This is a genomic window from Actinacidiphila alni (assembly GCF_900112845.1).
In the GTDB taxonomy this organism is placed as follows: domain Bacteria; phylum Actinomycetota; class Actinomycetes; order Streptomycetales; family Streptomycetaceae; genus Actinacidiphila; species Actinacidiphila alni.
In genome coordinates this window covers 55,073-109,370 of sequence record NZ_FONG01000024.1, presented here as the reverse complement: position 1 = coordinate 109,370, position 54,298 = coordinate 55,073, and the positions used below count along the sequence as shown (strand labels likewise).

The window sequence follows — 54,298 nt, the reverse complement described above, 5'->3', positions numbered from 1 at the left end:
CCCGCCGCCAGCCGACGACGTGGTCGGTGACGGGGTCGCCGATCACCGGCGTCTTCTCCATGCCGCCGAGGCAGGCGACGTACTCGTGCCCGTGCTCCAGCAGGTGGCGGGTGGCGAGCTGGGCGCCGCCGATGTCGTCGGTGACGACAGCGATGTCGTCGATGGCCTCGGGGCGCTCGTGCAGCAGCACCACGCGGGCGTCCCAGGCGTCGATCTCGGTCGCCGCGTTCTCGCTGGGGCCCTGGCTGATCAGGATCAGGCCGGAGACCCGCATACCGAGGAAGGCCCGCAGATAGTGCACCTCGCGCTCGTCGAGGTAGTCGGAATTCCCGACCAGCACCATCTTGCCGCGCTCGGACGCCGCCTGTTCGACCGCGTGCGCCATCTCCGCGAAGAACGGCTGGCGCGCGTCCGGCACGATGAGGCCGATGAGGTCGGTACGGCGGCTCGCCATCGCCTGGGCCACGCGGTCCGGGCGGTAGCCGAGCTGCTTGATGGCCGCGAGCACGCGCTCGCGGGTGGCCGGGGCTACCGGCCGGGGTCCGTTGTTGATGACGTAGCTGACGACCGCGGTGGACGTCCCCGCCAGCCTTGCCACGTCGTCACGCGTCACCTTGGGCACGTCGCGCAGTCTACGCGTGTCTATCCCGCCGTCACATGGATCGTCATACCGGTCATACGGTCCGTCCTGCCGATTGTCCGGCCGGGTGTCCCGCGGCCTGTCCGGCAGAGCCGTCCGCGGACCCGGGCCGCTCCACCGGTACGTCGGCGGGCTCGTCGCCCGGGCGCGGCCCGCGGCCCTGCGCGGCCTCGCTCCTGGCGGCCTCCTCGGCGGCCCGCTCGACCTTCTCCGGCGTCACGAAGCGGTAGCCGACATTGCGGACGGTGCCGATCAGCGACTCGTGCTCGACGCCGAGCTTGGCGCGCAGCCGCCGTACGTGCACGTCCACCGTGCGGGTGCCGCCGAAGTAGTCGTAGCCCCACACCTCCTGGAGGAGCTGGGCGCGGGTGAAGACCCGGCCGGGGTGCTGCGCCAGGTACTTCAGCAGCTCGAACTCCTTGAAGGTCAGGTCCAGCACCCGGCCCTTGAGCTTGGCGCTGTAGGTGGCCTCGTCGACCGACAGGTCGCCGTTGCGGATCTCCATCGGGCTGTCGTCGGTGACGATCTGCTGGCGGCCCATGGCCAGCCGCAGCCGGGCCTCGACCTCGGCGGGGCCCGCGGTGTCCAGCAGCACGTCGTCGATCCCCCAGTCCGCGGTCACCGCGGCCAGGCCGCCCTCGGTGACGACCAGCATCAGCGGGCAGCCGGGCCCGGTGGAGCGCAGCAGCTGGCACAGGCTGCGCACCTGCGGCAGGTCACGGCGGCCGTCGATCAGGATCACGTCGGCGCCGGGGGTGTCCACCAGGGCCGGGCCCTCGGCGGGCGCGACGCGGACGCTGTGCAGCAGCAGCCCGAGCGCGGGCAGCACTTCGGTGGATGGCTGGAGGGCGTTGGTCAGAAGCAGGAGAGAACTCACCGCAGACTCCCGTCGGTCGTCCGGACGTCACATCGGTGCGCGTCATTTCCGCGCGCGGTGCGCTTGCTCATTTCTGAACCCTCCTCGGTCCCTGCGAGGACGTGCGGCGTGCCGGGAAAGCACGAAAGGACCCGGGGGCGACATTGCCCAGGTCCTCTGGCACGGAAGAATAGCCCACATGGACAGCCCTGCCGAGCCCCTTGACCAGCAAAAGCGTGTAGCTCCGATCACTTCGGGTGGCGGTAAGGCCGCTGGGTTGACGACGCTGCTGACGGCCGACGGCATCGCGATCGAGGCGGAACACCGCCTGTCGGACGCGGAAATCGTGAGTGAATACGGCGGCCGGCGGGACGGTACGGAGGGCGCCGGGCCCGCCGGCGCGGGCGCGTACCGGGAGCGGGAATCGGCCATCGTCGTGGCGCACGGATTCACCGGTGCGCTGGAGCGGCCCGCGGTCCGTCGCGCGGCCCGTGTCCTGGCCGGATACGGGGGAGTGGTCACCTTCTCCTTCCGCGGGCACGGGCGTTCCGGCGGCCTGTCGACGGTGGGCGATCTGGAGGTGCTCGACCTGGACGCGGCGGTCGCCTGGGCCCGGCGGCTGGGCTACCGGCGGGTCGTCACGGTCGGCTTCTCGATGGGCGGCTCGGTCGTCCTGCGGCACGCGGCCGGGACGACGGTGCACGCGGCCGTACGGTCCGCCGAGCGGGCCTCGGCGCGGGCTTCGGTACGGCCGGAGGCAACCGGTGTGCGCCCCGCGCGTGACGGGCGCACGACGGCGCATTCACCGGCGCATGTGGACGCGGTGGTGTCGGTCAGCTCACCCGCCCGCTGGTACTACCGGGGCACCGCGCCCATGCGGCGCGTGCACTGGGCGATCACCCGGCCCGCCGGGCGGCTGGTCTCGCGCTACGGCCTGAAGACCCGGATCCGGCCGTCCGACTGGGACCCGGTGCCGCTCTCCCCGGTGGAGGCGGTGCCGCTGATCGCGCCCACCCCGCTGCTGATCGTGCACGGCGACCAGGACGGGTACTTCCCGCTGGACCACCCGCTGTCGCTGGCCGCGGCGGCCGGCGCCGACGGCGACAACGGGGACAACGGGAACAACACGGCCGAGCTGTGGATCGAGCCCGGCTTCGGGCACGCGGAGAACGCGGCGCGGGACGCGCTGCTGCGGCGGATCGGCGACTGGCTGACGAGCGGTGTTCCCGCCCGGTGACGCGGACGGGCCATGATGGACGACGACACAGGGCGCGCGGAGCGCGCCGAACGGAATGTGAGGACGGAGCCGTGATGGCTGCACCCGACACGGCCGCGGGCCCGGCGGCGGGCACGATCCGCTACTGGGCCGCCGCCAAGGCCGCCGCGGGCACGGCGGAGGAGCCGTACCGCGCGACGACCCTCGCGGACGCGCTCGCCGCGGCGCGCGAGCGGCACGCGCGCCGTCCGGAGTTCGCCCGCGTCCTGCTGCGCAGCTCCTTCCTCGTCGACGGCAACCCCGTCGGCACCCGGGACCACACCGAGGTCCTGCTGACCGACGGCCCCACGGTGGAGGTCCTCCCGCCGTTCGCGGGAGGATGACATGACCGAGCAGTGGCCTCCCGGCCAGAACGACGACCACGGCCGCCGGCCCGGCAGCCAGGACGATCCCGCCGCCCCCTACGGCGCTGACGCCCCCGGCCCGACCTCGCCGCGCCACGGCGGAAGCCCCGAAGGCCCGTACGGCGCCGGTGCGCCCGCCGCGGGCCACGACGCCCCGAACGCGGGTGGCCCCGGCTCCGGCGCCTTCGGCGGCCATGGCGCCTACGACTCCGCCCCCGGCGGGGCGTACGCCGCCGACCAGCAGGGGGCCGGCGCCGCGGGACACCCGCAGGGCGGTGGGCAGGTGCCCGGGCCGTACGCGTACGGGGCGAGCGGCGCGGAGCCGTATCCGTACGACGGCGCCTCCGGTTTCACCGGGGCAGAGAGCCACGGGCAGGGCGGCGGGTACGCCGACGGCACGTACGACGCGTACGGCGGCGGGCAGGTGCCGAGGCCTTACGCGTCCGGCACGTACGGGCAGGTGCCCGGGCCGTACGCGGACGGCGGCGCCCCCGGCCACCCCGGGACCCGGGACCACGGCCACGACGGGTACGGCGGCGGGCCGGCGTACGGCTCGGCGGGTTACGAGGGCGGCCATGACGGCGGGCGGACATACGTACCCGAGCCGCTGGCCGGGCCGATGCCGCCGTACGCGGAGCCGGGCGCGCCCTACGGCGCCCCGCAGGCGGGCGACTCGTGGGCCGGGCACGCGACGGCCGCGGGCGGCGACTGGCAGCAGGGCGCGGGCCACCCGCACCCGCAGGCGTACGGCGAGACGGAGCGGACCGCGGTGCTGCCGGTGGTGGAGAGCGTGCCGCAGCAGACGCCCGGCCGCAGGGCCGAGCCGACCGCGGCGGCGGAGGCGGCCGCCGGGACGCCGGTGCGCACCGGCTCCCCGATCATCGCCCCCGGGATCCAGCCCGCCGCCCTGACCGCGGCGCTCGGCCTGCTGATGGCGGGCGGCGCGGCGATCGGCAAGCCGGGCCTGGCCGTCGTGCTGGTGCTGCTCCAGGCGGTGACCGCGGCCGGCTGGTTCCGGCTGAACGGGATGTGGCCCGCCCGGCAGGGCATCGTGCTGGCGTTCCTGTCCGGCGTCACCGCCGACATCGGCCTGCTGATCGCGAGCGGCGACCACGGCCCCGAGGTGCTGCTCGGCACCCTCGGCGTGTGGCTGCTCCTCGTCCTGGTGCTGCAACTGCGGCACCACGGCTCGGGCGACGAACGCATGGCCTCGCTCACCGCGACCTCCGCGTCCACCCTGCTCACCGTGCTCGCCGCCGGTTACCTCGCGACCGCGACCTCCGACGCCGGGTCCGACCCGGTGGTGGTCGGCGCGATCGCGGTGGCCGCGGCCGCGCTGGTCCGCGCGCTGCCGCTGCCGGGCCCGGCCTCCGTGGTGGCCGCGCTGGCCGCCGCCGCGGCGACCGGCCTCGCCACCGGTTCCGCCACCGGGACGGCGAGCGGCGACGCCGTGCTGACCGCCGCGGCCTGCGGTGTCTGCGCGCTGGTCGGCCTGCGGGTGGCCAGCTACGACTTCCCGTCCCGCTTCGTCCACTTCACCGCGGGTGTGGCGCTGCCGCTGACCGCCGCGGCCCCGGCCGTCTACGTGCTGGGCCGCGCCCTCACCGGCTGACCTGACCGTACGGAAGCCCGGGCCCGCCGCACGCGCCGCCGTGCGGCGGCAACCCGGGGCCGGTCGGTAGCGGTTGAACACTTCGGGAACCGAACGACCGGCCCCGCCGTCAGGGGTGGGGGGAGATCACCCCGGGCGGCACACGGCAGCGCCCGGGCGCACGAGCGGGGAGAAGTGACGCATGAGAGTGGCGCGGACAGTTCTGATCGTCCTGGTGATCCTGGGCGGTCTGTTCGTCGCGGCCGACCGGATCACGGTCTCCGTCGCGCAGAACAAGGCGGCCGACCGCGCCGCGCTCACCCAGGGCCTGACCAGCAAGCCCAAGGTGTCGATCGAGGGCTTCCCGTTCCTCACGCAGGCGCTGTCCGGCAAGCTCGACGAGGTCAAGGTCACCGCCAAGGACATCGCGGCCGGCAACGGCGGCCAGACGCTGCGGATCGACAGCTTCCACGCCGACCTGCACGGCGTACGCCTCTCCGACGGCTACCGGCGCGCGGTCGCCGACTCCGCCGACGGCCTGGCCTTCCTCACCTACGCCGACCTCACCAAGGCCGCGCCGGCCGGCATTACCGTCTCCTCGGCGGGCGACGCCAAGAGCGAGAACGGCGGCGCGCTGGTCAAGCTGACCGGCACCTTCATGGGCGCGAAGCTGAGCGTGCTCAGCGAGGTGACCGTACGCGGCGCGGACTCCATCGGCCTCCGGGCGCGGACGCTGCCGAAGGCGTTCACGGCGCTGGGCCTGGACGACCAGGTGCGGCAGCAGATCGACTTCACCCGGCAGCTCACGCACCTGCCGGCCGGGATCGCGCTGACCTCGATCACCAGCACGCCGGACGGGCTGTCGGTGGCGGCGGGCGGCAAGCACGTGGTGCTCGCGAACTGACGGCTTCCCGGCCCGCGGGACCGCCGGGACCGTTCACCGGCTCTTCTTGTCCCGGCCCGGGTTCCGGGCGCCCGGAATTTCTCGCCGACTGAGACGGTGGTGTCCGCCCGGCGGTCGTCCGCAGGTCGGCGGCGTTGCCCGAACGGGCATACGAGCGGCGCGGCGGCGGTTCGGGCGGGCCGCGGACGGGGTAGGAAGGCGCTGGACGCGGTGCGGGCCGTTCGTCACGACGGTCCCCGTCCGCCATGCGGACGATCGCGTCTCACGATATGACACGACGGTGACACCTACGGGGTGATATCCCTACGATCGGGACCATGAAGCGACAGGCGGATCTCACGAAGCGGCGGGCAGTCGACCTGTGCCGCGTCGCCGCCATGCTCTGTCGCATGCCCTAGGGGCGGCGGTCCCCCCGTACCGATGCCGGCCGTGACGGCCCCCGGTACAGCCTGCCTCCCCGCCCCCGCCCGGCCGGCCGGGCGAGCCCCGCGCCCTGCACGCGTATCCCCGCGCTCCGTCGCGCAACCGCACATCCGTACTGCCCCGGAGGAGAAACAACATGAGCCGCAGTGACGTCCTGGTGGACGCCGACTGGGTCGAGGCCCACATCGACGACCCGAAGGTGGTCATCGTCGAGGTCGACGAGGACACGTCGGCGTACGACAAGAACCACATCAAGAACGCCGTCCGCATCGACTGGAAGCAGGACCTCCAGGACCCGGTCCGCCGCGACTTCATCGACCAGGCCGGCTTCGAGGCGCTGCTGTCCGCCAAGGGCATCGCCAACGACGACACCGTGGTGCTCTACGGCGGCAACAACAACTGGTTCGCCTCCTACGCCTACTGGTACTTCAAGCTGTACGGCCACGACTCGGTGAAGCTGCTCGACGGCGGCCGCAAGAAGTGGGAGCTGGACTCCCGCGACCTGGCCGTGGAGGTGCCGCAGCGCGCCGCGACCACGTACAAGGCCAAGGAGCAGGACACCTCGATCCGCGCCTTCCGTGACGACGTCGTCGCCGCGATCGGCTCGCTGAACCTGGTCGACGTGCGCTCGCCCGACGAGTTCTCCGGCAAGCTGCTCGCCCCGGCGCACCTTCCGCAGGAGCAGTCGCAGCGCCCCGGCCACGTGCCGAGCGCCCGCAACATCCCGTGGTCGAAGAACGCCAACGACGACGGCACCTTCAAGTCGGACGACGAGCTGAAGGCGCTGTACGCCGAGGAGCAGGTCGACCTGGCGAAGGACACCATCGCGTACTGCCGCATCGGTGAGCGCTCGGCGCTCACCTGGTTCGTGCTGCACGAGCTGCTCGACCAGGGCAACGTCAAGAACTACGACGGCTCCTGGACCGAATACGGCTCGCTGGTCGGCGTGCCGATCGAGCTCGGCTCCAACTGACCCCGGAGGACTGAACGTTATGTGTGGAGCCAAGGCCGGCGGGCCCGATCTGGCAGGAGTTGACGTGGCGAAAGAGACGATCATCCAGGGATCGGTGACCCGCGACGGCGAGCCGGTCAGCGGTTACGTGCGGCTGCTCGACGGCGGCGGCGAGTTCACCGCCGAGGTGCCGGTCTCGGCGACCGGGCAGTTCCGCTTCTTCGCGGCCCCCGGCACCTGGACCCTGCGCGCCCTCGTCCCGGGCGCCACGGTCGACCGCACGGTCGTCGCCCAGCAGGGCGCCGCGGCCGAGGTCGCCATCGCCGTCTGACCCCACCCCGTCCTGCCCCACCCGCAGAACCCGAAGGGCCGCACCCCGCGCAAGGGGGCGCGGCCCTTCGCATTGCCGTACCGCCCGGGCGGAGTCCGTTGCCGGCCCGGGCGGAGTCCGTGTGGTGCCTGGACGGAGTGCGCGACGTACCGTTGAAGGGTGAACGCGCGTCGCCGTCACTGGTACTTCGCCATGATGGGCACCTGCGTGGTGCTGTTCGTCACGGCGTGGTCGGTCGTGCGCCTGTGGTCGGTGCCGGCGGCGATCGCGATGTGCCTGGTGGCGATGGTCATTCCGCCGGTCGCGGCGATCGTGGCGAACCGGCGCGGTCCGGAGGACCGGTGGTGGGACGAGGCGCCGTTGCGCCCGCGGGACCGCAGGGAGCCGCCGCTGCCGCCCCCGCCGCCTCCTCCGCCGCCGAAGACCCCGGCGGGACAGGACCGGCAGGTGCGCGGCTCGTCCGGCGACCCGGAGTCCGACCGCTGGTGGGACGAGCTGGACCGCAGACCGTAGCGGGCCGGGCTCAGGGCGCCACGGCGCGGGCGACGCACTCCCGCAGCAGCGCCCGGCGGCGCTCGTGGTCGGCGGCGGGCTCCTCCGCCGTCGCGGTGTAGACACCGCTGGCCGGCGACCACGCGCAGGCCATGGAGATGACCAGGGTCAGCAGGTCGAAGGGGTCGCCCGCGCACAGCCGCCCCGCGGCCTGCTCGGCCGCGATCTCGGCGAGCTTCTGCTCGTGGTCGGCGCTGTCGAACCACAGCCCGGTCGGCCGCCGCTCCAACCGGATCCAGGCGATGAGCCGGACCAGGTCCGGCTGCCGCAGATTGTGGTCGTAGAGCCCGACCGCCCAGCCGGGCAGATCCGCCGCGTCGAACGGCCGCGCCTCGGTGGTGAAGCTGACCCGGTCGGCCACGACCGCGTCGAAAAGCCCGTCCTTGCTTCCGAAATAGCCGTAGAGCTGCGCCTTGTTCGTGTGCGCCGCCGCGATGATCCGGTCGATCCGCGCCCCGGCGATCCCGCGCGCCGCGAATTCCACCGCCGCCGCGTCGATGATCCGCCGGCTGGTCGCGGCGCCGCGCGCCGTCGAGGGGGCTGTCGGTGCGGAGGAAGAAGCGGGCGGTTCCGGCGGCATACGGGCCACGCTAGCAGAATCCGTAAACAGAACAGTTGGTTTGCTTTTCCGCTCGCGAGGGCTAGGGTCGAAAAAGACCGACCAGTCTGTCTTGAGAGTCCCCGGAGGACACACCCATGCGCCCCACCCCCGCCTGGCAGAGCACCGACGACGGCACGGCCGCCCTGCGGCGCGTCACCATCGAGCGCCGCGACCTGCGCCCCGACGACCTCGCCGTCCGCGTCGACTACTGCGGCGTCTGCCACAGCGACCTGCACCGCATCAGCGGCACCTTCGGCGCCGGCGCCGTCGTCCCGGGCCACGAATTCACCGGTACGGTCACCGCCGCCGGTACGGCCGTGACCGGCTTCGCCCCCGGCGACCGCGTCGCCGTCGGCACCGTCGTCGACTCCTGCGGCGCCTGCGCCATGTGCGAGGCGGGCCAGGAGAACTACTGCTACGAGGGCGCCACCACCACCTACGGCGGCACCGACCGGCACGACGGCACGCCCACCCAGGGCGGCTACAGCCGCGAGTACGTGCTCCGCGCGGCCTTCGCGTACCCGCTGCCCGCCGCGCTCGACCCGGCCGCCGCCGCGCCGCTGATGTGCGCGGGCATCACCATGTGGGAGCCGCTGCGCGCGGCCGGCATCGGCCCCGGCAGCCAGGTCGCCGTCGCGGGCATGGGCGGCCTCGGCCACCTCGGCGTCAAGCTGGCCGCCGCCCTCGGCGCGCACGTCACCGTGCTCAGCCGCAGCGCGGACAAGGCCGCCGACGCGCGCAAGCTCGGCGCCGCTGAACTGCTGGTCAGCACGGACGAGGAGCAGGTGCGGCGGGCCCGCGGCCGGTTCGACCTGATCCTGGACACGATCTCCGCGCCGCACGACCTGTCACCGCTGCTGGGCATGGCGGCGCTGGACGGCACCCTGTCGCTGCTCGGCTACCCGCTGGACACCACCGTCCGCATCATGGACCTCACCTACGGCCGCAAGAAGCTGTCCTCGTCGGGCACGGGCGGCCGCCGCCGTACGGCGGAGCTGCTGGAATTCTGTGCCGAGCACGGCATCGCGGCGGACGTCGAGACGCTGCCGTCCGGCCGCGTCGACGAGGCCCTGGCCCGGCTCGGCCGCGGCGACGTCCGCTACCGCTTCGTGCTGGACCTGTCCGACCTCGACTGACCGCTTCCCGGGGGAGCGGTCAGTAGACGAGGGCCTGCACACCGTCCGGCATGATCTCGGCGACGAAGAGCTGCGCCCCCGCGATCCGTACGCCCTCCAGCACGTCCCCCTCGGTGATCGAGCGGCGGGCGGCGCACTGCGAGCACAGTGTGACGCTGCCCGCCGCCAGCACCGCGTCGATCAGGTCCGGCAGCGGTGCGGCGTGCGGCAGTTCGAACTCCGCCGCGCGGCCGGGCAGCGCGAACCACGCGGACTCACCGGTCAGCCAGAGCGAGACCTCGACCCCGCTGGCCACGGCGACCGCCGCCACCGTGAACGCCTGCGAGCACCGCTCGGGCGCGTCCGCGCCCGCCGTCACCTTGATCACGAGCTTCTTCGCCATCGCACCAGCGTAGGCGGGGCCCGCCCGCGGCCCGGCGCCCGCCCGCCGTCCGTCTGGTGAACCGGTTGTGCCGTCCCGGCATAAAATGCGGGTCCGCGTGCATCACGCACGCGTGTACGCCCCGGGGAGCTTGTGTGAATGCGAACGACGGCGGCGCCCGCCGCCGCGGCCGGGGCGTGCTGTACGCCGTGGCGGCCGGTCTTGTGGCGGTGACGGCCGTGACGGTGGGCGTGGTCGTCGCCGTCGGCTCCTCGTCGGGGCACGCGGACGCGTCCGCCACGTCCACCCCGCCGCCCGCCGCTTCCCCGGCGCTCCCGCCCGTGCCCTCCCTGACGCCCTCGTCCGTCCCCTCCTCCGAAGCGTCCGCCTCCGTGCCGGCCGCGCGCGTATCCGGGCACGTCGCGGACGGCGTCCACACCGGTGACCTCCGCTTCTTCCTGCTGCCCGCACCCGCGGACGCCGAGGTGTCCGGCGACCGCGACGGCGCGCCGTACACCGCCGACGACATCGCGGGCAGCGCCGCCAAGCCGTCCGACGCGCGCGCCGCCCTCACCACGTACGGCTTCAGGTCCGGCGCCTACCGCACCTATCTCACCGGCGACGGCGCGTACGAGATCAGCGCCCGGCTGATCCGCCTCGGCAGCCCGGCCCAGGCCGCCGCGTACTACCGGCAGCACACCTTCGACGGCGCCCCCATGCCGCTGGGCGCCGCCTATCCGGCCCGCGCCTACGACCTGGCGTCCGCCTCGGCCGAGAGCACCGGCGCCGTGGTGGCCCTCTCCTACCAGGGCGACGTGCAGATCACGCTCACACTGACCGGCGACACCACGCCGTCGGCGCGCTACGTACGGGGGCTGCTGGACGCGCAGTACCAGCGACTGCGCACCGGCCGCTGAGCCGGCCGCCCCACACCCGCCCCCGCCGCCCGAGCCGCCGCCCGCAGCGCGTCACCCGGGCTGGCCGTGCCCGGCGGCGGGCCGCGCACTAGACTCGTGGGCGGTCCGTCCGCACCACCTGTCCGCATGACCTGTCCGAGGAGCACGTCCCGTGCACATTGAGTACTACTTCGACGCCCTGCTCGTCCTCGTCTGCGTGGGCGTCGCCCTGTTCGCGTTCTACGCGGTGAAGAAGCTCTACCAGGGCCAGCGCTGACATGATCGAGATCCCGTCCGACCTGCACCCCGACCTCGTACCGCTGGCGTTCCTGCTCGGCCGGTGGGAGGGCGCGGGCGTCCACGACTTCCCGGGCTCGGAGAAGTGCAACTTCGGGCAGGAGGTCGTCTTCACGCACGACGGCCGCCCCTTCCTGGAGTACACCTCGCACGCCTGGGTGCTGGACGAGGAGGGCAAGAAGGTCCGCCCGCTGGAGAGCGAGAGCGGCTTCTGGCGGATCGACAAGGACCGCAAGGTCGACGTCACCACCACGCGCGACGAGGGCGTCGTGGAGATCTGGACCGGTGAACTGGCCGACGGCAAGCCGCAGATCGACCTGGTCACCGACGCGGTGGCCCGGCTGGCCGGCGCCCCCGACTACAGCGGCGGCAAGCGGCTGTACGGCTATGTGAACAGCGACCTGATGTGGGTCGGCGAGAAGGCCACCCCCGCGGTGCCGCTGCGCGCGTACATGTCGGCGCACCTGAAGAAGGTCGTGGACCCGAGGGAATGGGCCGCGGACCTCAAGGACCTGCCGGACGACGGCATCGCCTTCTTCAAGTAGGGCCGGTCTTCGCACAGGGACCGGTCCTCAAGGAGGCGGGCTCGTCCCGGTCCGGGCCGCTATTCCGGCCGCCGTCCTACACTGGCCGTGTGGTGACCACCGACTGGAAGACCGATCTGCGGCAGCGCGGCTACCGGCTCACGCCCCAGCGCCAGCTCGTGCTGGAGGCCGTGGACGTGCTGGAGCACGCGACGCCGGACGGCATCCTGTGCGAGGTCCGCAAGACCGCCTCCGGGATCAACATCTCCACCGTCTACCGCACGCTGGAGCTGCTGGAGGAGCTGGGCCTGGTCAGCCACGCGCACCTCGGCCACGGCGCGCCCACGTACCACCTCGCCGACCGCTACGACCACATGCACCTGGTCTGCCGCGACTGCGACGCCGTCACCGAGGCCCCGGTCGCGCTGGCCGCGCCGCTGACGGACGGGCTGCGCGAGGAGTACGGCTTCGAGACCGACATGAAGCACTTCGCCATCTTCGGCCGCTGCCGCGACTGCACCCGCAAGCTCTCCGACGTCTCCGACGGGCAGCCGTAGCCCAGTCCTAGGCCGTGTCTGGCAAATCCCGTCTGGCTCGCGGCGCCTGGCACGCACGCTCGCCGCGTTGTCAGTCGTCGGCGCAGCCCGCTGCGCTCTCCTCCCTCCGCCTTGCGATCGCACGCACCAGACACCGCGAGCCCCGCCCTGCGGGCGGACGACGCTATTTGCCAGACACGACCTAGCCGAGTCGTAGTCTTGAACGCATGACTGACGGCGTGAACATGACCGACGGGGCGAACGACGGCGCGGTGGCGGACGGCGCGGCGGCCGGTGGCGTACGCGAAATCCGGCGCAGCCCGCTGCTGTCGCTGCCCGGTGCCGTCCCCGCCGAAGGGCCCGACGAGGGAGTGGCCGCGCATTACGGCGACCTCTTCCGCGAGCAGCGCGCCCTCGCGGACGGCAGCGGCTTCGTCGATCTGTCGCACCGGGGTGTGGTGACCGTCACCGGTGAGGACCGGCTGTCCTGGCTGCACCTGCTGCTCACCCAGCACGTCGAGAAACTTCCGCCGCGGCAGGCGACCGAGTCGCTGATCCTGACCGCGCACGGCCACATCGAGCACGCCCTCTACCTGGTGGACGACGGCGCCACGACCTGGATGCACGTCGAGCCCGGCACCCAGGAGGCGCTGCTGGCCTACCTGGAGAGCATGAAGTTCTTCTACCGGGTCGAGACGGCCGACGCGACCGGCGCGTACGCGGTGGTGCACCTGCCCGCAGGCTCGATCGTCACGACGCCCTCGGAGTGGGCGGTGCGCGAGACGGCGTACGGGCGGGACGTGTTCGTGCCGCGCGCCGAGCTGGAGGGCTTCGCGGCGCAGGCCGCACCGCCGGTCGGGGTGCTGGCCCTGGAGGCGCTGCGCATCGAGGCGCACCGCCCGCGGCTCGGCCTGGAGACCGACCACCGTACGATCCCGCACGAGCTGGGCTGGCTGGACAGCGCCGTGCACCTGCAGAAGGGCTGCTACCGGGGCCAGGAGACCGTCGCCCGGGTGCAGAATCTCGGCCGCCCGCCGCGCCGCCTGGTCTTCCTGCACCTGGACGGCAGTGAGGTACGGCTGCCCGGCCACGGCGCCCCGGTACGGCTGGCCGCCGACGGCCCGGACGGCCGCCCGGTCGGCTTCGTCACGTCCTCGGCCCGGCACTGGGAGCTGGGCCCGGTCGCGCTCGCGCTGGTGAAGCGGAACACCCCGGAGGACGCGGTGCTGCTCGCGGAGGAGACGGCGGCGTCGCAGGAGACGGTCGTCGCGCCGTAGCGGCCCCGCCTGGCGTCACATCTCGACGATCATCGTGAACGGGCCGTCGTTCGTCAGCGAGACCTTCATGTCCGCGCCGAAGCGGCCCGTCTCCACGGTCGCGCCCAGCGCCCTGAGCTGTGCGACCACCTCGTCCACCAGCGGCTCGGCGAGGTCGCCGGGCGCGGCGGCGTTCCAGGTGGGGCGGCGCCCCTTGCGGGCGTCGCCGTAGAGCGTGAACTGGCTGATGACGAGCAGCGGGCTGTCGACGTCGGAGCAGGACCGCTCCTCGGGCAGGATCCGCAGCGTCCACAGCTTGCGGGCCAGCGCCGCGGCCTTCTCCTTGGTGTCGTCGTGCGTCACCCCGACCAGGACGCACAGCCCCGGTCCGGTGATGGCGCCGACGCGCTCCCCGTCGACGACGACTTCCGCTTCGCTCACCCGCTGGGCCACCGCTCGCATGCGCCCATTGTGACGTGCTGCCGCCCGCGTCACCCGTACGGGCCCGCCGTCACTCGAACGAGTGGTGTGGAGCGCGGGGAGGGGAACGCACGCCCGGTCGGCGGCCTCGCACAACAGTTGCGACGGCCGTTCGGGTGCAGAGTCGCTGCGGGGTGACAGTGGCAAGTGGCAGCATCGGAAGGGTGGCGGCGCAGGCGCCGCCACGGAGGGGACGCCAGGCATGACCACACCCGGCGCCGGAGAGACTTCCGGCACTGCCGTATCCACCGCCGTACCGACTGCCGCACCGAATGCCCTACCGATCACCGTATCGACTGCCGTACCGACTGCCGTATCCACCGCCGTACCGAATGCCGTACCGCATTCCGTATCCGCTGCCGTATCCACCGCCGCACGAATCGCCGTACCGACCACGGAGGGCCACCGCATGCTGAAGGCCGACGGTCCCGGTCCGCTGGGTCCACGGGGCCCGCTGCGCCCGCCCGCGCCGCGCGGCCCGCTCGCGGAGCCGTCCGCGCCCGACCTCGGCGCGCTCGACCTGGGCGCGCTGCGCGCCCTGCGCAGGGACGCCCAGCAGGAGGAGGCCGACCTGTCGTATCTGCGCCGGATGCTGCACGGCCGGATCGACATCCTCCAGGCGGAGCGGGCGCGGCGCGGCGGACCGGGCGCGCAGGACGGCGACACGGCCTCCGCCGCCGCCGGTACGCGGGCGCCGGACGCGCCCGCCGCGCCGCCCGTGCTCGACCGGCTGTCGGAGATCCTGACCGACGGGCCGTCCCGGGTGCGCTCGTCGGCCCGGCACGTCACGCTCGGCACCCCGCTGACCGAACGGGTGCGGCAGCTCGCCGAGGACATGCTCGCCGAGGTGGAGCTGTCCGACCTCGACGCCCGCACCGACCGCGAGCTGGACGAGGCGATGGGCCGGCTGGTCCGCAACGAGCAGCAGGTCTCCCGCCGCCGCCAGGCACTCCAGCAGACCGTCGACGGGTGCAGCGCGGAGATCACCCGGCGGTACCGGGAGGGCGAGGCGAGCGTGGACGACCTGCTGTCGGACGGGGGAGGGGCGGCCTGACCCGCCCGGCCGTCGAGCATCGCCGAGGCCGCCCGCCGCACCGATGTCCGCCGCACCGATATTGGGGTGCGCGGGCGGCGGGCCGTCCGTAGCGTGCCCGTATGAGCGAGAGCCCCGAGGTCCGTACGGTCGCCGAGTCCGATGTCGCCGACTGGGTGCGCGCGATGAGCACCGGTTTCCATCTGGCGCCGTCGGTCGGTGACGAGGAAGTGGCGGCCCGCAGGCCGCTGTTCGACCTCTCCCGTACGCAGGGCGCCTTCGACCGGGGCCGGTGCGTGGCCACCTTCCGCAGCATGCCGCGGCGGCTCACCGTGCCCGGCGGCGCCGCCGTCCCGGCCTCGGCGATCACCAATGTGTCGGTGACGGCCACGCACCGCCGCCGCGGTCTGGCCAGCCGGATGATGGCCGCCGATCTCGCCGCCGCCAAGGAGCGCGGCGACGCCGTGTCGATCCTGGTGGCCGCCGAGTACCCGATCTACGGGCGGTACGGCTTCGGCCCGGCGACCTGGGTGACCGACTGGGAGGTCGACGTGCCGCGCGCGGCCCTCGACCGCCGCTGGGCCGGACCGACGGACGGCGGCCGGGTGGACCTGATGCCGCTGGAGGAGGTCCGTGAATTCGGCCCCGGGCTGCACGACCGGGTCCGCGCCCGTACGGTCGGCGCCATCGACCGCACCCCCTTCTGGTGGGAGATGTCCACCGGTCAGCGGCGGTTCGCGAGCCAGCCGTGGACCGAGCCCTTCGCCGTCGCTCACCGCGACGCGACCGGCCGCGTCGACGGCCTCGCCACGTACACCGCCTCCGAGGAGCACTGGCCCGGCAAGCTCCCCAAAGTCGACGTCTCCGTACGGCAGTTGATCGCCGCCTCGCCGGCCGCCGAGACCGCGCTGTGGCGGTATCTGCTCTCGCTCGACTGGGTCACGCTGCTCAAGTCCGGCCACCGCGCCCCCGACGACCTGCTGCCGCTGCTGCTCGGCGACCCGCGCGCCGCCCGCACCGAGACGCACGCCGACTTCATGTGGCTGCGCCCGCTCGACGTCCCCGCCGCGCTGTCCGCCCGCACCTATGCCGGCGGCCCGGCCGCCCTCGTCCTCGACGTCCACGACGCCGCGGGCCTGGCGGGCGGCCGTTTCCTGCTGGAGACGGACGCCTCGGGCGCCGCAGCCTGCGCCCCCACCACGGCCTCCGCCGACCTCACGCTCTCCGTCGCCGACCTCGGCTGCCTCTACCTCGGTGACGAGTCCCCGGTCCGGCTCGCGGCCCTCGGCCGCGTGTCCGAACACAGCTCGGGTGCGGCCAGGACGGCAGACGTCCTGTTCCGCACCCCACGCCGGCCCTGGTGCCCCGACGTCTTCTGACCGCTCCGACCGCTCCGAACGTTCTGAACGCCCGCTACTGCGCCAGCAGCAGCGCGAGCGCGGCCATTCCGATGCAGGTGCACGTGGTGTTCCGCATCTTGTGACCCAGTCCCACCAGCCCCACGGCGATGGCACCCGCCGCCCCGTAACGCCACTGGACTATTTCTTCGAAGGCATATGCGCACAAGCTGAGAGCGAGCATGACCGTCCCTCCTTCGCGACCCTGCGCTCCTGCAGAAGGTGGGTGGCTGCGGTGCGACCCGTACGCCGTCGGACGGGAAGTCGGCGAGCCCCGTTGAGGATGGATCATTCAACTTCCCTGCCCGGCTGAGAAGTTGAGTGACTTACCTCTATCAAGGGTGTGCCCGGTTGCCTGAGATCGGTAAACTTGCGTCAGGTAAACACCTTTCCCTGTCCCGAAGTTGTAGCGTTTACCTGTGGACGAGGAAGACCCCGGAACCAACGGTTCCCGCCCCCCCTACCGCTACATCGCGGACGTACTCCGTGGTGAGATCCACGACGGCCGCTACCGGGTCGGCGACCGCATCCCCTCCCAGGCCGACCTGGAAGACCGCTTCCAGGTCTCCCGCCCGACCATCCAGCGCGCCCTCGGCGTCCTCCGCGACGACGGCTACATCGACAACCAGCGCGGCCGGCCGTCGGAGGTGCTGCCGTGGCAGGAGGGTGCCGGCGTCTCCAAGACGCAGTTCCAGGAACCCGAGATCACACCGCTCTCCCTCAAGACGCACATAGCCACCGCCTTCGACGAGCCGCACGTCACCATCGACGCCTACTCGCTCACCACCGAGACCCTCGGCCGCGCGCTCGTCGCCCCCCTGCTCCGGGTGCAGAACCGGGAGTTGAACCCCGAGTCGGTCACGCTCCGGCTGCTGCTGCCGAGCCTCGACGCCCGGCTCGCGATTCCCCGCCTCGTCGACGACCCGGACGACGAGCGCCCGATGCGCCGCCTGCGCCAACTCGTCCGCGCCCACGCCCTCGCCCTGCGCAGCTCCTTCGTCGGTCTCACCGAATTCCGCCCGGACATCCAGGCGTCGATCGAGATGCGAGCGGTCCCGATCACCCCGGTGCACAAGCTCTACCTCATCAACGGACACACGGCCCTGTCCGGCCACTACCAGGTGGTCAAGAGACAGGTCGAGTTCGGCAAGAGCGGCAAGGGTGCCATCTACGACGTGCTCGGCATCAACGCGATGCTCTTCGCGTACCGGGGCGATCCCGCGGAACCGGAATCCCGCGACTCCCAGTTCGTCGCCGACTCCCAGAGCTGGTTCGACTCGCTCTGGTCAACCATCGCGGAGCCCCTGTCACTCTTCGAGTGATAGTTCACAAATCGCCGTGGCAGGAGGTTCAACGCGTTATGAAACGGCTTCGAATCAGCCAAGTCGGTCGTGGCGAGACCCGGGATGCGTGAGCATACGTCGTTGACGTGGCGTGACCGGTACCGGCGAGGAGCGCTTTGACCACGACGGCGAAAACGCCTGCCGTAAAGCACCAGGCACAGGCGGTCAGGGCTGTGGAGACCGATCTGGTGGAGGGGCCCCTCAAGGGCTACCACCACCAGACGTATGCCGTACGGCTGGACCCGGCCTCGCCGTTCGCGAAGGACTTCGGCAGGCTCAAGCTGCGCGAGCCGCGTGAAGGCGTCTACTGGTACGACATGCGCTGGTTCCCCTCCGAGGACCTGGTGCTGCGGCTGCTCGACGACCACTACCGTGACCGGCTGCCGCACATTCCCCATGTGCGGAACCTGAACGTCCAGGGTCAGTGGACGGCGTTCCTCGGCTTCATCGAGGGCGTCACCCTGGACCGCATGCCGGGCAGCCGGGGCGCCCGGGTGGCGGAGAAGTACGTCGGCCAGATCGTGGAGCTGTTCCGCTCACTGGTCGCCGTCGACCCCCGGCTGCTGGAGACCTTCGGCGGCCCCTTTCCCTGCGGCTGCGAACAGCACGAGGCCACCGGACCCCAGCCGACGCGTGCCGCGGTGCAGGGCGGGTCCACCGCCTTCCTGCGCGGGCTCACCCACTTCACCGTCCGGCACGCCTACGAGGACCGGCAGCGGGCGTCGCTGCACGACCTGCTCACCGAGCTGGGCGTGCCCCGCAGCGCGCTCGCCGCCTTCGAGCGCCGCAGACCACAACTCACCGACCGGCCGCGCGCGTTGCTCCACGGCGACCTGCACCGCAAGAACTTCATCGTGGACCCCGACGGCGCCCTGTGGACGATCGACTGGGAACTGGCCCTGATCGGCGACCCGTTGTACGACCTGGCCACCCACCTGCACCTGATGGCGTATCCGGAGGACCAGGAGGAGAACCTGATCGGCCGCTGGGAGAAGGCGGTTGGGGAGGACGCGGCGGCGGGAGCACGCGAGGACCTGCCGCACTACCGCGCGTACAAACGTGTCCAGTCGCTGTGCACCGACGTCATAAGGGCGGCGACCCGGCTGCTGGAGTCACCGGACGTGCCCGGCACGCGGGCGGCGTACACCCGGCTGCGCGGCACGTCCGCGCTGGTGGGCAAGGTGCTCGACGCCGCGCGCGAACCGCTCGGCGTCGAGAAGGCGCCGTCCCGGCCGGCGGTCGAAGGGGTCTTCCACGACTGGTGGCGGCAGGCGCGGGAGGCCGCCCATGGGGGCACCCCTGCCACGACACACTCTGGCCAAGGCTCGTCAGGACCGTGACACTCGTCGAGTGACTTCTGCGTACACCGGGCCACCCGGGGCCGAGCTGGACCTCCTGCTCAGCCGGGCGGAGTGCTTCCTGTTCGACTTCGACGGCCCGCTCTGCGACCTCTTCCTGAGACACCCGGCCGCCGGCATAGCCGAGCTGATGCACGCCTACCTGGCGGAGCGGGACATGGCGCCCCGCGACCCGGAGGTGGCGGCCAGCGACAATCCGGCCCGGATACTGCGCGCGGTCCGGGACCCCCGGATCGCGTCCGGGCTCGAAGCGCTGCTGAGCGCGCAGGAGAAGCTGGCGGCGGCGAGCGCCGAGCCCACGACGGACGCCGAATTCGTGGTCAAGGAGCTGTACGGGCGCGGCAAGCGGCTGGCGATCACCACGAACAACTCCCCGGGCGCGGTGCACAGTTACCTCGATCTGACGTCGCTGCACGACTTCTTCGACGAGGAGCACGTCTTCGGCCGCGACCCCAGCGACCCACAGCTGATGAAGCCGGATCCGAGCTGTCTTCTACGCGCGGTGACGAAGCTCGACGTACGGCCCGCGGACTGCCTGATGATCGGGGACTCGCCCATGGACGCCGAGGCCGCCGCGGCGGCGGGCATCCCGTTCCTCGGCTTCGCGTACGACCGCGAGCGGATGCTCGCGCTGCGGCGGGAGAGCCCCGGCAGCCATGTGATCGTCACCTGGCAGCCGGTGCGGGACGTATTCGAGACCGCGGCGCCCGAGGGCCGCGCGGCGCGGACCGCCGAGGGGTGAGACCGCGGTGGGGCGAGGCCGGTGACCGCAGGGCGGCGGCGCCACGGACAATCGTGGGGTGACACCCCATCGTTTTCGGCCATCCGGTCCGGCCGAGCTGCTGGAGCGGGCCGTCTGCGTCCTGCTCGACTTCGACGGGCCGGTGTGCAGACTCTTCGGGGGCAGCCCGGCCGCGCACATCGCGTACGACATGCGGCGGTATCTGGCCTCCCGCGGGCTGGCGGCGGACCCCGCGGCACCGGCCGCGGGCGACGACCCGCACCGGCTGCTCGCCCCGGGCCGCGACCGGGACGTCATGGCGGAACTGGAGCACATCCTCGCGGTCGGCGAGGAGGCCGCCGCGGGCAGCGCCGTGCCGACCCCGGGCGCCGACGCGTTCGTCAGAGCGGTGCGCGACAGCGGACGTCTGCTGGCCGTCACCACCAACAACGCGCCCACCGCGGTGGGCATCTACCTCAAGCAGCAGGGCCTCGACGACCTCTTCGACGGCGGGGTCTTCGGCCGCGACCCGGGTGATCCGCGGCTGATGAAACCGGCCCCCGACTGCCTGCTGCGCGCGATGGACGCTGTCGGCGTACGGCCCGCGGACTGCCTGATGATCGGCGACTCGCCCTCGGACGTGGCGGCGGCCAGGGCCGCGGAGGTCCCCTTCCTCGGCTACGCGCGCTCGGCGGACCGGGTGGAACGGTTGCGGCGGGCGCGGGCCGGGACGGTGGTGGTCGGGATGGCCGGCCTCGTCGCGGCGGCCGGGGGACTGGCACGCCGGTGAGGCGGTGGGGTCAGTGGGTGCCCAGGACCATCCAGTTGGCGGGGGACTTCAGGGGTTCGAAGCCGACCTTGGCGTAGACGCCGTGGGCGTCGTCGGTGGCCAGGAGGATGCGGCGCAGGCCGTAGGGGGCCAGGTGGTCGCGGACGGCGGTGACCAGGGCGGTGCCCAGGCCCTGGCCGCGGGTGGCGGGGTCGACGTAGACGTCGCAGAGGTAGGCGAAGGTGGCGTGGTCGGTGACGACGCGGGCGTAGGCGTGCTGGGCGCCGGTGTCGGGGTGGTAGGCGCCGAAGTTGAGGGAGCCGGCCATGGCGGCCTCCTGCGTGGCGAGGGTGCGGCCCTTCGCCCAGTAGGAGTCGTTGGCGAGCCAGTCGTGGATACGGGGGACGTCGAGGCGGGCCGGGTCCGCGGAGATCTCGTACATGCGCGGGAGCGTAGTGCTGCTTAACGGTTCTCTGCACGACAATTAACTGGACCTTCGTCGTGCGCCCGGGTGAGACTCGCAGGCATGATCCTCGTACCGCTGATCACGCCGTTCGACGCCCGGGGCCGGGTCGCCGCCGACGCGCACGAAGCCCTCGCGCACCAGGTGCTGCGGGACGGCGCCGCCGGGCTCGTCGCGCTCGGCACCACCGCCGAGACCGCCGCCCTGGAACCGGCCGAGCGCGCCGAGGCCGCCGCGATCGTCGGCCGGGTGTGCCGGGAACACGGCGCGCGGTACGTGCTCGGCGCGGCGGGCGGCGCGACGGCCGCGGCCGTACGGGAACTGCGGGAGATCGCCGACGCGGCCGTCGTCCCGGACGCGGTGCTGGCCACCGTGCCCGCCTTCACCCGGCCTGGCGAGGCCGGGGTGCTCGCCCACTTCGAGCAGCTGGCCGCCGCCGGACCCGTACCGCTGATCGTCTACCACGTGCCGTACCGCACCGCGCAGCCGCTGGACGCCGCCGCGCTGCGGGCACTGGCCGCGCTGCCGGGCGTCGCCGGTGTGAAGTACGCCACCGGCGCCATCGACGCCGAGACCGTCGCCCTGCTCGGCGACCACCCCGCCGGCTTCGAGATCCTCGCCGGCGACGACGTCCTCGCGCCCGCCCTGTTCGCCCTCGGCGCGGCCGGCGGCATCCTCGCCTCCGCGCACCTGGCCACCGCCCGCTGGGCCGAACTGGCCGCCGCCACCGGCGCCTCCACCGGGGGACGCGAGTCCGGCCACCGCCTCGCCGCCCTGGCCGCCGCCCTCTTCCGCGCCCCGAACCCGTCCGTCATCAAGGCCGTCCTCCACGCCGAGGGCCGCATCCCCACCCCCGACGTACGGCTGCCGCTGCTGCCCGCGCCCGCCGACGTCGTCACCGGCGCCCGCGCCGCACTGCGTCTCGTCACCTGAAATGCCCCGCCGCCCCACCCGCGCCCCGGGAGATACTCGACACGCGGGCGGGCACCACACGGAACGGATCGGAGAAAGCCGGATGAGGATCGGAATCGTCGGAGCGACCGGACAGGTCGGATCGGTCATGCGCAAGGTGCTGGCCGAGCGCGCGTTCCCGGTGACGGAGCTGCGGCTGTTCGCCTCCGCCCGCTCTGCCGGGCGCACCCTGCCCTGGCAGGACACCGAGATCACCGTCGAGGACGCCGCCACCGCCGACTACACCGGCCTGGACATCGTGCTCTTCTCGGCCGGCGGCACCACCTCCCGCGCCCTCGCGGAGAAGGTCGCCGCCCAGGGCCCCGTCGTCATCGACAACTCCTCCGCCTGGCGCCGCGACCCCGACGTCCCGCTGGTCGTCTCCGAGGTCAACCCGCACGCCATCGCGGACCGCCCCAAGGGCATCATCGCCAACCCGAACTGCACCACCATGGCCGCGATGCCCGTCCTGCGCGCCCTGCACGCCGAAGCCGGTCTCGTCGCGCTGGTCGCCACCACCTACCAGGCCGTCTCCGGCTCCGGCCTGTCCGGCGTCGCCGAGCTGCACGGCCAGGCCGCCAAGGTCACCGAGTCCGCCGACCGGCTCACCTTCGACGGCGACGCCGTCGCCTTCCCCGAGCCCGCCGTCTACGCCCGGCCCATCGCCTACAACGTCGTGCCGCTCGCCGGCTCGATCGTCGACGACGGCAGCTTCGAGACGGACGAGGAGCAGAAGCTGCGGCACGAGTCGCGCAAGATCCTGGAGATCCCGGAGCTGAAGGTGTCCGGGACCTGTGTCCGCGTGCCCGTCTTCACCGGGCACTCCCTCCAGCTCAACGCCCGCTTCGCGCGTCCGCTCAGTGTCGAGCGGGCCTACGAGCTGTTGCGCGACGCACCCGGCGTCGAACTCTCGGAGATCCCGACGCCTCTCCAGGCCGCCGGCCGCGACCCCTCCTACGTCGGCCGCATCCGCCGCGACGAGACCGTCGACCACGGGCTCGCCCTCTTCGTCTCCAACGACAACCTTCGCAAGGGCGCTGCGCTGAACGCCGTCCAGGTCGCCGAACTCGTCGCCGCCGAACTCTCTCCTGCGGAGAGCGGCGCCTGATCTCTGCGGAGGAGGGTGCCCCATAGGGGCGCGGGGAACTGCGCGCTCAGCCCGCGCGGGGCTGCGGGTCAAAAACCGCCCCCAGCGGGGCAGACGCTGTTGTTTTCGCGACCACCGGCCGGTGGGGGTTGAGCGCGCAGTTCCCCGCGCCCCTATCGGGCAACCTCCTCCGCACAGTGCGGGTACAGGGCCCGCGCCCCTATCGGGCGCCCTCTTCCGCGAAAGCGGGCTACTCGCCGAGAAGGCGAAAAGCGGCCAGGACCGTCTCGGACTGGAGGTCCACCTGGACGGGGACGGGCACCCAGGCCAGGGAATGGCCGGAGGCAAGCTCGGTGGACCAGAGGGAGTGCTGGGTCGCGCAGGCGGCGCGGAGGCCGGCCTCCGAGGAGGAGGACGGGAGACCGTCGAGAAGACGGAGAAGGGTGCCCGTCGCCCGCAGGGAGATACGGCGAGCCGCGATGTCGAGCGCGTGCAGATGTGCCCGGGTGAGCGGCACGGGAGAGGGATCCAGGTGATCCCAGTCGTGGGCGACACTCCGCATGATGGGCGCCATGCCCTCGGCGACCCGGGTCAGCGGGCCATCGCCGGCCACCAGGGGCCGTACGCGATCGAGCAGCGCACCCGTACGGTCGGCGTGCTGCCGCAGCAGCGCGGCGAGACCGGCCAGCGCCCGCCCGGGCTCGGGATGCGGTGAGGTGTCGGCGACATCGGGACTCGCCCACATGGGCACTTCGAAGAGCGCGGTCATCCCGCCGTGCCGGTGCGGGTGGATCCAGGTGGAGCGGCCGACGTCCTCGGGCAGGCTGTCGAACTGGGCGCGTCGGCCCGGCGCCGGCATGAGGTAGACGCCGGGCCCGGACACCGTCCAGTACAGCGCGTCGTACGTGCCGGTCTGCACGGGCACGTCCCGCTCGGCGGAGAGCTTGCCGAGCGGTTCGGCCAACCCGGGGATGTCCCGGGTGAGTTGGACCCAGGAGCCGCCGAGATCGTTGCCGTGCAACGAGCACTGCAGCTCGGGCCGCAGCTCGTCGATCAGGTCCAGCAGGGCCCGGGACTCCGGGAGTTGGTCGTCCGGCTGCCGGATCGAGGGCGCCCACTCGGGCTGTTCGTCGGCGGGCGGCCGGTAGGCGTGCCGGAAGTGCTCGGCGGGGGTGCGCCGTACGGCGGGCCCGGCCTCGCTGCGTACGGTGCCGTCCGGGTCGAGGCAGAGCAGGAAGTGCCAGGAGGCGTCGGCCCCGGCGTGCAGGGCCGGGTCGGCGGCGACGCGGTGCGCGAGCCGCAACGCGGTGGCGGGGCCGACGCGTTCGTCGGAGTGCGGCCCGGCGACCACCAGGATGTGCCGCCTGCCGCGCCCCACGCTGAGCAGGCGCAGCGGCCTGCCCTGCCGGGACCTGCCGATCTCCCGCAGCGTGCTCGGCGGTACGAGGCGCGAACGCGCGAACGCGGAGGCCGCCGCCGCGACCTCCGCGACGCTGGGATAGGCGTCGGGCTCCGACGTCACGTGCCGTTGGAGTTGCTGTCGCCGGTGGTCTCTTCCCTGTTCAGTGGCCGGATGACGATGGTGGTGCCCGCCATGCTGACTCCTCTCCGTCCCTGACTGCTCAAGCCCCGTGCAGCGCAGAGGAGTTGAAACGTTATGTCCCCTGAATCCCCCGCACCTTGCCAAGGCTCCGGCGGCCCGGCGACAGTGTCAAGGCCCGTACGTACCCGTGCGTACGGGCGGAGTTCGAGGGGGTCGGTCGATGACGGCACCACCGCACACCGAAGGATCCGAGGCATTGTCGAGGCCGCGGATCAAACCCGAACACCAGGCGTATCGCACGATCGACGGCAACGTCCGGATCGGCAGCGTGATCTACGGGATCGGCGCCGAGATCGAGGACCCGGACGGCTGGGTCTGGACCCTGACCGAGGCGATGGACGGGACGCGGACGGCCGCCCAGATCGCCGCCGAAGTCGCCGCCGCGCACCCCCGGTTACCGTTACCCGCCGAGACGGTCGGCTCGGCGATGGCCGACTTACGGGACGCGGGTTTCGTGGACGACGCCGCCGCGCCGCTGCCCGCCGGACTCGCCGAACGCGACCGGATCCGGTACGCGCGCGGGGTCGCGCTGCTGCGCTGGATGGACCTCAGCCCGCGCGCCACCCCCTGGGACGCCCAACTCCGGCTGGCCGGCGCCCGGGTGCTCGTGCTCGGCGTCGGCGGTACGGGCGGTGTCGCGGCCCAGTTACTGGTCGCCTCCGGCGTCGGGCACGTCCACGTCGTCGACCCCGATGTCGTCGAACTGTCCAACCTCAACCGGCAGGTGCTCTACCGCGAGGCGGACATCGGGCGCCCGAAGACCGACGCCGCCGTCGCGGCGCTGCGGGCCCTCAACTCCGATGTCACCGTCACCGGGGAGCGGCGCGAGATCCGCGGCCCCGGCGCGCTGGCCGCCCTCCTCGCGCCCGACGGCGCCCCGTCCCCGTACGACCTGCTCGTCCTCGGCGCCGACCGGCCGCCCGCGATACGGCGCTGGGCCAACCGCGTCTGCCTCGCCCTCGGCCTGCCCTGGGTGGAGGGCGGTTACCGCGGTCCGCTCGTCACCGCCGGCGTCCACGTCCCCGGCGACGGGCCCTGCTGGGAGTGCCAGCGCATCGGCGAGGACGCCCGCCGCGACCTCCGGCTGGCGCCGGGCCAGAGCGAGGAGGCGGCTTCCCCTCGGATGGCGTGGAATCCGGCGAGCGCTGTGACCGCGGGGCTCTCCGGGACCCTCGTCGCCCACGCCGCCCTCGCCCTCCTCACGGGCGTCCCGCCCATGCGGCCCGGCTTCCGCTACGGCATCAACCTCATGGCCCTCGGCGAGCCCATCCTCCAACGCCACCCCCGCCTCCCCACCTGCCCCGCCTGCGGCGGCGCCTTCTCGTCTGGCGGCGAGTGAGGTCTTTCAGGGGCGCGGGGAACTGCGCGCTCAGCCCGCGCGGGCCTTCAGGCGAAAGACCGCCCCCAGCGGGGCAGACGCTGTTTGTTTTGCGACCACCGGCCCGGTGGTGGGTTGCTCGCGCAGTTCCTCCCCCAGCTACCGCTGGGAGGTGCCCCCAGCGCCCCTATGGGGCACCCTCTTCCGCAGGGGTGCGGGTGCTAGGGGCCGGGCCCCTAGGTGAGGCGGTCCACCGTCGCCAGGACGGTGCGGGCCTGGAGCTCGACCTGGTCACCCACCGGCACCCAATGAGCATCGGTGGTGGCGAGCAAATCGCGAGCCCCGGCGTCGATCCGCCGCTCCAGCCGCCCCCGCAGGCGGCCGTGATCCCCGGAGGGATCCCCCTCCCCGTTGCGCTCCTCGTCGAGCAGACGCAAAAGCATGCCGGACGCGCGCAGCGGAATCCGCCGGGCGGCGATGTCGAGCGCGGCGATGTGCGCCATGGTGAGCTGGACAGGGGAGTCGTCGGCGAGATTCTCGTAGTCGTCCGCGAGCCCGGCGAACGCCCCGGCGGCCTGTTCGACGCCGCGCAGCAGCGCGCTGCCCGTCGCGGCGGGCGAGAGCAGGCGCCAGGCGCGGTCGAGCGCCGAGGACGCGGCGGCGCCGTCCTTGCGCAGCCGCGCGGCGAGCGCGGTGACGGCCTGCGCGGGGTCGGGATGCGGATCCTGGTCGCAGACCCGCCGGGTCGCCCACATGGGGACCTCGACCAGGGCGGTGAGCCCGCCGTAGCGGTGCGGGCGGCCCCAGGTGGAGCCCGCCGCGTTCTCGGGCTCGCTCGCGAAGCGTTCCGGCTTGCCCGCGGCGGGCTGGACGAAGACGCCGGGCCCGGAGCCGGTCCAGTACAGTGCGTCGTACGTGCCGGTCTGGAGCGGTATGTCGAGTTCGGCGGCGTATTTCCCGAACGGCTCGGCGAGACCTGGCACATCGGCGGTGAGCTGTACCCAACTGCCGCCGACGTCCGTGCCGTGCAGGGTGCACTGGAGGAACGGCCGGAGTTCGTCGATGACGGCCAACAGGGCGTGTGTCTCGGGCAGTTCGTCGCCCGGGACCCGGAAGGAGCCCGCCCACTCGGGCTGTTCGGCGGCGGCGGGCCGGTAGGTGTGCCGGTAGTGGACGGCGGGCGGCCGCGGCCCGGCCGGGCCCGTCTCGTTGAGTACGGTGCCGTCCGGGTCGAGGCAGAGCAGGAAGTGCCAGGTCAGGTCGGCGTCGGCCTGCCGCTGCCGGTCGGCGACGGCGTGCTCGGCCAGCCACAGCGCGGTCGCGCCGCCGGCCTGCTCGTCCGGGTGCGGGCCGGCCACCACCAGCACGTTCCGGCTGCCGTGCCCGACGGACAGCAGCCACAGCGGGCGTCCCGCCCGCGACTCACCGGCCAGCCGCATCCGGCACAGGTCCGGGTGCCGCCGGGTCAGTACGCGGGCCGCCGCCGCGACACCTGACACGGTCGGATACGCGTCTGGCCCGCGCATGACGGCCCCTCCTCGTCCACATCCACGTCCCTGCCACGGCGGCTTCACCCCCCGCCGTGCCCACCCCGATGGCACCGCGTCTCGAACGAACTGCGTGGAGTCGAACGGATGCCGTCGGTGCGCACCCAAGGCTCTGCGGGCGGCACCCGGGTGTCAAGACCGCCCCGTCACCACCGCGTTGGCGTCGGCGGCGGCGCGCGAGCGCTCGATGTCGGGTCCCCGGTAGAGGCGTTCGGGGATCGTGGCCAGCGCGGACGGGTGCAGCCGGGGGCCGAGGCCGTAGAAGTGCTGGAAACTCATCAGCAGGGGCCGCCACTTGTCCGGATCTATCCGGTCGCGGGTGCCGGCCGCGCGGATCCGGTCGTGCACCAGGACGCGGGTGACGCGTACTTCGAACACGAGGATGCCGCCGCGCTGTTCCGGGTCGTCGTCGGCCAGCGGGTGCGTGGCCTCCAGCACGGCCTCCATCGCCACCGGGCACTCCGCGACGCGCGGCGCCGCCACCGTCTCCGACGGCACCGGCGTCAGGCCCGCCCGCCCGAACTTGTCCCCTTCGTACCGGTACCCGCGCCGCTTCTTGCCCTCCGGCACCGGGTCGCGCCCGGTCGTCAGCGCCAGCCGGTCGACGGCCGCCGCCATCGAGTCCTCCGGCAGATTCAGTACGGCCGCTCCGTCGCGCACCAGGTTCCGTGCCGTCTGTGACCGTGCTCCCAGGCCGAGCACGGCCCGCCACCCGAGCCAGAACACCGAGGACATCGGGGCCAGGTTCGGGGTGCCGTCCTCGTTCACGGTGGACAGCAGCACCACCGGGGTGCCGAAGTACAGGATGCCGGGTTCTATACGGTGCGCCTCGGGCGCCGTTCCCACGTTCACTGAGGTCATGCCCTCAGTCTCCGGTTGCCCTTCTCCCGAAGCTGGCAGCATTCGGACCTCGCGTCCGGCGCCCCTCTACCCGCACGCGCGGGCGACGGTCCCCTCCTGCGGACGAGGGATGCCCCTTGAGGGGCACCCACTTACCGGTCGGTGAGGTGGGCGAGGAGGTGGAGGGCTTCGGAGGACGGGGTGCCCGGGTCCGCGTGGTACGTGATGAGCATCTGCCCGGGCGCCCCGGGCAGCGCGAGCTTCTCGTAGTGGAGGTCGAGCGGCCCGACCTGGGGGTGCAGGAGCAGGGCGACCCCGCTGGTCTTCTGCTGCACGTCCTGCCGCGCCCACAGCGTGCGGAACCGCTCGCTGTGCAGGCTGAGTTCACCGATCAGCTCCAGCAGCCGCGGATCGTCGCCCGCGCCGCCGGCCATCGAGCGCAGATACGCGACGGCCTTGGCGGTCATGCCGTCCCAGTCCCGGTACAGCGCGCGCAGCCCGGGTTCGAGGAAGGCGGCACGCAGGGTGTTCACACCGGGCGCGAAGTACGGACTCAGCGCCACAGCCATGGAGTTGGCGGCCAACGTCGTCATGTACCGGCCGTGCACGAGCGCGGGTGTGGTCGGCCACCCATCGATCAGGTTCCGCACCCCCGCGCTCACCCGCTCGGGCCGTGCGGGTCTGCGCCGGGCCGGACGCGGCGGTCTGGCCAGCTCCCGCAGATAGCGTTCGGCGTCACCGTCGAGCAGCAGCGCGCGGGCGATGCTCTCCAGCACCTGGTCCGACGGGCTGCGGTCGCGGCCCTGTTCCAGGCGGAGGTAGTACTCGACGCTGATCCCGGCGAGCAGCGCGACCTCCTCGCGCCGCAGCCCCGGCACCCGGCGCCTGGTGCCCTCCGGCAGGCCGACGTCCGCGGGGCGCAGCCGCTCCCGGCGCACCCGCAGAAATTCGCCCAGCGTCGTCACCGTCGCCATGATCCCCAGCGTACGGCGGCGGGCCCGGCCGGGCCCGCCGCCGGCCTGTCCCTGCCGCTACCAGGAACGGGCGCCCTCGGATCGGCCGCGAGGCCGCCTCACGCTGGCAGCTCCACGACGTCGGCGACGACGGCGCTGACGTTGTCCGGGCCGCCGGACCCGTTGGCGAGCGCGACCAGCGCCCGTACGGCCTCCTCCGGTTCGCCGGCCGCCGCGAGCGCCGTGCGGATGGCGTCGGCCGGGACGACGGCGGACAGGCCGTCGGAGCAGAGCAGGAAACGGTCGCCGGGCCGCGCGTCGTGCAGCCGGATGTCGGCCCCCGATCCCGTGTCCGCCGCCTCCGAAGTCGTACCCGACAGCGCCTTGACCAGCAGGGAGCGTTGCGGGTGCGACTCCGCCTCGGCCGCGCTGAGCCGGCCGTCGTCCACCATCGACTGGACCATCGTGTGGTCCTGCGTGATCTGGAAGAAGCCGCCGTCGCGCAGCAGATACGCGCGGGAGTCGCCGATGTGGACGAGGGCGAGCCGGGAGCCGGTCCAGAGCATCGCGGTGAGGGTGGTGCCGACGTGCCCGGGGTCCTGCTCGGCGGCGGCGATGCCGCGTACCGCCCGTCCGGCCTGCTGGACGGCGTCCTCCAGGGCGTTGAGCAGCTCGCCCGCGGGCAGCGCGGTGCCCGCGCCGGTGTCCAGCGGCTTGAGGGCGTCGACGGCGGCGGCGCCCGCGGGGGCGCCGCCGGTGCCGAAGCCGTCGGCGACGGCGAGCAGGCGGGCGCCGGCGTAGGCGGTGTCCTGGTTGCTCTCGCGGACCAGGCCCGCGTCGGTCAGGGCGGCGTAACGGATGCCGAGGGGTGCGGTGGCTGCTGACATGTCGGGGTTCCTCCAGAACACGCTCAGGTGATCGACGAGGAAGGCGGCCAGGTCCCGCCGGGCGGCGGTGTCGGCCTCGACCTGTGACCAGTACGCGGCCACCGAGCGGGCGGCCCCCGCGCCGTCCTGGGCGCAGACCTCCTGGATGCCGGCCAGCGGCATCCCGAGCCTGCGCAGCCACGCCACCAGGCGGGCCTTCTCCAGTTGGGCGGGCGCGTACGAGCGGTAGCCGGTCGCCGGGTCGACGCGGGCGGGGGACAGCAGTCCCAGCTCGTCGTAGATCCGCAGCGCGCGCTGCGACAGGCGGGCCGCGGTGGCGAAGGCCCCGATGCCCATCAGCCCGTCCCCGGGTCCGCCCGGTCCACTGGATCCGCCCGGTCGACCGGGCCCGTACGGCTCACCGGGCCCGTACGGCCCGCCGGCTTCACCCGGCTGCCCGGGCCCCGCAGATTCCGCCCGCATGGCCGCTCCTCGTCGTCCCTCCTCGCACCGGGCCCTTCGCCCGGCACGCGTCCGATGCTGGGGTTTTCCCCGACGTCAGAGTCAAGCAGCTCGTCCGGGAGCCGTCGAGAAACCTTTGCGGTTCGCTCTACGAACTAATATCGTTCGTAGAACGAACGATATTGCTGTCGATATGACGCGAGGGATGGATACGTATGTCCGAGAACGGAAGCGGAAGCGGAAGCGAAAACGTAAGCGCTGGCCGTGCCACGGTCGCGGTCGTCGGCGGGGGCTACGGCGGCGCCGCCGTGGCGAAGGCCCTGGACGGCGGGACGGACGTCGTGCTGATCGAGCCGAAGGACGCCTTCGTCCACTCGGCGGGCGCGCTGCGCGCGCTGGTCCGGCCGGACTGGGCCGCGAACATGTTCTTCCCGTACGACCGGCTGCTGAGCCGCGGCCGGGTGCTGCGCGAGCGCGCGTCCTCGGTCGACCCGGGCGGGGTGACGCTGGCCTCCGGCGGGCGGATCGACGCCGACTATCTCGTCCTGGCCACCGGCTCCGACTACGCCTTCCCCGCGAAGACGGAGACCGACTCCTCGGCGGAGGCGCTGCGCAGGCTGCGCGTCGCGTACGACGAACTGACCGGCGCCGAGCGGGTGTTGATCCTGGGTGCCGGCCCCGTCGGGCTCGAACTGGCCGGTGAGATCAGGGCGGTGTGGCCCGCCAAGCGCATCGTGATCGTCGACCCGGCGCCGGAGGTGCTGCCCGGTTTCCTGCCCGAGGTGCGGGCCGATCTGCTGCGTCAACTGGCCGCGCTGGACATCGAGTTGCGGCTCGGCGTCCGGTTGGACGAGCAGCCGCCGGGGGAGCCGGGCCGGGCGAAGACGTTCACCGTGCCGACGACGCCGGTAGGCGATCTCACCGCCGGCCTCACCGCCGATCTCACCGCCGACATCTGGTTCCGCTGCCACGGCGTCCGCGTCAACGGCGGCTACCTCGGCGACGGCCGCCTCACCCTCCCCACCCCCAAGGGCCAGGTCAGGGTCACCGACACCCTCAACGTCACCGGCCCCGCGGGCCCGTACGCGCACGTCTACGCGCTCGGCGACCTCACCGACGTCGCCGAGGCCAAGATGGCGGGCCACGCCATGCGGCACGCCGACGTCGTGGCGCGCAACATCCTCGCCCAGGCGCGCGGTGAGCGCGCCACGGCCACGTATCTGCCGTCGCCCGTCCCGTCCGCCCTGCTCCCGCTCGGCCCGGGCGGCGGAGTCGGTCAGCTGCCGGACACGGAAGGGGGCGCGGGCGGCGCCGTGCCCGTACCGGCGCCGCGGGTGGCGGCGTACAAGGGGGCGGATCTGTTCGTGGGGCGCTTCGCGGAGCTGTTCGGTACGGCCTGAGCCCGTACCGTGTCGGGGCGTACGGGGCGTACGGGGCGTACGGGGCGTACGGGGCGTACGGGGCGTACGGGGCGTACAGGGCGGCGGGTCAGGCGCCGGCCGGTGCCTCGTCCACGTCGAGGAAGACGTCAGGCACCTTGTTGTCCCGGACGACACGGCTGAGCAGGTCCGCGAGGGTGTCCCGCTCGGCCGCCGTCAGCCCGGACGGCAGTTCCTCGACGCGGCGGCAGGTCTCGGCGTAGAACTCCTCGACCAGCGCGCCGCCCGCGTCGGTGAGCGCGACCCGGACCGCGCGGCCGTCCCGCGGATCGGCCTCGCGCCGTACGAGGCCGCGCTGCGTGCAGCGGTCCACCAGGCCCGTCAGGCTCGACTTCGCCAGCCCGAGGATGCCGCCCAGCTCGCCCATCCCGAGCGGCCGGCCCATCAGCACGCACAGCAGCTGGCCCTGTTGCGCGGTCAGCCCGTACGAGCGGCTCGTGTCCGCGTACACCGCGTCCACCAGAAAGGCGGACCGCACCAACGCCGTGACGACGCCGAACTGGTCGCCCACGTCCTTCCCCATGCGGCCAGCGTACGGCAGCCGGGCCGCCCGGCTCCGGGCTTCGGGCGCGCCCGGGTGCCGGGGGAGTCCGGGCGTCAGCGGTCCGCGTCGCGGTGCAGGGTGCGGCGGGTCAGGTCGACGACCAGGCGGAGGAGGAGGGCCAGGAAGGCGAGGTCGATCAGGACCTGGACGCTGACCAGGACCCGGGCGAAGTCGGTGACGGGGGTGATGTCGCCGTAGCCGACGGTGCCGAGGGTGACGATCGCGAAGTACAGGCCCGCGGTGCGGTCCACGGGCGCGCTGAAACTGCCCGGATCGAGGTCCGCGAGGCAGACGTACGCGCCCGCGAACAGCGCGAGGAAGAGGGCGAGCGCGACCGCCAGCACCTCCATGGCGCGCAACTGCGGCAGCTCGGCGCGCAGCAGCGCGCGCAGTTCGTACGTCATGACGGCGGTGAACAGCACGGCGCCGATCACCAGCCGCAGCAGCGCGGCCGCGTCGGGCCGGCCGCCGGTCAGCGGCAGGAAGTAGTAGAGGACGAGGATCGCGGCGGTGGCCAGCGCGCAGCGGAGCGCGGTCGCCGCGACCGCGCGGCGCCGCTGCGGCCGCCCGAGGTCGGCGAGGCGCCGCGCGCTCACCGGGCCCCCCGCCCGGCCCGGAGGCCGGCCGCGCGTCCGCCGTCCCGAGCCGTCACCCGCAGCCCCGCCTTCGTCCGCCGTGTCTGCCGTACGCCCGTACGCCGGTGCCGTACGTCCGTGCCGTATGTCCGGACGCCCGTGACGTACGCCCGTACGCCTGTGCGTCCGTACGCCGTGCGCCGCCGCTCCGACGATCGTCCGGCGCGGGCCGGGGCGCGGCAATCGGACCGCCGCCGAACGTGGGCGCGGCGCCCGTCCGGCCGCGTACGGACCCGGGCTACCCCGGCTACCCCGGTGACCCGAGGCTCAGGCGACCTCGGCCAGCGCGGCCGTCAGCAGGCCGTACGCGGCCCGGTCGTACGCCATCAGGCGGATCAGCGCGACGCGCGTCGGGGTCGTGGTGAGGGTGGTGACGGCGATACGGGCGGCCTCGGCGCCGATGGCGGCGGCTTCACGCCGGCCGCTCTCACCCCGGTCCGCGGCGCCGCCACCGTCGCCGCCCTGCTCGCCCGCGCCGACCGGCCCGACCGGCTGATCTCCCCGGTCCGGCTCAACGGCGCGCCCGCCGCCCGCGTCGAGGGCGACGGCTATCTCGCCGCCGTCTCCCTCTCGGTTGAGCACGGCCGCGTCACCCGCGTCCAAGTCGTCGCCAATCCGCACAAATTGACCCGCCTCGACGCGCCCTCGGACCTGGCGCGCTGAACGCCTACCGCACCGCCACGGCCAGGCTCACCACGTACGGTTCCTCCACCGTCCCGTCGGGGAACAGCTCCTTCAGGCGCCGCCGTTCACCGGCCAGGAACGGTGCGGTGGCGGTCTCGCCGAGGACGACGAAGCCGGATTGCGTGGCCAGGCAGGCGAGATGGGTGTCCAGCGGGACGGTCCTGCGCCAACCGACCTGCCGGTGGCGGAAGTCGAGGCCGCCGGGCAGGGTGTGGAAGCGGGACCGGGGGTCGGGCGGGGCAGCCGGCGCGCCGAACAGCCGGCGCAGCCGGGCGTCCTGCTCGGCCGCCCACGGCACCGACCGGTCCGTGCCGTTCCACCACACCGCGAGCGCGCCGCCCGGCCGCAGCACCCGCAGCGCCTCCGGCACCGACCGGCGCGGGTCCGTCCAGTGCCACGCCTGCGCGTACGTCACGAAGTCGAACGCCCCGTCCGCGAGCGGCAGTTGGTCCCCACTGCCGAGCACGACCGGCACCCCGGGCAGCCCGCGCCGGAATTCCGCCGCCATCGCGGCAGCCGGTTCCACCCCCACCACCCGCGCCCCGCGCGCGTGCAGCAGGGCCGTCGCCAGCCCCGTACCGGCCCCCACGTCCGCCACCCGCGCACCCCGCAACTCCCGCCCGGCCAGCTCCTCCACCCCCGCGAACAGCTCCGCCGGATACGACGGCCGATACGCCGCATACGCCCCGGCCACCCGCCCGAACGCCCCGGCCCGTCCGCTCACGTCCACGCCCACGCCCACGTCGTTGTCCCCTCGTCCGTACGGAATCGCCGTCACCCCGCAACTCCCGTGACACCGCCCGCCGTTCCCGCTCCCGTTCGGGCCGGGGGTGTTTCCGGTGCGGGGACGGACGGGGGCGGGGCGGTCAGGAGGGGGTGGTGGGTGAGGACGACGAGGCCGCCCGCGAGGTAGCCGAGGGCCTGGAGGGCGAGGAGGGGGATGGTGCCGAGGCGGTCGCCGAGGAGGCCGGCGGTGGTGATGCCGAGGAGGACGGCGGCGCCCTCGGCCGCACCGAGGGCGCCGAGGACGCGGCCCCGGGAGGCGTCGTGGGTGAGGTGCTGGAGGACGGTCATGGAGCCGGCGACGGTGAAGGCGCCGGGCACGCCGACCAGGATCATGCAGACGAAGGCGGGGACCAGGCTGTCGGAGACCAGCGGATAGCAGAAGAGGGTGAGGTCGACCAGGCCGAACAGGACGGAGCCGACGCCCCACATCGCGGCCGCGCGCAGCCGGGAGCCGAGTGCCGCCGCGACCAGGCCGCCGACGATGCCGCCCACCGCCTGGGACGAGACGATCAGGCCGTACACGCGGGCGCTGCCGCCGAGTTCGGTGCTCACGAAGGGCGCGAAGAGCGTGCTCATCAGGCCCTCGCCGACCTGCGTCACCAGCCCGAAGGCGAACAGCAGCCGCATCGCGCCGCCCGTCGCGCACAGCCGGAGCCCGTCCCGCCACTCGGCGGCCAACCGCCGTACGGCCGCCCCCGGTTGTACGGTCTTGGCCGCCGTCCGCGTACGGTACGCCGTCCGCTCCGACCTGTGCCGTACGCGCTGGAGCAGGACCGTCGCCACGACGAAGGTGGCCGCGTCCGCCGTCGCCAGCAGGGACAGGCCGCCCGCGGCGGTCAGGACACCGCCGAGCGCGGCGCCGACGAGCCGGGCGACATCGCGGATCTGGCTGTTCAGCGCGTTCGCCGTCATGAGCTGCCGGGGCTCGATCAGGGCAGGGATCAGCGCCTGTTCGGCCGGCGTGAAGAACTGCTGGAGGCAGCTCTGCGCGAGGACGACGGCGTACGCGATGCCGATCGTCCGCCCGTCGCGCACGGCGAACAGCGGGAGCAGCACGGCGGCGTTGAGCAGATTCAGCACGATCATGGTGCGCCGCCGGTCCCAGCGGTCCGCGAACACCCCCGCGAACGAGCCGAGGACGACCGTCGGTACGAACGACGCCAGCAGCAGGCCGCCCGAGGACAGCGTCGAGCCGGTCAGTACGTAGACGTGGAAGGCCAGACCGGTGCGCAGCAGCCAGTCGCCGGTGAGCGAGACGAGGCCGGCGCCCAGCACCAGCCGGTAGTCGCGCCGCCGCGCGAGCACCGCCCACAGGTCCCTCACCGCCCGTCCTCCGGACCGGACTTGGGGTCGGCCTCGGTGTCGGTGTCGGTGTCGGTGTCGGCTTCGGCCCCGGCTTCGGGCGCGGCGCCAGGCACGGCTTCAGGCACGGCTTCAGGCACTGGCGGCGCGACGGTGACGATCTGCGTGAAGTGCACGTGCCGGCTGCCGGGCGGGCGCGCGGCCTTGTCGTCGATCGGCCGCTCGTCCACGTACCGCTGGAGCAGTGCCGCGATCTGCCCGGTCACCTCGGTGAGTTCCTCGGCGGTGAGGTAGATCCCGGTGTGGTCGATGCCGGTGCTGTCCCGCCACCGCGGCTCCTCGGCCGGGCGCCGCTGCTGCCACTTCGCCAACTGGTCGAGCGCCCGCTCGGCCATCAGCTGTTCCAGGACGTTCACCGCCGCCGCGCGCTCCGGCGTCAGATCCGCCCTGCTCCACGTCTGCGACGTGGACACCACCCGCCACGGCCGCTCCCGGTTGTCCTTCCCCGGCGCCGGCTCCACGAAGTCGTACTTCGCCAACTGCCGCAAATGGTGCGACGCCAGCGCCTGACTGATCCCCAGCCGCCGCGCCGCCTCCGCCGCCGTCAGCGGCCCTTCCTCCCCGAGCAGCGCGTGAATCTCCAGCCGCACCGGATGCGCCATCGCGCGGATCGCCAGCGGGTCGTCCAGCAGCCGTATCCGTCGCGGATCACTTTCCAAGGACATGCTTGGAATATGACCGCGCCCCCGCCCTGATGTCAAGCCCTTGCTTGGAATGTGCCGCCCGCAGCGGGTGGACGGGACCCGTGCGGCGCCCGTAGGCACTCCCCATAGGCAGCCCCTATGTCCCCCCGTGAATTTTCGTCTTTGCTCCGCCCGTATTTCCCTGCGTACGGTGACACCGCTCGACCGGATGCGCACCGGAAAGTCGTCGTGGGAATGAGAGACGGGAACGGGAAATGACGGAATTCGCGCGGGAATTGACGGGGCTGGACGGACTGGGCGGGCTGGACGGGAAGCGGGCGCTCGTGACCGGGGGGTCGCGGGGGATCGGGGCCGCTGTGGTGCGGCAGCTGGTGGGGGCCGGGGTCGAGGTGTTGACGACGGCCAGGTCGGGGGCGGCGGAGGTGCCGGAGGGGGCGCGCTTCGTGGCGGCGGACGTGCGGACGGCGGAGGGGGCGGAGGTGATCGCCGCGGCCGCGCACAAGGAATTCGGCGGGGTGGATCTCGTCGTGCACAATGCGGGCGGCGCACAGCCGTACGCGAGCGCCGCGGATATTCCGGCCGAGGAATGGAAGAATGCGCTGGAGCTGAATTTCCTCGCCTCGGTGCGGCTGGACGCGCTGCTGACCCCGGGAATGCGGGAACGCCGTACGGGGGCGATCGTGCACGTGTCCTCGGCCGCGGTGCTCACGCCGGTCGGCCAGTTCCTGCACTACGTGGCGGCCAAGGCGGCCCTGGAGACGTACAGCAGGGGCCTGTCGCTGGAGCTGGCGCCCTTCGGGGTGCGGGTGAACACCGTGACGCCGGGCCGCACCGCCACCCCGGGCGGCGAGGCCACCCGGGAGCAGTGGGCACGCCTGGCCGTCGGGCCGGGCCAGACCAACGCCGACGACACGCCGCCGCTGGGCCGCGAGGGCCGGCCCGACGACATCGCCGACGCGGTGCTGTTCCTGCTGTCGGGCCGCGCGGACTGGCTGACCGGCAGCAATCTGGTCGTGGACGGCGGCGAGTTCCCGCGCGGCTGACGGCGCGCAGACGGCGCGCTCACGGCGCGCGACCAGGCGCAGGCGTCAAGTGTCAGGCGGCAGGCGTGGATACGGGCCCTGGCACGGACACAGACCCGGACCCGGACCCGGGTACGGAAACGGCCTCGGGCTCCGCCCACGTCTGCTGCCGCAGCAGTTCGAGCAGGGCGGTGCCCGCCGGTCCCGCGCCCTGCCGGACCACGGCGATGACCGGCTGCGACACCGCGGGGAACACCGGCCGGACCAGGTGCTCGTAGCCGTGCGGTACGGCGGAGGCCGGGACGAGGGTGGCGCCCAGCCCCTGGGCGGCCCAGCGGACGGCCGTCGCCGTCTGGGACACGCGGGCCGCCGTCGTGGCGGCGGCCGGCGCCGGATCCCGATCCCGGTCCTGGTCCTGGTCCCGCAGCACATTGAGCAGGACGCCGTCGAGCGCGCTGTCCCGGTCGAACCGTACCCACGGCTCGCCCTCCAGGGCGCTGAGGTCGACGCGTTCGGCGGCGAGCTGCCGGTGCCCGGCGCCCAGCACGACCACGAACTCCTCGTCGCCGAGGTGGTGCGCGTCGGCCGGCGTACGCTCGCAGGCCGCCATCAGCGCGAGGTCCAGGACGCCGCGCTTGCACAGCTTGTCCAGCTCGGCGGAGCTGGGCTCCTCGAAGACGGTGACCTCAAGACGCGGGAAGCGGCGCCGCAACGCGCCCAGCGCACGCGGCAATTGGCGCGTACCGAAGCCCATCTGCACCGAGACGACCAGCTCGCCGTCCAGGTCGTCGGCCCCGGCCCGCGCCGTCGCCCGGGCCCGCCGGGCCGCGTTCACCGCGACCTCCGCCTCGATGAGGAACGCCCGCCCGACCGCGGTCGGCACCAGCCCGGCCGGTGTCCGGACGAACAGCTCCACGCCCAGGTCCCGTTCGAGCCCTTTGATCTGCTGCGACACCGACGGCTGCGCCACCCGCAGCACCTCGGCCGCCGCCGTCACGGACCCTTCCGCGGCCACGGCCAGCGCGTATTCGTACTGTCGCAGACTCATGCGCGCCTCTTTCCGCCTCTGTCGGTTCCACCAGCGGCAACCCGGCCCCGTGCCCGCGGATTCCCGTATCCGGCTGAGGCGCCGGTCACGTCGGGGGCTCGGCCGCGCGTCACGGCGTGAACGCGTAGTGCGCGACATCCGTGAGCGGGACGAAGCCGAGCCGGCGGTAAAGGGCGTTGCTGGTGGCGTTCGCGGGGTCGGCGAAGAGCGCGACATCGGTGACGCCCGCGGCCAGGGCGGTACGGGCCACAGCGGCGGTGACGGCCGCCGCGTAACCGTGTCCGCGCAGGTGGGGCGGGGTGTAGACGGGGTCGATACGGACGTGGGCCGCGACCGGCGCGGTGGCCCCGGCGAGCGCGACGGGGGAGCCGTCCGGGGCCTGCCAGAAGGTGAAACGTTTGGCGGCGAAGCGCGTGCCGGCCCAGGTGGCGGCGGTCACGACGGTGGGATCGCCGACGGCCGCGGCGAAGTCCGCGCACCACGCGACGAGCCGGTCACGGTCCGCGCCGTCCGCGTGCCGGGCCCGTCCCGGCGGTGCGGGCCGCGGCTCGACGAGGCCGGCCAGCCGGTACAGCCGCAACCGGCCCCGGTATTCGGCCGTCGCCCCGGTCCGCCGCTCCCACGCCGTCGCGAACGCGGCCGCCGCCCCTTCGCCGGCACTGACCCCCGGCACGCGGTGCCCGGCCCCGGCCAGCCGTACGGCCAGCGCCTCCGCCTGTCCGGGGCTCACCGGAGTGAGCCCCAGCAGCCCCTCCCCGACCCGGACGAACGCCCCGCCGACCTCCCCGCCCTCCGCCAGCCACCCGAACCCGGCCCGCACCCGCCCCCGGCCCGTCCGTATCCCCGTCCGTATCCCCTCCGCGGCCGTCACCTGCATGGTGTGCAGCGCGGCCCGCGACCGCAGGAAGTCCCCGGCCCGCCCGAGAAACACGTCGACGTCGTCGGTCAGGTGCCAGCCGTCGGGGGAGCGCATGCCTCATGGTCCCGCGCGGGACCATGAGGCCCCGCGGTGACCGCTGACACAGTTGCAAGCACTCTGCTTGCAAAAGTTAGCGGGGTGGTGCACGGTGGAGGCATGGCTTCGCTGAAGGTGGGCAACGTCGGGGAGTATCTGCGGGAGCAGCGGCGCGGCGCGCGGCTGAGTCTGCGGCAGTTGGCGGAGGCGGCCGGTGTGTCGAATCCGTATCTGAGCCAGATCGAGCGCGGGCTGCGGAAGCCTAGTGCGGAGATCCTCCAGCAGCTGGCCAAGGCGTTGCGTATTTCGGCGGAGACGCTCTACGTGCAGGCGGGGATGCTCGACGCGCGGGAGCGGGACGAGCTGGAGGTACCGGCGGCGATCATGTCGGACCCGTCGATCGACGAGCGGCAGAAGCAGGCCCTCATCCGGATCTACGAGTCCTTCAGGAAAGAGAACGCCGCCGCCGAGGCCGCGAAGGCGGCCGAGGGCACGAAGGACACGGAAGAAGAGACGCAGAACGTCGAGGCGGATTCGTCTCCGACGCTCGTACGGGAGGAATCCGAGGCATGACCATCACCGACGACATTGTGAAGAGCCTGCGCAACCCGACCCCGCTGTACGCGGTCGCCGGTACGGCGGACCTGGCGGCGGAGAAGCTGCGGGAGGTGCCCGCGCTGCTGGAGAAGCTGCGGGAGCAGGCGCCGGAGCGGTTCGAGAAGATCCGCGGCACCGACCCGAAGGACGTGCAGCAGCGGGTCACCGCGCAGGCGAAGGACGCGTCGAGCAAGGCGCAGACGAAGTTCAACGAGACGATCACCGGCATCGACCTCGACCTGAAGAAGATCGGCGGATCGGTGCAGGACCTGGCGCTGCAGGGCGTCGGCCGCGCCGCCGAGTACGCGGTCAAGGCGCGCGAGACGTACGACGAGCTGGCCGTACGCGGCAAGGGCGCCGTCGCCCACTGGCGCGGCGAGGCGGCCGACGAGGTCGTGGAGATCGCCGCGGCCGTCGAGCCGGAGCCCGTGCCCGCGCCCGAGGCCGCGCCGGAAGCCAAGGCCGGGGCAGTGAAGAAGCCGGCCGCCCGCAAGAGCGCGCCGCGCAAGAAGGCGACGGACGCGTCCGCCGAGTGAGGTGCGAAGCGGTCACGGGCCGGGCACGCTTTGCGCGCCCGGCCCGTTGTCCTGACGGGACCGGTACCGTGGGCGCTAGGGCCGACGGTCGGTCGACAGCGACAAGGCGGTGGACGGCGTGCTGATCACGGGGTTCTTCGGAGTGCTCGCCCTGGTGTCGTGGGCGCTCTTCATCTTCGCGGCCTTCGCCTTCGTGGACGCGGCGTTCCGCCGCGAGGACGCGTATCGCGCCGCCGACAAGAACACCAAGCCGTTCTGGCTGATCATCCTCGGCATCGCGGCCGTGGTGATGAAGCTCTTCTCGATCATGTCGTTCCTGCCGGTCATCGGCCTGGTCGCGGTGATCGTGTACATGGTGGACGTACGGCCCGCCGTCCGCGCGGTCAGCGGTTCCCGCCGCGGCGGCCCGCGCAGCCTGCGCCGCCGCCGGGGCAGCAGCAGCGACGGCCCCTACGGCCCGTACAACGGCTGAGGCGCGTATTCCGTACCGGCAGACCGTCAGATTCGCTTCGGTCGTTCCAGCAGCACCACGGCGACGTCGTCCGTGAGTTCGCCGCCGTTGAGGCCGCGTGCCTCGGCGAGGGCCGCGTCGAGGAGTTCCTCGCCGCGCAGGCCCTCGGCCAGCAGCCGGGCGGCCATCGCGACCATGCCGTCCTGGCCGAGCCGCTGTGTGCCCTGGCCGATCCGGCCCTCGATGAGGCCGTCGGTGTAGAGCATCAGGCTCCACTCGCCGCGCAGCCGTACCGGTATCCGCTGCCAGCGCGCGTCCGGCAGCAGCCCGAGCGCCGGGCCGCCCTCCGTGTACGGCAGGACGTCGGGGGCGCTGCCCGGGGTGGCCAGCAGCGGCGCCGGGTGCCCGGCCAGATGCAGGTCGGCGCTGCGCGCGTCCGGCGCTATGTCGATGGTGCAGAGCGTCGCGAAGATCTCCTCGTCGGACCGCTCGTGCTCCAGCACCTGCTGGAGCGTCCGCAGGAGGGTGTCGCCGCCGAGCCCGGCGAAGGTCAACGCCCGCCAGGCGATCCGCAGTTGGACACCGAGGGCGGCGGCGTCCGGGCCGTGGCCGCAGACGTCGCCGATCATCGCGTGCACGGTGCCGTCCGGCGCGCGGACGGTGTCGTAGAAGTCGCCGCCGAGCAGCGCGCGGCTGCGGCCCGGCCGGTAACGGGCCGCGAAGCGCAGGCTCGCGCCGCCCAGCAGCGGCGTCGGCAGCAGGCCGCGTTCCAGCCGCGAATTCTCCTGGGCGAGCAGCCGCGTCTCGGTGAGCTGCCGCTGCGCGAGGTCGGCGCGCTTGCGCTCGACGGCGTAGCGGACGGCCCGCGTGACGGTGGCGGCGTCCACCTCGTGCCGCGCCAAGTGGTCCTGGGCGCCGACGCGTACGGCCTCGGCGGCGCGCCCGTCGTCCGCGCCGTCGGTCAGGACCAGGACGGCCGTGCCGGGCGCCAGCCGCAGCACCTGCCGCAGACCGTCCAGGACGTCGGGCAGGTCGAGCAGGATGCAGTGCACGTCGTCGGTGAGGAGGCGGCCGGCGGCGGTGAGGTTGCGGGCCCGCAGGACGCGGATCCGCGGGCCGCCGTTCTCCTGGAACCACGGCGCCGTGAAGGCGTCCGTCGGGTCGTCGCCGACCACCAGCAGCGTGAAAATCGGCGGGCCCGACGGGTCCTGCCGCTGCCGCGGCAGCGGCAGGGGAGCGGCGCCTGCCGCGGGCTCCGCGCTCGATTCGGGTGCGGATACGGGTGCGGCTTCCGGCTCGGGTGCCGGGTCCGGCGTGGGTACGGCGACGGGGCCCTCGGCCCCGCGCGTCACGTCGTCGGTGGCTGAGGGCCGATCGGTGCCGCGCTGGGCTGCGGACATCAAGCGACTCCTTCCCTCCCCCGAGGGCCTCCGGAGACCCTAGTGGCTCCGGGGGGCGGGACGGGAGTGCGAAAAGTAAACCGTCAGCGTCATATGCGGGGGTCAGAAGGGGATTTCGCGGGCGATGTGTTGATCCGCACATGACCAAGGTCACCCCTGCGGGGTGCCCGAGCCTCCAAGGGCGCGCCCTTGGTACCCGCACTGTGCGGAGGACGTTCCTCTCCTGCGGAGTGCGGTTCGTTAGGGGCGCGGGGAACTGCGCGCCCAGCCCGCGCGGGCCTTCGGACAAAAAGCCGCCCCCAGCGGGGCAGACGCTGTTGTTTTGCGACCACCGGGCCGGTGGGGGCTGAGCGCGCAGTTCCCCGCGCCCCTGAGGGGTTGCCCCCTTCCGCAAGGTGCGGGCAGCGGGCCGTGCCCCCAAAAGACCTCGCTCGCCGTCGGGCGAGAAGGAACCGCACTCCGCGGGAGATCAGGCACTGTCCTACGAGAGGGAAGGGGCGAGGGAAGCCCAGGGCACCGTGACTTCGCCTTGGCGCCAGCGAGCGGGCCCGTCGAGAAGGGGCCAACCGTCCTCCCGGAGGGAAAGAGCGGCCCGCGCCCAGCGCTGACGCGCGCCGAGGTCAGAGAGCGGAGCGGCCGAAGCCCAGGCCCGGTCGAAAGCGGTGAGGAAGGAGTGCACGGCCTCACCGGGAACGTTGCGGTGGATGAGCGCCTTCGGCAGGCGCTCGGCGAGGTCCGAGGGCCGCCCCAGCGATCCGAGCCGGGTCGCGAAGGTGACCGAGCGCGGCCCCTCGGGGCCGAGCGCGACCCAGACGTGCCGCCGCCCGATCTCGTCGCAGGTGCCCTCGACCAGGAGTCCACCCGGCGCGAGCCGCCCGCACAGCCGGGCCCAGACGCCGGCGACGGCGCCCTCCTCGTACTGCCGCAGGACGTTCGCCGCGCGAATGAGCATGGGGCGGCGTCCGCCGGGCAGAGGTACCTCGAAACCGCCGTGCGCGAAGCTCAGCCCGGGCCGTTCGTACGGTCGCGCCGCGGCCACCCGGGCCGGGTCGATCTCGACGCCGACGACCTCGGCGTCAGGCCGTACCGCGCGCAGCCGCCCGAGCAGCTCGACCGCCGTCCAGGGCGCGGCGCCGTACCCGAGGTCCACCACCACCGGATCCGCGGTACGCCGCAGCTCCGCCTCCATGGCGGCCGCGATCCACCGGTCCATCCGCCGCAACCGGTTCGGATTGGTGGTGCCCCGCGTCACCGCCCCGACCACCCGCGCGCCGCCCATGCCACGACCCTAATCGCCCCGGGTGCGGCCCGGTGCGACACGCTCCCGCCCGGAGGGCGGAGGTCACGCTTCGGCAACGTGCACGCAGCACGGAAATGGAACGGCCTGTTCCGGTGTTGTGCGTGGTTGACCGCGGGGGTACGGCCTTGGGAAGGATCGCATGGTGACCCAGCACTCGTCGTCCCGGCTCGGCACGCTCCGCGGCGGTACGCAGAAGCAGGCGCAGCGGCACATGCATGTGCCGGCGCTGCCGAAGCGGGGCGGGCGGTGGGCCGGGAACCGCAGGATGCGGCGGGTCGCCATGCTGAGCGTGCACACTTCACCGCTGCACCAGCCCGGTACGGGCGACGCCGGTGGCATGAACGTCTACATCGTCGAGCTGGCCAAGCGCCTGGCGGAGCTGAACGTCGAGGTCGAGATCTTCACGCGGGCGACGACCGGCGCGCTGCCGCCCGCGGTGGAGCTGGCGCCCGGTGTGCTGGTGCGACACGTGGACGCGGGCCCGTACGAGGGGCTGGCCAAGGAGGAGCTGCCCGCGCAGCTGTGCGCCTTCACGCACGGCGTGATGCAGGCGTGGGCCGGCCACCGACCCGGCTACTACGACCTGGTGCACTCCCACTACTGGCTGTCCGGGCACGTCGGCTGGCTGGCCGCCCAGCGCTGGGGCGTGCCGCTGGTGCACGCCATGCACACCATGGCCAAGGTCAAGAACGCGGCGCTCGCCGAGGACGACTGCCCCGAGCCCGCGGCCCGCGTGATCGGCGAGACGCAGGTCGTCGCCGCGGCCGACCGCCTGATCGCGAACACCGCCGAGGAGGCGGACGAGCTGGTCAGGCACTACGAGGCCGCCGTCTCGAAGGTCGCCGTCGTGCACCCGGGCGTCAATCTGGACCGTTTCCGGCCGGAGCCGGGCCGGGCGGCGGCCCGGGCCCGGCTGGGCCTGCCGCAGGACGCGGTGGTGCCGCTGTTCGCGGGCCGGATACAGCCGCTGAAGGCCCCCGACGTGCTGATCCGCGCGGTCGCGGTGCTGCTGGAGGAGGACCCGGGGCTGCGCGACCGCCTGGTGGTGCCGGTGGTCGGCGGCCCGAGCGGCAGCGGCCTGGCCAAGCCGGAGGCGCTGCACAAACTGGCCGCGCGCCTGGGCGTCTGCGACGTCGTACGGTTCCAGCCGCCGGTGGACCAGGAGCGGCTCGCGGACTGGTACCGGGCGGCGACCGTCCTGGTCATGCCGTCCTACAGCGAGTCCTTCGGCCTGGTCGCGATCGAGGCGCAGGCGTGCGGCACCCCGGTGATCGCGGCGGCCGTCGGCGGTCTGCCGGTCGCGGTGGCCGACGACCGCACCGGTTTCCTCGTCCCCGGGCACGACCCGCGGGACTACGCGCGGGTGCTGCGCCGCTTCGTCGACCACCCGGCGCTCGGCGAGACGCTGGGCCGGGCCGCGGCCCGGCACGCGCGCGAATTCGGCTGGGGGAAGGCCGCGGCCGACACGACCGAGGTGTACGCGGCGGCGCAGGCCGACCACCGCCGTCACCTACGATCGGCGCATGGCTGAGGAGACACGCATGGACGCCGCCGAGGGCACTGAGGGCGATGGGGGCCCGCCGCGCGAGCGCGCCGCCCGGGCCCTCGAACAGGCGCTGCGCGAGGCCGAGTTGCCGTGGGAGTCGGCGCGGCCCGACACGTATGTCGTCCAACTCCCCGGCACCCGCAAGCTCTCCACCACCTGCTCGTTCCTGATCGGCGCGCACACCCTGTCGCTGAACGCCTTCGTCGTCCGCCACCCGGACGAGAACCAGGAGGCGTTCTACCGCTGGCTGCTGGAGCGCAACCTCAAGCTGTACGGGGTGAGTTACGCGATCGACCGGCACGGTGACGTCTATCTCACCGGGCGGCTGCCGCTGGCCTCCGTCACGCCGGCGGAGGTGGACCGGCTGCTCGGCGCCGTCGTGGAGAACGCGGACGGCTCCTTCAACACCCTGCTGGAGCTGGGCTTCGCCACGTCGATCCGCAAGGAGTACGCCTGGCGGGTGTCGCGGGGCGAGTCCACCCGGAATCTGGACGCGTTCACCCATCTGACCGGCGGCCGGCCGGACAGCCCGAGCGGCCGGTCGTAACAAGCCCCGCACCGCAGCTCGGGTTGCGGCTCAGCCGCTGACCGGCTCCTGGGGCTTGTCCCGCTGCGGTTCGGCCGTGACGATCACGTCCGTCGCGGCGGCCGGGCGGCGGCCGCGCAGCAGCAGGTAGTAGCCCGCGCCCGCCGCCGTACCGACGACGGCGCAGCCGAACCAGACGGCGCCGCGGCCGAGTTGGTCCAGGGTGACGCCGCCGGCCAGCGGGCCCGCGAAGGCCGCCGCCGACCAGGACAGGGTGTACATGCCCTGGTAGCGGCCGCGCGCGGTGGCCGGGGCGATGTCGGCGACCACCGACATCGAGGCGGGGGCGTGCACGATCTCGCCGAGCGTCCACACGACGACGGTCAGCGCGTAGAAGCCGACCGAGCCCGCGAGGACGGTCAGGCCGAAGCCCCACGCCATCAGCAGCGAACCGACGCCCAGCAGGCCCGCGTTGCCGTACCGCCGGACCATCCGGGTCACCGGGATCTGGAGGACGACGATCACCAGGCCGTTGATCGCGGCGACCAGCCCGAACTGCCGTGCCGACAGGCCGTGCGCGCCCATGTCCACGGCGAGGGTGGAGTTGGCCTGCTGCATCACCGAGCCGAGCAGGAAGGTGAGGCCGACCAGGGCCATGAAGCGCTGGTCGCGCAGGACGTCGGCGAGGCGGACGCCCGTGTCCGCGCTCTTCCCCGTCGGGGCGGGCCCGGCGCCCGCCGCCGGTGTGACCGCGTCCGTCACCGGCAGCGTCTCCTGCGCCTTCACGTAGACGACCACCGCGCACAGCACGGTGGACAGCGCGTCGATGAGGAACAGCCACAGATAGCCCTCGGCGGCGATGAAGCCCGCGGCGGCGGCCGAGACGCCGAAACCGATGTTGATCGCCCAGTAGTTGAGCGAGAACGCCCGCACCCGGTCCTCCGGGCGTACGAGGTCGGCGATCATCGCGGACAGCGCGGGCCGGGACGCGTTGCTGGTCAGGCCGACCAGGGCGGCGACGGCGGCGATCGCCAGCGGATCCACCACCAGGCCGAGCACCGCGGTGGTGACGGCCGCGCCGAGCTGTGTGACCAGCAGGGTGGGGCGGCGGCCGATCCGGTCGGCCAGCACCCCGCCGACCACCGCGCCGGCCGCGCCGCCGAGCCCGTACAGCGCGGCGACCAGGCCCGCGTACGAGGCGGAGTAGCCGCGCTGCACCGTCAGATAGAGGGCGAGGAAGGTCACCACGAAGCCGCCGAGGCGGTTCACCAGGGTGCTGGTCCACAGCCACCAGAACTGGCGCGGCAGACCGCTCACCGTCTCCCGTACCGCCCGCCCGACCGCCGTCACGGCGCCCTCCCCGAGTCGTCACCACTGTAATAGGCATAGCGCCGAGGCGATTCTTACAGAGGCCGGTCGGGTGGCGCCAGGGCATTTCTATTAGGCTCGCCCCATGGCTGCTGCTCCGTACCGACTGATCCTGCTCCGCCACGGCGAGAGCGAGTGGAACGCGAAGAACCTGTTCACCGGCTGGGTGGACGTCAATCTCAACGACAAGGGCGAGAAGGAGGCGGTCCGGGGCGGCGAGCTGCTCAAGGACGCCGGACTCCTGCCCGACGTGGTGCACACCTCCCTGCAGAAGCGCGCGATCCGCACCGCGCAGCTCTCCCTGGAGGCCGCCGACCGCCACTGGATCCCCGTCCACCGCTCCTGGCGGCTCAACGAGCGGCACTACGGCGCGCTCCAGGGCAAGGACAAGGCCCAGACCCTCGCCGAATTCGGCGAGGAGCAGTTCATGCTCTGGCGCCGCTCCTACGACACCCCGCCGCCGCCCCTGGAGGACGGCGCCGAGTTCTCCCAGAGCGACGACCCGCGCTACGCCGCGATCCCGCCGGAGCTGCGCCCGCGCACCGAGTGCCTCAAGGACGTCGTCACCCGGATGCTCCCGTACTGGTACGACGGCATCGTCCCCGACCTGCTGGCCGGCCGCACCGTCCTGGTCGCCGCCCACGGCAACTCCCTGCGCGCCCTGGTCAAGCACCTCGACAACATCTCCGACGCCGACATCGCCGGCCTCAACATCCCCACGGGCATCCCCCTCAGCTACGAACTCGACGCCGACTTCCACCCCCTCACCCCCGGCGGCACCTACCTCGACCCGGCCGCCGCGGCGGCCGCGATCGAGGCGGTCAAGAACCAGGGCAAGAAGTAGTTCTCCCATAGGGCCAAGCCCCTGACCCGCGCACACGGTGCGGGTCAGGGGCTTTCGCGCGCAGGGGCCGTCAGCGCGCCATGTCGAGGACGAAGCGGTACTTCACGTCGTTCGCCGCGAGGCGGTCGAGCGCGGTGTTGACCTCCGTCGCGGGGAGGACCTCGACCGTCGCCGTGACGCCGTGGGCCCCGCAGAAGTCGAGCATCTCGCGGGTCGCCGCGATGCCGCCGCTGCCCGCGCCGGCGAGGCGCTTGCGGCCGAACACCAGGGCCATCGGGTCGAAGGGCATGTCCTGGACCATGCCGAGGGAGCACAGCGTCCGGTCGAAGCGGAGCGCGTGGAGGTACGGGGTCAGGTCGTGCGCCCGCGGGACCGTGTCGAGGATGAAGTCGAACCGGCCCCGCTGCTCGGCCATCGCCTCCGCGTCCGTGGACAGCACCACGTCGTCCGCGCCGAGCGCGCGCATGTCCGCGGCCTTGCCCGGCGAGGTGGTGAAACCCACGACCTCCGCGCCCAGCGCCTTGGCCAGCTTCACCGCCACGTGGCCGAGCCCGCCGAGGCCGATGATCCCCACCGTCCGCCCGGGGCCGGCCTCCCACTGCCTGAGCGGCACCCATGTGGTGATCCCCGCGCACATCAGCGGCGCGGTCCCGGCCGGGTCGAGCCCCTCGGGGCGCCGGTGGACGAACGCCTGGTCGGCCACGTACTCGTCGCTGAAGCCGCCCTGCGTCAGGCTCCCGTCGACCCGGTCGCGCCCGGCGTAGGTCAGGGTCGGGAACTGCTCGCAGAACTCCTGGTCGCCGCCCCGGCACGCCTCGCACACCCCGCACGAGTCCACGATGTTGCCCACGCACACCGGGTCGCCGGCCCGGAAGCCGGTGACCGCGGCGCCGACCGCCGTCACCTCGCCCACGATCTCGTGCCCGGGCACCAGCGGGAAGATCTCCGGCCGCTCCTGCCCCGGCTCGGGCCGTACGTGGTCCAGGTCGGTGAAGCACACACCCGCGTGCGTCACCCGCAGCGCGACATCGGTCGGCCGCAGGTCGCGGCGCTCGAAACGCCACGGCCGCAGGGCTTCCCCGGGCGCGTGGGCGGCCCAGCCGTTCACCGTACGCATCGATCGGTCCCCTTTCGTTCGGTACGCGGTCCAGGCTGTGCCGCGCGCACCGGCCCCGCCATCGGTGGCCGGAGCCTGGGAACCGCAGGGCCACCCTCGCCCGGTGCCGGAGGACCGGCGCGGACCTACCGTGGACGCATGGACGACGCCGCCTTCGCGCAGTTCCTCCGCGCCCGCCGGGCCCTGGTCCGCCCCGAGGACGTGGGGCTCGACGACGCCGCGGGCGACCACCGCAGGCGGGTGGCCGGGCTGCGCCGGGAAGAGCTGGCGCTGCTCGCCGGGGTCAGCGCCGACTACTACGTACGGCTGGAGCAGGGCCGCGGACACCGGCCGTCGGAGAGCGTCCTGGAGTCGCTGGCCCGGGCGCTGCGTCTGGACGAGCACCTCACCGAGCACCTGTACGCGCTGGCGCGGCCCGCGCCGACCGCCGCGCGCACCCGCGAGCAGGTGCCGGAGGCGGTGCAGGAACTGCTCGACGCCTGGACGATGACGCCGGCCTCGGTGACCAGCCGCCGGATGAACGTCGTCGCGTCCAACCCCCTGGCCTGCGAACTGGCCCCCTGCTACACACCCGGCACCAATCTGCTGCGGGCGATGTTCCTCGACCCCGAGACCCGGCACTCGCACGTGGACTGGCCCATCTCCGCGTCGGAGGTGGTGGCGAACTTCCGGGCGATGATCGGCACCGAGCGCGACGACCCCGCGCTGCGCGACCTCATCGGTGAACTGTCCTTGCGGAGCCAGGACTTCCGCGACCTGTGGGCCCGGCACGACGTGCACACCACCACGTCCGGCCTCAAGAGCTTCCGCCACCCCGAGGTCGGCGTCGTCAACCTCCGCTTCCACGCGATGCCGTTGGAGGACGGCCAGGTGCTGACCGTCCTCCACGCCAGGCCCGGCTCGCCGGACGAGCGGTCCCTGGCGCTGCTCACGTCGATGGCCGCGACGCGCGGCGACTGAACCGCCCGCGTACTACGTCGTTGGCAGCGGGCCCGGTGGGGATGCGGCGCTTGTGGTGAGGCGGGTGGCGAAGTCCCTTGTCAGGGTGCGGAGTTCTTGGGGGCGGGTGATCGTGAAGGGGCGGTCGAGGGCGGCGAGGAGGGGTGGGAGCCAGGTCAGGGAGTCGGCGCGGAGGTCGACGCGGGTCCATGGCGGGGTGTCGGGGTCGGGGGTCAGGGTGGCGACCGTGGGCGGGAAGCGGGTGCGGATGTGGGCGGGGGTGGCCCGGACGTGGAGGGTGACCTCGTGGCGGTAGGGGGCCGTGGCCAGGGACGTGACGACACGGGCGGCCGGGTCGAGGCCGGCCGGCGGGTCGAAGGTGCCGGGGGCGGGCCGGGCGGCGGCCACGCGGTCGAGGCGGAAAGTGCGGTCCTCGGCCTTGGCCGGGTCGAAACCGGTGACGTACCAGTGGCCGGCGTGGGCGACGATGCCGTACGGGTGCAGGGGGCGTTCGGTGCGGCGGCCGTGGCGGTCGGTGTAGCGGATGGTGAGCGGGCGGCGGTGGCGTACGGCGTCGGCGACGGTGAGCAGCACCTCGGCGTCGGGGTGCGGGAGGTCGTCGGCGGGTGAGGTGAAGGCCAGGGACTCCAGGAGGGCGTCCAGCCGGCGGGCCAGCCGTACGGGCAGCACACGGCGGATCTTGGCCGCCGCCGTCTCGCTCGCGGTCCCGGTCGGGGAGTCGGTCGCCGCGGTCAGGCCGGAGCGGCGGCCCGCGAGCAGGCCGAGGAGGACGGCGAGGGCCTCGTCGTCGCCGAGCATCAGCGGGGGCAGGCGGTAACCGGCGCCGAGCCGGTAGCCGCCGTACCGGCCGCGGACCGCCTCGACCGGGATGTCCAGGTCGACGAGCTGGTCGACGTAGCGCCGTACGGTCCTGCCGTCCACGCCGAGGCGTTCGGCCAGTTCCGCGATGGTGCGGACACCGCCGGACTGGAGCAGTTCCAGGAGGGTCAGGACGCGGCCGGTGGGTCGGGACATGCTCCGGAATCTAGCGCGGATAGTGGACCGGATCTGTCCACTATCCGTCCTACGGTGCGGAGTGTTCCACCGAACGGAACCGAACCGAACCACCGGGAGCACCTCATGGACCTCGTCTCGATCCGCGTCATCACCGGCGACATCGCCCGCCTCGTCGCCTTCTACGAGAAGGCCACCGGTCTGCGGGCCGCCTGGGCGACGGAGGACTTCGCCGAGATCGGCACCCCCGCGGCCACCCTCGCCATCGGCTCCACCCGTACCGTCCCGCTCTTCATCCCGGACGACCCCGGCTCCGTCCGCCCCGCCGCCAACCACAGCGTCATCGTCGAATTCCTGGTCGAGGACGTGGACCGGGTCCACGCGAACCTGGCGGACCACGGCGTTCACCTCGTCCAGGAACCCACCACCATGCCCTGGGGCAACCGCTCCCTCCTCGTCCGCGACCCCGACGGCACCCTCGTCAACTTCTTCACACCGGTCACCCCGGCGGCCCGCGCCAAATTCGCCGCCCGGTCAGAGGCCCGGTCAGCGGCCCGGTCGTCGGTCGAGCCGGCGGTCAGCGGCGCCTCCTGACCGAGGTGTACGCGACGGCCCCGCCCAGCGCCAGAGCCGCCACCGCAGCGGCGGCGATCAGCGCGACCGGCGGGGCGCCACTGGCGGCCAGCTCGCCGGCCGACGACCCCGGATCCGCGGCCGGGCCCGAGCCCGGGCCCGGGGACGAAGCCGGGGACGAGGACGAGGGCGACGACGAGGACCCCGAGGTCACGGTCACCGCGATCGGCGCCGTGTTGTTGGAGAGGTCCGGGTCGGTCGGGTGAGCGTGCGAATTCTCCCTCACCGTCACCGAGCCGGGCGCGACGTCCGCGGTGACGATCCTGAAGGTGAAGTCCAGGGTGTGCACGATGCCCGGCGCACCCGAGCCGTTCAGGAACGGGCACTGGTAGCGGCCCGGATGCTCGGGGTCGGGCTGCGAGCCGTCGTCGTCGAGCGTCGGGTCGCAGACGCGCGGGACGTCCACGGCCTCCGTCCCCTTCGGCACCGTCACGACGGCGTACATACCGGGCCCGTCGTCGGTGGCCGCGGGCCCGGCGTTGACGAAGGAGAACCGGGCCGTCAGCTTCGCCCCGACCGGCCCGGTCAGCCGCGCGCCCGTCGCCCGGAAGTCGGCGCCGGTCACCACGCGGACCTTGGTCCCGGTCCAGTACGGGTCGTGGTCGGCGGCCGGCGGCTCGCCGGGGCCGGGGGAGACGAGCGCGGTGACGCCGAAGGCCACCTCTTCGTTGAAGGAGTCGGCCCGGGTGGTGAACCGCACCGGCCGCACGGCGACGGTCTGCCCGGGAGCCACCGGTACGTCGTAGCGGCAGGTCAGCCGGTCCCGGCCGTACTGCGTGTCGTACGTGCAGGCCGGGTCCTTCACCAGCGACAACCGGGCGCTGGTGACCTGCACGGTCAGCAGGAAGGCGTCCGCGCCGACCAGCCCCTTGTCGGTCACGGCGACCGCGAGCGAACCGCCGCTGCCCGGCTTGACGCCGACCGGCCGGGGCGCGGCGGCCCGCAGGTCGGTGGACGTGCCGACCCGTACGCGCGTGCTCGCGGGCGTCGCCGGCACCCCGCCCCACGAACCGGTGTACGTGATCAGGCGGGCCGCGCCGCCCTGGAGATCAGGGGCCGCCGACGCGGTGAAGGTGACGGTGTCCGAGCCGTCCGCCTTCTTGTGCGGGACCGTGCACACATGGATGTCCTCGGTCGCGCCCCGCTCGCAGTCCGGGAACTGGAAGAAGTCGACGACGGCCGCCGCGCCCGAGGTGTCCACGGTGATCGTGCGCGGACCCGTCGGGTGCCCCGGCCGGTCCTTGCCGAAGCCGATCGTGATGGCGGTCCTGGCGGAATGCGTCACCATCGGCGGCAGCGTCACCGCGTCGGTGGCCTCGATCGCGACGGTGCCGGCCCCGGCTGCGGCCGGTGCTGTGACGGTCTCCGTCGCGGCGGCCGGTGCCGCCGGAGCGCCGAGCAGCAGCAGCGGTACGGCGAGGGCCGCGGCCGGCAGCCCGGCCCCCCGCCTCCTGCCGGACTTCCATCTGGTCGTGCGGCCGCCTGTGCGGTTGACGCTTGCCATGGGCAACGACACCCCTCCCCCTCGGAGCCGACCCGTGCGGTTGTGGAGAGCTAGACGGGCGGTGACGCACAAGGGTTGTAGAGGTGACGCACAGGAGTCGCAGAAGTAACGCTCACTGTCCGGCCCCGGCCCGGACACGCCGACGGCCCGCGCTCCCGGTGGGAACGCGGGCCGTCGGCGGAACGGACGGAGGGAAGGGGAGGTCAGCCGGTGCAGCCGCCGCACTGGCACGGAGCGCCGGACTGGCAGCCGCAGCCGCAGCCCGAACCGCAGCCGCACGCGGCGACCAGCGGCAGCGGGGTCCGCAGGGACTGCGGGGCGTGGTCGGTGGACGGCTCGTCGCGGACAGCGGTCGGCGTGGCGGGGGATTCCTGCATCAGTACACCCTCCTCGGGCTTGCCTGCCCTCCAGTGAACTGCCCTCCGGAGGCGCGCTTCAACAGCGCGCCCACGGCGCACAAGCGCACACCCACCGTCACCGAATGCCGCGCGCGCCCTCGTACCGGATCGCACCCCCGTAAGAGAACGGCCTTACGCGCCCTCGGCCACCGGCGGCGGGGAGGCCGGGGCGATCTCGTCGGCGTGCTCACCGGTCACGAGGTAGACGACGCGCTTGGCCACCGACACGGCGTGGTCGGCGAACCGCTCGTAGTAGCGGCCGACGAGGGTGACGTCCACGGCGGTCTCGATGCCGTGCTTCCAGCGGTCGTCGAGCAGGTGCTGGAAGAGCGTGCGGTG

Annotated in this window: 60 protein-coding genes (2 of these 60 cut by a window edge); 33 read left to right on the top strand and 27 right to left on the bottom strand. The window is 73.4% G+C overall.

All coding sequences use genetic code 11. The features are described 5' to 3' along the window. A protein-coding gene (locus BM076_RS30380; protein WP_093716945.1) for a LacI family DNA-binding transcriptional regulator crosses the window boundary here: on the bottom strand, positions 1-622 show its 5' portion. The gene continues 404 nt to the left of window position 1, outside the view; 622 of the gene's 1,026 nt are visible here — the first part of the coding sequence; it begins with the start codon at positions 620-622; its stop codon lies off the left edge, out of view. Between the two features lie 52 nt (positions 623-674). Continuing rightward, complete coding sequence (locus tag BM076_RS30375; protein ID WP_093716944.1) at positions 675-1,517, bottom strand: response regulator transcription factor; 843 nt, start codon at positions 1,515-1,517, stop codon at positions 675-677. Between the two features lie 178 nt (positions 1,518-1,695). Between BM076_RS30375 and BM076_RS30370 the strand changes: the two genes are divergently transcribed. From BM076_RS30370 to BM076_RS30340, 8 genes are all read left to right on the top strand, one after another. Then, the gene (locus BM076_RS30370) at positions 1,696-2,733 is read left to right on the top strand and encodes an alpha/beta hydrolase (protein ID WP_407640731.1); all 1,038 of its coding nucleotides are present in this window, start codon (positions 1,696-1,698) and stop codon (positions 2,731-2,733) included. 74 nt (positions 2,734-2,807) lie between these two features. Beyond that, complete coding sequence (locus BM076_RS30365) at positions 2,808-3,095, top strand: MoaD/ThiS family protein (protein ID WP_093716943.1); 288 nt, start codon at positions 2,808-2,810, stop codon at positions 3,093-3,095. A gap of 1 nt (position 3,096) precedes the next feature. Further along, on the top strand, positions 3,097-4,728 hold the full coding sequence (locus BM076_RS37745; RefSeq protein WP_245796519.1) for a hypothetical protein: 1,632 nt from the start codon (positions 3,097-3,099) through the stop codon (positions 4,726-4,728). A 181-nt stretch (positions 4,729-4,909) separates the two neighbouring features. After that, complete coding sequence (locus tag BM076_RS30355) at positions 4,910-5,611, top strand: LmeA family phospholipid-binding protein (protein WP_093716942.1); 702 nt, start codon at positions 4,910-4,912, stop codon at positions 5,609-5,611. 317 nt (positions 5,612-5,928) lie between these two features. Then, positions 5,929-6,009, top strand: coding sequence for a putative leader peptide (locus BM076_RS38355; RefSeq protein ID WP_355342331.1), 81 nt, complete (start codon positions 5,929-5,931; stop codon positions 6,007-6,009). A gap of 161 nt (positions 6,010-6,170) precedes the next feature. Beyond that, positions 6,171-7,007 carry a sulfurtransferase gene (locus BM076_RS30350; protein ID WP_093716941.1) on the top strand — a complete coding sequence of 279 codons (837 nt, stop codon included), beginning with the start codon at positions 6,171-6,173 and terminating at the stop codon, positions 7,005-7,007. 19 nt (positions 7,008-7,026) lie between these two features. Beyond that, positions 7,027-7,317 (top strand): DUF1416 domain-containing protein, encoded by a 291-nt coding sequence (locus BM076_RS30345; protein ID WP_093716940.1) that lies wholly within the window; start codon positions 7,027-7,029, stop codon positions 7,315-7,317. Positions 7,318-7,476: 159 nt separating this feature from the next. Beyond that, positions 7,477-7,830 carry a DUF3099 domain-containing protein gene (locus BM076_RS30340; protein WP_093716939.1) on the top strand — a complete coding sequence of 118 codons (354 nt, stop codon included), beginning with the start codon at positions 7,477-7,479 and terminating at the stop codon, positions 7,828-7,830. Positions 7,831-7,840: 10 nt separating this feature from the next. Here the strand turns inward: BM076_RS30340 and BM076_RS30335 are convergent, their stop codons facing one another. Next, entirely contained in the window at positions 7,841-8,449 is a 609-nt protein-coding gene (locus BM076_RS30335) for a TetR/AcrR family transcriptional regulator (protein WP_093716938.1), read from the bottom strand. Positions 8,450-8,565: 116 nt separating this feature from the next. Between BM076_RS30335 and BM076_RS30330 the strand changes: the two genes are divergently transcribed. Then, positions 8,566-9,606 (top strand): NAD(P)-dependent alcohol dehydrogenase, encoded by a 1,041-nt coding sequence (locus tag BM076_RS30330; protein WP_093716937.1) that lies wholly within the window; start codon positions 8,566-8,568, stop codon positions 9,604-9,606. Between the two features lie 19 nt (positions 9,607-9,625). Here the strand turns inward: BM076_RS30330 and BM076_RS30325 are convergent, their stop codons facing one another. Next, entirely contained in the window at positions 9,626-9,988 is a 363-nt protein-coding gene (locus BM076_RS30325) for a DsrE family protein (protein WP_093716936.1), read from the bottom strand. A 134-nt stretch (positions 9,989-10,122) separates the two neighbouring features. On the opposite strand from BM076_RS30325, the gene BM076_RS30320 reads away from it, so the two are divergent. The 4 genes from BM076_RS30320 to ygfZ all read left to right on the top strand — a co-directional run bounded on the left by BM076_RS30320 (position 10,123) and on the right by ygfZ (position 13,497). Continuing rightward, positions 10,123-10,884: a hypothetical protein gene (locus BM076_RS30320; RefSeq protein ID WP_093716935.1), complete on the top strand. Its 762-nt coding sequence runs from the start codon at positions 10,123-10,125 to the stop codon at positions 10,882-10,884. Between the two features lie 257 nt (positions 10,885-11,141). Then, entirely contained in the window at positions 11,142-11,705 is a 564-nt protein-coding gene (locus BM076_RS30310) for an FABP family protein (RefSeq protein ID WP_093716933.1), read from the top strand. 89 nt (positions 11,706-11,794) lie between these two features. Further along, positions 11,795-12,241, top strand: a complete 447-nt coding sequence (locus BM076_RS30305) for a Fur family transcriptional regulator (protein WP_093716932.1) — start codon at positions 11,795-11,797, stop codon at positions 12,239-12,241. Between the two features lie 287 nt (positions 12,242-12,528). Further along, positions 12,529-13,497 (top strand): CAF17-like 4Fe-4S cluster assembly/insertion protein YgfZ, encoded by a 969-nt coding sequence (gene ygfZ, locus BM076_RS30295; protein ID WP_245796535.1) that lies wholly within the window; start codon positions 12,529-12,531, stop codon positions 13,495-13,497. Between the two features lie 15 nt (positions 13,498-13,512). Here ygfZ and dtd read toward each other — a convergent pair whose 3' ends face one another. Beyond that, complete coding sequence (gene dtd, locus BM076_RS30290) at positions 13,513-13,938, bottom strand: D-aminoacyl-tRNA deacylase (RefSeq protein ID WP_093716931.1); 426 nt, start codon at positions 13,936-13,938, stop codon at positions 13,513-13,515. A gap of 427 nt (positions 13,939-14,365) precedes the next feature. On the opposite strand from dtd, the gene BM076_RS30280 reads away from it, so the two are divergent. Together BM076_RS30280 and BM076_RS30275 are read left to right on the top strand one after the other, a co-directional pair. Beyond that, positions 14,366-15,010: an RsiG family protein gene (locus tag BM076_RS30280; protein WP_093716930.1), complete on the top strand. Its 645-nt coding sequence runs from the start codon at positions 14,366-14,368 to the stop codon at positions 15,008-15,010. Between the two features lie 101 nt (positions 15,011-15,111). After that, positions 15,112-16,368: a GNAT family N-acetyltransferase gene (locus tag BM076_RS30275; RefSeq protein WP_093716929.1), complete on the top strand. Its 1,257-nt coding sequence runs from the start codon at positions 15,112-15,114 to the stop codon at positions 16,366-16,368. Positions 16,369-16,402: 34 nt separating this feature from the next. On the opposite strand, the gene BM076_RS36865 is transcribed toward BM076_RS30275, so the two are convergent. Beyond that, positions 16,403-16,570 carry a hypothetical protein gene (locus BM076_RS36865; RefSeq protein WP_177246690.1) on the bottom strand — a complete coding sequence of 56 codons (168 nt, stop codon included), beginning with the start codon at positions 16,568-16,570 and terminating at the stop codon, positions 16,403-16,405. Positions 16,571-16,805: 235 nt separating this feature from the next. On the opposite strand from BM076_RS36865, the gene BM076_RS30270 reads away from it, so the two are divergent. The 4 genes from BM076_RS30270 to BM076_RS30255 all read left to right on the top strand — a co-directional run bounded on the left by BM076_RS30270 (position 16,806) and on the right by BM076_RS30255 (position 20,598). Beyond that, positions 16,806-17,708 carry a GntR family transcriptional regulator gene (locus BM076_RS30270; RefSeq protein ID WP_093716928.1) on the top strand — a complete coding sequence of 301 codons (903 nt, stop codon included), beginning with the start codon at positions 16,806-16,808 and terminating at the stop codon, positions 17,706-17,708. A gap of 194 nt (positions 17,709-17,902) precedes the next feature. Next, on the top strand, positions 17,903-19,069 hold the full coding sequence (locus BM076_RS30265) for an aminoglycoside phosphotransferase family protein (protein ID WP_177246689.1): 1,167 nt from the start codon (positions 17,903-17,905) through the stop codon (positions 19,067-19,069). A gap of 10 nt (positions 19,070-19,079) precedes the next feature. Then, complete coding sequence (locus tag BM076_RS30260; RefSeq protein ID WP_177246688.1) at positions 19,080-19,829, top strand: HAD family hydrolase; 750 nt, start codon at positions 19,080-19,082, stop codon at positions 19,827-19,829. A 58-nt stretch (positions 19,830-19,887) separates the two neighbouring features. Beyond that, a complete protein-coding gene (locus BM076_RS30255) occupies positions 19,888-20,598 on the top strand; it encodes an HAD family hydrolase (RefSeq protein ID WP_245796517.1) in 711 nt (236 codons plus the stop codon). A gap of 10 nt (positions 20,599-20,608) precedes the next feature. Here the strand turns inward: BM076_RS30255 and BM076_RS30250 are convergent, their stop codons facing one another. Further along, complete coding sequence (locus BM076_RS30250) at positions 20,609-21,019, bottom strand: GNAT family N-acetyltransferase (RefSeq protein WP_093716925.1); 411 nt, start codon at positions 21,017-21,019, stop codon at positions 20,609-20,611. An 84-nt stretch (positions 21,020-21,103) separates the two neighbouring features. On the opposite strand from BM076_RS30250, the gene BM076_RS30245 reads away from it, so the two are divergent. Then, positions 21,104-21,973: a dihydrodipicolinate synthase family protein gene (locus BM076_RS30245; protein ID WP_177246687.1), complete on the top strand. Its 870-nt coding sequence runs from the start codon at positions 21,104-21,106 to the stop codon at positions 21,971-21,973. Positions 21,974-22,055: 82 nt separating this feature from the next. Next, positions 22,056-23,099: an aspartate-semialdehyde dehydrogenase gene (locus tag BM076_RS30240; RefSeq protein WP_093716923.1), complete on the top strand. Its 1,044-nt coding sequence runs from the start codon at positions 22,056-22,058 to the stop codon at positions 23,097-23,099. A gap of 229 nt (positions 23,100-23,328) precedes the next feature. On the opposite strand, the gene BM076_RS30235 is transcribed toward BM076_RS30240, so the two are convergent. Then, positions 23,329-24,600, bottom strand: coding sequence for a M14 family zinc carboxypeptidase (locus BM076_RS30235; RefSeq protein ID WP_093716922.1), 1,272 nt, complete (start codon positions 24,598-24,600; stop codon positions 23,329-23,331). Between the two features lie 292 nt (positions 24,601-24,892). Here BM076_RS30235 and BM076_RS30230 point away from each other — a divergent pair, with 292 nt between their 5' ends. Further along, complete coding sequence (locus BM076_RS30230) at positions 24,893-26,020, top strand: HesA/MoeB/ThiF family protein (RefSeq protein ID WP_093716971.1); 1,128 nt, start codon at positions 24,893-24,895, stop codon at positions 26,018-26,020. A 215-nt stretch (positions 26,021-26,235) separates the two neighbouring features. Here BM076_RS30230 and BM076_RS30225 read toward each other — a convergent pair whose 3' ends face one another. The 4 genes from BM076_RS30225 to BM076_RS30210 form a co-directional block, all read right to left on the bottom strand. Then, on the bottom strand, positions 26,236-27,525 hold the full coding sequence (locus BM076_RS30225) for a M14 family zinc carboxypeptidase (RefSeq protein ID WP_093716921.1): 1,290 nt from the start codon (positions 27,523-27,525) through the stop codon (positions 26,236-26,238). A 153-nt stretch (positions 27,526-27,678) separates the two neighbouring features. Beyond that, entirely contained in the window at positions 27,679-28,407 is a 729-nt protein-coding gene (locus BM076_RS30220; RefSeq protein WP_093716920.1) for a flavin reductase family protein, read from the bottom strand. A gap of 131 nt (positions 28,408-28,538) precedes the next feature. Next, a complete protein-coding gene (locus BM076_RS30215; RefSeq protein ID WP_093716919.1) occupies positions 28,539-29,360 on the bottom strand; it encodes a helix-turn-helix domain-containing protein in 822 nt (273 codons plus the stop codon). 98 nt (positions 29,361-29,458) lie between these two features. Further along, positions 29,459-30,562 (bottom strand): MerR family transcriptional regulator, encoded by a 1,104-nt coding sequence (locus BM076_RS30210; protein WP_093716918.1) that lies wholly within the window; start codon positions 30,560-30,562, stop codon positions 29,459-29,461. Positions 30,563-30,882: 320 nt separating this feature from the next. On the opposite strand from BM076_RS30210, the gene BM076_RS30205 reads away from it, so the two are divergent. After that, complete coding sequence (locus tag BM076_RS30205) at positions 30,883-32,067, top strand: FAD-dependent oxidoreductase (RefSeq protein ID WP_093716917.1); 1,185 nt, start codon at positions 30,883-30,885, stop codon at positions 32,065-32,067. Positions 32,068-32,155: 88 nt separating this feature from the next. On the opposite strand, the gene BM076_RS30200 is transcribed toward BM076_RS30205, so the two are convergent. Together BM076_RS30200 and BM076_RS38075 are read right to left on the bottom strand one after the other, a co-directional pair. Then, positions 32,156-32,629, bottom strand: a complete 474-nt coding sequence (locus BM076_RS30200) for a MarR family winged helix-turn-helix transcriptional regulator (protein ID WP_093716916.1) — start codon at positions 32,627-32,629, stop codon at positions 32,156-32,158. A 74-nt stretch (positions 32,630-32,703) separates the two neighbouring features. Then, complete coding sequence (locus BM076_RS38075) at positions 32,704-33,246, bottom strand: potassium channel family protein (protein WP_093716915.1); 543 nt, start codon at positions 33,244-33,246, stop codon at positions 32,704-32,706. Positions 33,247-33,540: 294 nt separating this feature from the next. Between BM076_RS38075 and BM076_RS36255 the strand changes: the two genes are divergently transcribed. Continuing rightward, a complete protein-coding gene (locus BM076_RS36255) occupies positions 33,541-33,948 on the top strand; it encodes a sigma-70 family RNA polymerase sigma factor family protein (protein WP_143120674.1) in 408 nt (135 codons plus the stop codon). 4 nt (positions 33,949-33,952) lie between these two features. Here BM076_RS36255 and BM076_RS30185 read toward each other — a convergent pair whose 3' ends face one another. From BM076_RS30185 to BM076_RS30175, 3 genes are read right to left on the bottom strand one after another with little or no spacing between them, the layout of a single operon-like run. Then, positions 33,953-34,699 (bottom strand): class I SAM-dependent methyltransferase, encoded by a 747-nt coding sequence (locus tag BM076_RS30185; protein WP_093716970.1) that lies wholly within the window; start codon positions 34,697-34,699, stop codon positions 33,953-33,955. A gap of 44 nt (positions 34,700-34,743) precedes the next feature. Beyond that, positions 34,744-36,078: an MFS transporter gene (locus BM076_RS30180; RefSeq protein WP_093716913.1), complete on the bottom strand. Its 1,335-nt coding sequence runs from the start codon at positions 36,076-36,078 to the stop codon at positions 34,744-34,746. Beyond that, positions 36,075-36,782 carry a helix-turn-helix domain-containing protein gene (locus BM076_RS30175; RefSeq protein ID WP_093716912.1) on the bottom strand — a complete coding sequence of 236 codons (708 nt, stop codon included), beginning with the start codon at positions 36,780-36,782 and terminating at the stop codon, positions 36,075-36,077. The genes BM076_RS30180 and BM076_RS30175 overlap by 4 nt, the downstream gene beginning before the upstream one ends. A 233-nt stretch (positions 36,783-37,015) precedes the next feature. On the opposite strand from BM076_RS30175, the gene BM076_RS30170 reads away from it, so the two are divergent. Continuing rightward, positions 37,016-37,804: an oxidoreductase gene (locus BM076_RS30170; protein WP_093716911.1), complete on the top strand. Its 789-nt coding sequence runs from the start codon at positions 37,016-37,018 to the stop codon at positions 37,802-37,804. 52 nt (positions 37,805-37,856) lie between these two features. On the opposite strand, the gene BM076_RS30165 is transcribed toward BM076_RS30170, so the two are convergent. After that, a complete protein-coding gene (locus tag BM076_RS30165) occupies positions 37,857-38,831 on the bottom strand; it encodes a LysR family transcriptional regulator (protein WP_093716910.1) in 975 nt (324 codons plus the stop codon). 109 nt (positions 38,832-38,940) lie between these two features. Next, positions 38,941-39,804, bottom strand: a complete 864-nt coding sequence (locus BM076_RS30160; protein ID WP_093716909.1) for a GNAT family N-acetyltransferase — start codon at positions 39,802-39,804, stop codon at positions 38,941-38,943. Between the two features lie 102 nt (positions 39,805-39,906). Between BM076_RS30160 and BM076_RS30155 the strand changes: the two genes are divergently transcribed. The 3 genes from BM076_RS30155 to BM076_RS30145 all read left to right on the top strand — a co-directional run bounded on the left by BM076_RS30155 (position 39,907) and on the right by BM076_RS30145 (position 41,391). After that, entirely contained in the window at positions 39,907-40,359 is a 453-nt protein-coding gene (locus BM076_RS30155; protein ID WP_093716908.1) for a helix-turn-helix domain-containing protein, read from the top strand. Next, the gene (locus BM076_RS30150; RefSeq protein ID WP_093716907.1) at positions 40,356-40,919 is read left to right on the top strand and encodes a hypothetical protein; all 564 of its coding nucleotides are present in this window, start codon (positions 40,356-40,358) and stop codon (positions 40,917-40,919) included. Before BM076_RS30155 ends, BM076_RS30150 begins: the two co-directional genes overlap by 4 nt. A 118-nt stretch (positions 40,920-41,037) precedes the next feature. Further along, entirely contained in the window at positions 41,038-41,391 is a 354-nt protein-coding gene (locus BM076_RS30145; protein WP_093716969.1) for a DUF2516 family protein, read from the top strand. Positions 41,392-41,417: 26 nt separating this feature from the next. Here the strand turns inward: BM076_RS30145 and BM076_RS30140 are convergent, their stop codons facing one another. Further along, on the bottom strand, positions 41,418-42,770 hold the full coding sequence (locus BM076_RS30140; RefSeq protein WP_093716906.1) for a SpoIIE family protein phosphatase: 1,353 nt from the start codon (positions 42,768-42,770) through the stop codon (positions 41,418-41,420). Between the two features lie 481 nt (positions 42,771-43,251). Continuing rightward, complete coding sequence (locus tag BM076_RS30135) at positions 43,252-44,049, bottom strand: class I SAM-dependent methyltransferase (RefSeq protein ID WP_093716905.1); 798 nt, start codon at positions 44,047-44,049, stop codon at positions 43,252-43,254. Positions 44,050-44,281: 232 nt separating this feature from the next. Here BM076_RS30135 and mshA point away from each other — a divergent pair, with 232 nt between their 5' ends. After that, positions 44,282-45,601: a D-inositol-3-phosphate glycosyltransferase gene (gene mshA / locus BM076_RS30130; protein ID WP_407640735.1), complete on the top strand. Its 1,320-nt coding sequence runs from the start codon at positions 44,282-44,284 to the stop codon at positions 45,599-45,601. Positions 45,602-45,611: 10 nt separating this feature from the next. Next, a complete protein-coding gene (locus tag BM076_RS30125) occupies positions 45,612-46,163 on the top strand; it encodes a type III secretion system chaperone family protein (RefSeq protein WP_245796531.1) in 552 nt (183 codons plus the stop codon). 30 nt (positions 46,164-46,193) lie between these two features. Here BM076_RS30125 and BM076_RS30120 read toward each other — a convergent pair whose 3' ends face one another. After that, the gene (locus tag BM076_RS30120; RefSeq protein WP_093716902.1) at positions 46,194-47,492 is read right to left on the bottom strand and encodes an MDR family MFS transporter; all 1,299 of its coding nucleotides are present in this window, start codon (positions 47,490-47,492) and stop codon (positions 46,194-46,196) included. Positions 47,493-47,595: 103 nt separating this feature from the next. Between BM076_RS30120 and BM076_RS30115 the strand changes: the two genes are divergently transcribed. After that, positions 47,596-48,354: a phosphoglyceromutase gene (locus BM076_RS30115; RefSeq protein WP_093716901.1), complete on the top strand. Its 759-nt coding sequence runs from the start codon at positions 47,596-47,598 to the stop codon at positions 48,352-48,354. Between the two features lie 70 nt (positions 48,355-48,424). On the opposite strand, the gene BM076_RS30110 is transcribed toward BM076_RS30115, so the two are convergent. Beyond that, positions 48,425-49,471 (bottom strand): NAD(P)-dependent alcohol dehydrogenase, encoded by a 1,047-nt coding sequence (locus BM076_RS30110; protein WP_093716900.1) that lies wholly within the window; start codon positions 49,469-49,471, stop codon positions 48,425-48,427. A gap of 138 nt (positions 49,472-49,609) precedes the next feature. Here BM076_RS30110 and BM076_RS30105 point away from each other — a divergent pair, with 138 nt between their 5' ends. After that, positions 49,610-50,431 (top strand): helix-turn-helix transcriptional regulator, encoded by an 822-nt coding sequence (locus BM076_RS30105; protein WP_093716899.1) that lies wholly within the window; start codon positions 49,610-49,612, stop codon positions 50,429-50,431. A 12-nt stretch (positions 50,432-50,443) separates the two neighbouring features. Here the strand turns inward: BM076_RS30105 and BM076_RS30100 are convergent, their stop codons facing one another. Beyond that, positions 50,444-51,445 carry a helix-turn-helix transcriptional regulator gene (locus BM076_RS30100; protein ID WP_093716898.1) on the bottom strand — a complete coding sequence of 334 codons (1,002 nt, stop codon included), beginning with the start codon at positions 51,443-51,445 and terminating at the stop codon, positions 50,444-50,446. Positions 51,446-51,550: 105 nt separating this feature from the next. On the opposite strand from BM076_RS30100, the gene BM076_RS30095 reads away from it, so the two are divergent. Further along, complete coding sequence (locus BM076_RS30095) at positions 51,551-52,018, top strand: VOC family protein (RefSeq protein WP_093716897.1); 468 nt, start codon at positions 51,551-51,553, stop codon at positions 52,016-52,018. Here the strand turns inward: BM076_RS30095 and BM076_RS36860 are convergent. The 3 genes from BM076_RS36860 to phoU form a co-directional block, all read right to left on the bottom strand. Continuing rightward, the gene (locus BM076_RS36860; protein ID WP_093716896.1) at positions 52,002-53,561 is read right to left on the bottom strand and encodes a hypothetical protein; all 1,560 of its coding nucleotides are present in this window, start codon (positions 53,559-53,561) and stop codon (positions 52,002-52,004) included. The genes BM076_RS30095 and BM076_RS36860 overlap by 17 nt on opposite strands. 203 nt (positions 53,562-53,764) lie before the next feature. After that, positions 53,765-53,938, bottom strand: a complete 174-nt coding sequence (locus BM076_RS36855; protein WP_177246682.1) for a hypothetical protein — start codon at positions 53,936-53,938, stop codon at positions 53,765-53,767. A gap of 153 nt (positions 53,939-54,091) precedes the next feature. After that, positions 54,092-54,298 carry the 3' portion of a phosphate signaling complex protein PhoU gene (phoU, locus tag BM076_RS30085; protein ID WP_093716895.1) on the bottom strand. It continues 480 nt past the right edge of the window, so 207 of the gene's 687 nt are visible here — the last part of the coding sequence; the start codon falls outside the window, past its right edge — the gene reads right to left on this strand; the stop codon is at positions 54,092-54,094.

Bases quoted from the DNA above. Each gene is read 5' to 3' on its own strand.
- BM076_RS30245 (WP_177246687.1), top strand. From the start codon at position 21,104: ATGATCCTCGTACCGCTGATCACGCCGTTCGACGCCCGGGGCCGGGTC.
- BM076_RS30100 (WP_093716898.1), bottom strand. From the start codon at position 51,445: ATGTCCCGACCCACCGGCCGCGTCCTGACCCTCCTGGAACTGCTCCAG.
- BM076_RS36860 (WP_093716896.1), bottom strand. From the start codon at position 53,561: ATGGCAAGCGTCAACCGCACAGGCGGCCGCACGACCAGATGGAAGTCC.
- BM076_RS30350 (WP_093716941.1), top strand. From the start codon at position 6,171: ATGAGCCGCAGTGACGTCCTGGTGGACGCCGACTGGGTCGAGGCCCAC.
- BM076_RS30170 (WP_093716911.1), top strand. From the start codon at position 37,016: ATGACGGAATTCGCGCGGGAATTGACGGGGCTGGACGGACTGGGCGGG.
- BM076_RS30175 (WP_093716912.1), bottom strand. From the start codon at position 36,782: ATGTCCTTGGAAAGTGATCCGCGACGGATACGGCTGCTGGACGACCCG.
- mshA (WP_407640735.1), top strand. From the start codon at position 44,282: ATGCATGTGCCGGCGCTGCCGAAGCGGGGCGGGCGGTGGGCCGGGAAC.
- BM076_RS30200 (WP_093716916.1), bottom strand. From the start codon at position 32,629: ATGGGGAAGGACGTGGGCGACCAGTTCGGCGTCGTCACGGCGTTGGTG.
- BM076_RS38355 (WP_355342331.1), top strand. From the start codon at position 5,929: ATGAAGCGACAGGCGGATCTCACGAAGCGGCGGGCAGTCGACCTGTGC.
- BM076_RS30125 (WP_245796531.1), top strand. From the start codon at position 45,612: ATGGACGCCGCCGAGGGCACTGAGGGCGATGGGGGCCCGCCGCGCGAG.
- BM076_RS30155 (WP_093716908.1), top strand. From the start codon at position 39,907: ATGGCTTCGCTGAAGGTGGGCAACGTCGGGGAGTATCTGCGGGAGCAG.
- BM076_RS30140 (WP_093716906.1), bottom strand. From the start codon at position 42,770: ATGTCCGCAGCCCAGCGCGGCACCGATCGGCCCTCAGCCACCGACGAC.
- BM076_RS30165 (WP_093716910.1), bottom strand. From the start codon at position 38,831: ATGAGTCTGCGACAGTACGAATACGCGCTGGCCGTGGCCGCGGAAGGG.
- BM076_RS37745 (WP_245796519.1), top strand. From the start codon at position 3,097: ATGACCGAGCAGTGGCCTCCCGGCCAGAACGACGACCACGGCCGCCGG.
- BM076_RS30105 (WP_093716899.1), top strand. From the start codon at position 49,610: ATGGACGACGCCGCCTTCGCGCAGTTCCTCCGCGCCCGCCGGGCCCTG.
- BM076_RS36855 (WP_177246682.1), bottom strand. From the start codon at position 53,938: ATGCAGGAATCCCCCGCCACGCCGACCGCTGTCCGCGACGAGCCGTCC.
- BM076_RS30355 (WP_093716942.1), top strand. From the start codon at position 4,910: ATGAGAGTGGCGCGGACAGTTCTGATCGTCCTGGTGATCCTGGGCGGT.
- BM076_RS30150 (WP_093716907.1), top strand. From the start codon at position 40,356: ATGACCATCACCGACGACATTGTGAAGAGCCTGCGCAACCCGACCCCG.
- BM076_RS30275 (WP_093716929.1), top strand. From the start codon at position 15,112: ATGAGCGAGAGCCCCGAGGTCCGTACGGTCGCCGAGTCCGATGTCGCC.
- BM076_RS30325 (WP_093716936.1), bottom strand. From the start codon at position 9,988: ATGGCGAAGAAGCTCGTGATCAAGGTGACGGCGGGCGCGGACGCGCCC.
- BM076_RS30115 (WP_093716901.1), top strand. From the start codon at position 47,596: ATGGCTGCTGCTCCGTACCGACTGATCCTGCTCCGCCACGGCGAGAGC.
- BM076_RS36865 (WP_177246690.1), bottom strand. From the start codon at position 16,570: ATGCTCGCTCTCAGCTTGTGCGCATATGCCTTCGAAGAAATAGTCCAG.
- BM076_RS30205 (WP_093716917.1), top strand. From the start codon at position 30,883: ATGTCCGAGAACGGAAGCGGAAGCGGAAGCGAAAACGTAAGCGCTGGC.
- BM076_RS30225 (WP_093716921.1), bottom strand. From the start codon at position 27,525: ATGCGCGGGCCAGACGCGTATCCGACCGTGTCAGGTGTCGCGGCGGCG.
- BM076_RS30310 (WP_093716933.1), top strand. From the start codon at position 11,142: ATGATCGAGATCCCGTCCGACCTGCACCCCGACCTCGTACCGCTGGCG.
- BM076_RS30110 (WP_093716900.1), bottom strand. From the start codon at position 49,471: ATGCGTACGGTGAACGGCTGGGCCGCCCACGCGCCCGGGGAAGCCCTG.
- BM076_RS30280 (WP_093716930.1), top strand. From the start codon at position 14,366: ATGCTGAAGGCCGACGGTCCCGGTCCGCTGGGTCCACGGGGCCCGCTG.
- BM076_RS30330 (WP_093716937.1), top strand. From the start codon at position 8,566: ATGCGCCCCACCCCCGCCTGGCAGAGCACCGACGACGGCACGGCCGCC.
- BM076_RS30365 (WP_093716943.1), top strand. From the start codon at position 2,808: ATGGCTGCACCCGACACGGCCGCGGGCCCGGCGGCGGGCACGATCCGC.
- BM076_RS30160 (WP_093716909.1), bottom strand. From the start codon at position 39,804: ATGCGCTCCCCCGACGGCTGGCACCTGACCGACGACGTCGACGTGTTT.
- BM076_RS30335 (WP_093716938.1), bottom strand. From the start codon at position 8,449: ATGCCGCCGGAACCGCCCGCTTCTTCCTCCGCACCGACAGCCCCCTCG.
- BM076_RS30135 (WP_093716905.1), bottom strand. From the start codon at position 44,049: ATGGGCGGCGCGCGGGTGGTCGGGGCGGTGACGCGGGGCACCACCAAT.
- BM076_RS30250 (WP_093716925.1), bottom strand. From the start codon at position 21,019: ATGTACGAGATCTCCGCGGACCCGGCCCGCCTCGACGTCCCCCGTATC.
- BM076_RS30345 (WP_093716940.1), top strand. From the start codon at position 7,027: ATGTGTGGAGCCAAGGCCGGCGGGCCCGATCTGGCAGGAGTTGACGTG.
- BM076_RS30210 (WP_093716918.1), bottom strand. From the start codon at position 30,562: ATGGGCATCGGGGCCTTCGCCACCGCGGCCCGCCTGTCGCAGCGCGCG.
- BM076_RS30240 (WP_093716923.1), top strand. From the start codon at position 22,056: ATGAGGATCGGAATCGTCGGAGCGACCGGACAGGTCGGATCGGTCATG.
- BM076_RS30220 (WP_093716920.1), bottom strand. From the start codon at position 28,407: ATGACCTCAGTGAACGTGGGAACGGCGCCCGAGGCGCACCGTATAGAA.
- dtd (WP_093716931.1), bottom strand. From the start codon at position 13,938: ATGCGAGCGGTGGCCCAGCGGGTGAGCGAAGCGGAAGTCGTCGTCGAC.
- BM076_RS30215 (WP_093716919.1), bottom strand. From the start codon at position 29,360: ATGGCGACGGTGACGACGCTGGGCGAATTTCTGCGGGTGCGCCGGGAG.
- BM076_RS30095 (WP_093716897.1), top strand. From the start codon at position 51,551: ATGGACCTCGTCTCGATCCGCGTCATCACCGGCGACATCGCCCGCCTC.
- BM076_RS30370 (WP_407640731.1), top strand. From the start codon at position 1,696: ATGGACAGCCCTGCCGAGCCCCTTGACCAGCAAAAGCGTGTAGCTCCG.